54 protein-coding genes, 1 pseudogene and 1 riboswitch (2 of these 56 running past the window's edge) are annotated in these 56,415 nt (G+C 71.1%); of the genes and pseudogenes, 27 read left to right on the top strand and 28 right to left on the bottom strand.

Annotation, left to right across the window (positions count from 1 at the left end):
* The 5 genes from AC068D_RS31795 to AC068D_RS31815 form a co-directional block, all read right to left on the bottom strand.
* On the bottom strand, window positions 1-165 hold the 5' portion of the coding sequence (locus AC068D_RS31795; protein WP_478826586.1) for an HdeD family acid-resistance protein. It extends 465 nt beyond the left edge of the window; only the first 165 of its 630 coding nucleotides appear in the window; its start codon is at window positions 163-165; the stop codon falls past the left edge of the window.
* A 409-nt stretch (window positions 166-574) separates the two neighbouring features.
* Window positions 575-1,039 carry a universal stress protein gene (locus tag AC068D_RS31800; RefSeq protein WP_478826587.1) on the bottom strand — a complete coding sequence of 155 codons (465 nt, stop codon included), beginning with the start codon at window positions 1,037-1,039 and terminating at the stop codon, window positions 575-577.
* 141 nt (window positions 1,040-1,180) lie between these two features.
* The gene (locus tag AC068D_RS31805; protein WP_478826588.1) at window positions 1,181-3,016 is read right to left on the bottom strand and encodes a GMC family oxidoreductase; all 1,836 of its coding nucleotides are present in this window, start codon (window positions 3,014-3,016) and stop codon (window positions 1,181-1,183) included.
* Window positions 3,013-4,437 (bottom strand): hypothetical protein, encoded by a 1,425-nt coding sequence (locus AC068D_RS31810; RefSeq protein ID WP_478826589.1) that lies wholly within the window; start codon window positions 4,435-4,437, stop codon window positions 3,013-3,015. Before AC068D_RS31810 ends, AC068D_RS31805 begins: the two co-directional genes overlap by 4 nt.
* 32 nt (window positions 4,438-4,469) lie before the next feature.
* Window positions 4,470-5,156, bottom strand: coding sequence for a FadR/GntR family transcriptional regulator (locus AC068D_RS31815; RefSeq protein WP_478826590.1), 687 nt, complete (start codon window positions 5,154-5,156; stop codon window positions 4,470-4,472).
* Window positions 5,157-5,457: 301 nt separating this feature from the next.
* Between AC068D_RS31815 and AC068D_RS31820 the strand changes: the two genes are divergently transcribed.
* The 14 genes from AC068D_RS31820 (at window position 5,458) to AC068D_RS31885 (ending at window position 18,082) form a co-directional block, all read left to right on the top strand.
* Entirely contained in the window at window positions 5,458-5,949 is a 492-nt protein-coding gene (locus AC068D_RS31820; protein WP_478826591.1) for a DUF1269 domain-containing protein, read from the top strand.
* Window positions 5,950-6,033: 84 nt separating this feature from the next.
* Window positions 6,034-7,131: a baeRF3 domain-containing protein gene (locus tag AC068D_RS31825; protein WP_478826592.1), complete on the top strand. Its 1,098-nt coding sequence runs from the start codon at window positions 6,034-6,036 to the stop codon at window positions 7,129-7,131.
* Window positions 7,132-7,187: 56 nt separating this feature from the next.
* Window positions 7,188-7,823 carry a hypothetical protein gene (locus AC068D_RS31830; protein WP_478826593.1) on the top strand — a complete coding sequence of 212 codons (636 nt, stop codon included), beginning with the start codon at window positions 7,188-7,190 and terminating at the stop codon, window positions 7,821-7,823.
* 329 nt (window positions 7,824-8,152) lie between these two features.
* Complete coding sequence (locus AC068D_RS31835; protein ID WP_478826594.1) at window positions 8,153-8,602, top strand: lamin tail domain-containing protein; 450 nt, start codon at window positions 8,153-8,155, stop codon at window positions 8,600-8,602.
* 312 nt (window positions 8,603-8,914) lie between these two features.
* A complete protein-coding gene (dhaK, locus tag AC068D_RS31840) occupies window positions 8,915-9,907 on the top strand; it encodes a dihydroxyacetone kinase subunit DhaK (RefSeq protein ID WP_478826595.1) in 993 nt (330 codons plus the stop codon).
* A gap of 27 nt (window positions 9,908-9,934) precedes the next feature.
* Window positions 9,935-10,555, top strand: coding sequence for a dihydroxyacetone kinase subunit DhaL (dhaL, locus tag AC068D_RS31845; protein ID WP_478826596.1), 621 nt, complete (start codon window positions 9,935-9,937; stop codon window positions 10,553-10,555).
* Complete coding sequence (gene dhaM / locus AC068D_RS31850) at window positions 10,552-10,953, top strand: dihydroxyacetone kinase phosphoryl donor subunit DhaM (RefSeq protein ID WP_478826597.1); 402 nt, start codon at window positions 10,552-10,554, stop codon at window positions 10,951-10,953. Before dhaL ends, dhaM begins: the two co-directional genes overlap by 4 nt.
* A 17-nt stretch (window positions 10,954-10,970) precedes the next feature.
* Window positions 10,971-11,190: riboswitch (cobalamin riboswitch) on the top strand.
* Between the two features lie 30 nt (window positions 11,191-11,220).
* On the top strand, window positions 11,221-11,922 hold the full coding sequence (locus AC068D_RS31855; protein ID WP_478826598.1) for an energy-coupling factor ABC transporter permease: 702 nt from the start codon (window positions 11,221-11,223) through the stop codon (window positions 11,920-11,922).
* Window positions 11,919-12,290, top strand: coding sequence for an energy-coupling factor ABC transporter substrate-binding protein (locus tag AC068D_RS31860; RefSeq protein WP_478826599.1), 372 nt, complete (start codon window positions 11,919-11,921; stop codon window positions 12,288-12,290). Before AC068D_RS31855 ends, AC068D_RS31860 begins: the two co-directional genes overlap by 4 nt.
* 6 nt (window positions 12,291-12,296) lie before the next feature.
* Entirely contained in the window at window positions 12,297-13,046 is a 750-nt protein-coding gene (gene cbiQ, locus AC068D_RS31865) for a cobalt ECF transporter T component CbiQ (RefSeq protein WP_478826600.1), read from the top strand.
* Window positions 13,043-13,909, top strand: coding sequence for an energy-coupling factor ABC transporter ATP-binding protein (locus AC068D_RS31870; protein ID WP_478826601.1), 867 nt, complete (start codon window positions 13,043-13,045; stop codon window positions 13,907-13,909). Before cbiQ ends, AC068D_RS31870 begins: the two co-directional genes overlap by 4 nt.
* Window positions 13,910-14,268: 359 nt before the next feature.
* Window positions 14,269-16,284 (top strand): oxidoreductase, encoded by a 2,016-nt coding sequence (locus AC068D_RS31875; RefSeq protein ID WP_478826602.1) that lies wholly within the window; start codon window positions 14,269-14,271, stop codon window positions 16,282-16,284.
* A gap of 95 nt (window positions 16,285-16,379) precedes the next feature.
* Window positions 16,380-16,925, top strand: a complete 546-nt coding sequence (locus AC068D_RS31880; RefSeq protein ID WP_478826603.1) for a PadR family transcriptional regulator — start codon at window positions 16,380-16,382, stop codon at window positions 16,923-16,925.
* A 326-nt stretch (window positions 16,926-17,251) separates the two neighbouring features.
* Window positions 17,252-18,082, top strand: coding sequence for a DUF427 domain-containing protein (locus tag AC068D_RS31885; RefSeq protein WP_478826604.1), 831 nt, complete (start codon window positions 17,252-17,254; stop codon window positions 18,080-18,082).
* Between the two features lie 45 nt (window positions 18,083-18,127).
* On the opposite strand, the gene AC068D_RS31890 is transcribed toward AC068D_RS31885, so the two are convergent.
* On the bottom strand, window positions 18,128-19,666 hold the full coding sequence (locus AC068D_RS31890) for a glutamate synthase subunit beta (RefSeq protein WP_478826605.1): 1,539 nt from the start codon (window positions 19,664-19,666) through the stop codon (window positions 18,128-18,130).
* A 700-nt stretch (window positions 19,667-20,366) separates the two neighbouring features.
* On the opposite strand from AC068D_RS31890, the gene AC068D_RS31895 reads away from it, so the two are divergent.
* Window positions 20,367-21,800, top strand: coding sequence for an FAD-dependent oxidoreductase (locus tag AC068D_RS31895; RefSeq protein ID WP_478826606.1), 1,434 nt, complete (start codon window positions 20,367-20,369; stop codon window positions 21,798-21,800).
* 330 nt (window positions 21,801-22,130) lie between these two features.
* Here the strand turns inward: AC068D_RS31895 and AC068D_RS31900 are convergent, their stop codons facing one another.
* A complete protein-coding gene (locus AC068D_RS31900; protein ID WP_478826607.1) occupies window positions 22,131-23,348 on the bottom strand; it encodes a threonine synthase in 1,218 nt (405 codons plus the stop codon).
* Between the two features lie 246 nt (window positions 23,349-23,594).
* The gene (locus tag AC068D_RS31905) at window positions 23,595-25,010 is read right to left on the bottom strand and encodes an NADP-dependent succinic semialdehyde dehydrogenase (protein ID WP_478826608.1); all 1,416 of its coding nucleotides are present in this window, start codon (window positions 25,008-25,010) and stop codon (window positions 23,595-23,597) included.
* Window positions 25,011-25,247: 237 nt separating this feature from the next.
* Here AC068D_RS31905 and AC068D_RS31910 point away from each other — a divergent pair, with 237 nt between their 5' ends.
* From AC068D_RS31910 to AC068D_RS31945, 8 genes are all read left to right on the top strand, one after another.
* Window positions 25,248-26,009, top strand: coding sequence for a LolA-like protein (locus AC068D_RS31910; RefSeq protein ID WP_478826609.1), 762 nt, complete (start codon window positions 25,248-25,250; stop codon window positions 26,007-26,009).
* A gap of 69 nt (window positions 26,010-26,078) precedes the next feature.
* A complete protein-coding gene (locus AC068D_RS31915; protein ID WP_478826610.1) occupies window positions 26,079-26,552 on the top strand; it encodes an NUDIX hydrolase in 474 nt (157 codons plus the stop codon).
* A 33-nt stretch (window positions 26,553-26,585) separates the two neighbouring features.
* Window positions 26,586-27,266: a glycoside hydrolase family 75 protein gene (locus tag AC068D_RS31920; protein ID WP_478826611.1), complete on the top strand. Its 681-nt coding sequence runs from the start codon at window positions 26,586-26,588 to the stop codon at window positions 27,264-27,266.
* A gap of 52 nt (window positions 27,267-27,318) precedes the next feature.
* A complete protein-coding gene (locus AC068D_RS31925; protein ID WP_478826612.1) occupies window positions 27,319-27,687 on the top strand; it encodes a VOC family protein in 369 nt (122 codons plus the stop codon).
* Window positions 27,688-27,701: 14 nt separating this feature from the next.
* Entirely contained in the window at window positions 27,702-28,745 is a 1,044-nt protein-coding gene (locus AC068D_RS31930) for a PHP domain-containing protein (protein WP_478826613.1), read from the top strand.
* Between the two features lie 256 nt (window positions 28,746-29,001).
* Window positions 29,002-29,388 carry a hypothetical protein gene (locus tag AC068D_RS31935; protein ID WP_478826614.1) on the top strand — a complete coding sequence of 129 codons (387 nt, stop codon included), beginning with the start codon at window positions 29,002-29,004 and terminating at the stop codon, window positions 29,386-29,388.
* Window positions 29,389-29,536: 148 nt separating this feature from the next.
* Window positions 29,537-29,878 (top strand): ArsR/SmtB family transcription factor, encoded by a 342-nt coding sequence (locus AC068D_RS31940; protein ID WP_478826615.1) that lies wholly within the window; start codon window positions 29,537-29,539, stop codon window positions 29,876-29,878.
* A complete protein-coding gene (locus AC068D_RS31945; RefSeq protein WP_478826616.1) occupies window positions 29,875-30,399 on the top strand; it encodes an SRPBCC family protein in 525 nt (174 codons plus the stop codon). The genes AC068D_RS31940 and AC068D_RS31945 overlap by 4 nt, the downstream gene beginning before the upstream one ends.
* Window positions 30,400-30,582: 183 nt before the next feature.
* On the opposite strand, the gene AC068D_RS31950 is transcribed toward AC068D_RS31945, so the two are convergent.
* The 4 genes from AC068D_RS31950 to AC068D_RS31965 all read right to left on the bottom strand — a co-directional run bounded on the left by AC068D_RS31950 (window position 30,583) and on the right by AC068D_RS31965 (window position 34,845).
* Window positions 30,583-31,029 carry an SRPBCC family protein gene (locus tag AC068D_RS31950; RefSeq protein WP_478826651.1) on the bottom strand — a complete coding sequence of 149 codons (447 nt, stop codon included), beginning with the start codon at window positions 31,027-31,029 and terminating at the stop codon, window positions 30,583-30,585.
* Between the two features lie 389 nt (window positions 31,030-31,418).
* Window positions 31,419-32,624 carry a cytochrome P450 family protein gene (locus AC068D_RS31955; protein ID WP_478826652.1) on the bottom strand — a complete coding sequence of 402 codons (1,206 nt, stop codon included), beginning with the start codon at window positions 32,622-32,624 and terminating at the stop codon, window positions 31,419-31,421.
* A gap of 457 nt (window positions 32,625-33,081) precedes the next feature.
* The gene (locus AC068D_RS31960; protein ID WP_478826617.1) at window positions 33,082-33,957 is read right to left on the bottom strand and encodes a class II fructose-bisphosphate aldolase; all 876 of its coding nucleotides are present in this window, start codon (window positions 33,955-33,957) and stop codon (window positions 33,082-33,084) included.
* A gap of 3 nt (window positions 33,958-33,960) precedes the next feature.
* Complete coding sequence (locus AC068D_RS31965; RefSeq protein ID WP_478826618.1) at window positions 33,961-34,845, bottom strand: SIS domain-containing protein; 885 nt, start codon at window positions 34,843-34,845, stop codon at window positions 33,961-33,963.
* A 142-nt stretch (window positions 34,846-34,987) separates the two neighbouring features.
* Here AC068D_RS31965 and AC068D_RS31970 point away from each other — a divergent pair, with 142 nt between their 5' ends.
* Both AC068D_RS31970 and AC068D_RS31975 read left to right on the top strand, forming a co-directional pair.
* Window positions 34,988-35,767, top strand: coding sequence for a DeoR/GlpR family DNA-binding transcription regulator (locus AC068D_RS31970; RefSeq protein WP_478826619.1), 780 nt, complete (start codon window positions 34,988-34,990; stop codon window positions 35,765-35,767).
* Window positions 35,768-35,795: 28 nt separating this feature from the next.
* The gene (locus AC068D_RS31975; protein WP_478826620.1) at window positions 35,796-36,158 is read left to right on the top strand and encodes a DUF952 domain-containing protein; all 363 of its coding nucleotides are present in this window, start codon (window positions 35,796-35,798) and stop codon (window positions 36,156-36,158) included.
* A gap of 17 nt (window positions 36,159-36,175) precedes the next feature.
* Here the strand turns inward: AC068D_RS31975 and AC068D_RS31980 are convergent, their stop codons facing one another.
* Both AC068D_RS31980 and AC068D_RS31985 read right to left on the bottom strand, forming a co-directional pair.
* Window positions 36,176-37,165, bottom strand: coding sequence for an MASE1 domain-containing protein (locus AC068D_RS31980; RefSeq protein WP_478826621.1), 990 nt, complete (start codon window positions 37,163-37,165; stop codon window positions 36,176-36,178).
* A gap of 120 nt (window positions 37,166-37,285) precedes the next feature.
* Complete coding sequence (locus AC068D_RS31985; protein ID WP_478826622.1) at window positions 37,286-38,128, bottom strand: PP2C family protein-serine/threonine phosphatase; 843 nt, start codon at window positions 38,126-38,128, stop codon at window positions 37,286-37,288.
* A gap of 232 nt (window positions 38,129-38,360) precedes the next feature.
* Here AC068D_RS31985 and AC068D_RS31990 point away from each other — a divergent pair.
* Window positions 38,361-39,216, top strand: a pseudogene (locus AC068D_RS31990) (NAD(P)-dependent oxidoreductase).
* 44 nt (window positions 39,217-39,260) lie between these two features.
* Here AC068D_RS31990 and AC068D_RS31995 read toward each other — a convergent pair.
* Window positions 39,261-40,142 carry a YhjD/YihY/BrkB family envelope integrity protein gene (locus tag AC068D_RS31995; RefSeq protein ID WP_478826623.1) on the bottom strand — a complete coding sequence of 294 codons (882 nt, stop codon included), beginning with the start codon at window positions 40,140-40,142 and terminating at the stop codon, window positions 39,261-39,263.
* Window positions 40,143-40,314: 172 nt separating this feature from the next.
* Here AC068D_RS31995 and AC068D_RS32000 point away from each other — a divergent pair, with 172 nt between their 5' ends.
* Window positions 40,315-43,098, top strand: coding sequence for a SpoIIE family protein phosphatase (locus AC068D_RS32000; RefSeq protein WP_478826624.1), 2,784 nt, complete (start codon window positions 40,315-40,317; stop codon window positions 43,096-43,098).
* Window positions 43,099-43,110: 12 nt separating this feature from the next.
* Here the strand turns inward: AC068D_RS32000 and AC068D_RS32005 are convergent, their stop codons facing one another.
* The 13 genes from AC068D_RS32005 to AC068D_RS32065 all read right to left on the bottom strand — a co-directional run.
* Window positions 43,111-43,380 carry a DUF6296 family protein gene (locus AC068D_RS32005; protein ID WP_478826625.1) on the bottom strand — a complete coding sequence of 90 codons (270 nt, stop codon included), beginning with the start codon at window positions 43,378-43,380 and terminating at the stop codon, window positions 43,111-43,113.
* Between the two features lie 127 nt (window positions 43,381-43,507).
* Complete coding sequence (locus AC068D_RS32010; RefSeq protein WP_478826626.1) at window positions 43,508-44,818, bottom strand: ATP-binding protein; 1,311 nt, start codon at window positions 44,816-44,818, stop codon at window positions 43,508-43,510.
* Window positions 44,819-45,240: 422 nt separating this feature from the next.
* Window positions 45,241-47,625 carry an ATP-binding cassette domain-containing protein gene (locus tag AC068D_RS32015; RefSeq protein WP_478826627.1) on the bottom strand — a complete coding sequence of 795 codons (2,385 nt, stop codon included), beginning with the start codon at window positions 47,623-47,625 and terminating at the stop codon, window positions 45,241-45,243.
* 875 nt (window positions 47,626-48,500) lie between these two features.
* Window positions 48,501-48,911 (bottom strand): VOC family protein, encoded by a 411-nt coding sequence (locus AC068D_RS32020; protein WP_478826628.1) that lies wholly within the window; start codon window positions 48,909-48,911, stop codon window positions 48,501-48,503.
* Window positions 48,912-48,921: 10 nt separating this feature from the next.
* Window positions 48,922-49,365 carry a helix-turn-helix transcriptional regulator gene (locus tag AC068D_RS32025; protein ID WP_478826629.1) on the bottom strand — a complete coding sequence of 148 codons (444 nt, stop codon included), beginning with the start codon at window positions 49,363-49,365 and terminating at the stop codon, window positions 48,922-48,924.
* Window positions 49,366-49,635: 270 nt separating this feature from the next.
* Window positions 49,636-50,634 (bottom strand): hydrogenase expression/formation protein HypE, encoded by a 999-nt coding sequence (gene hypE / locus AC068D_RS32030; RefSeq protein WP_478826653.1) that lies wholly within the window; start codon window positions 50,632-50,634, stop codon window positions 49,636-49,638.
* A 130-nt stretch (window positions 50,635-50,764) separates the two neighbouring features.
* Window positions 50,765-51,889, bottom strand: coding sequence for a hydrogenase formation protein HypD (gene hypD, locus AC068D_RS32035; RefSeq protein ID WP_478826630.1), 1,125 nt, complete (start codon window positions 51,887-51,889; stop codon window positions 50,765-50,767).
* Window positions 51,886-52,212, bottom strand: coding sequence for a HypC/HybG/HupF family hydrogenase formation chaperone (locus AC068D_RS32040; RefSeq protein WP_478826631.1), 327 nt, complete (start codon window positions 52,210-52,212; stop codon window positions 51,886-51,888). Before AC068D_RS32040 ends, hypD begins: the two co-directional genes overlap by 4 nt.
* 36 nt (window positions 52,213-52,248) lie before the next feature.
* A complete protein-coding gene (hypF, locus tag AC068D_RS32045; protein ID WP_478826654.1) occupies window positions 52,249-54,687 on the bottom strand; it encodes a carbamoyltransferase HypF in 2,439 nt (812 codons plus the stop codon).
* A gap of 5 nt (window positions 54,688-54,692) precedes the next feature.
* Entirely contained in the window at window positions 54,693-55,388 is a 696-nt protein-coding gene (hypB, locus tag AC068D_RS32050) for a hydrogenase nickel incorporation protein HypB (RefSeq protein ID WP_478826632.1), read from the bottom strand.
* A gap of 1 nt (window position 55,389) precedes the next feature.
* The gene (locus tag AC068D_RS32055; protein WP_478826633.1) at window positions 55,390-55,782 is read right to left on the bottom strand and encodes a hydrogenase maturation nickel metallochaperone HypA/HybF; all 393 of its coding nucleotides are present in this window, start codon (window positions 55,780-55,782) and stop codon (window positions 55,390-55,392) included.
* Between the two features lie 144 nt (window positions 55,783-55,926).
* The gene (locus AC068D_RS32060; protein WP_478826634.1) at window positions 55,927-56,034 is read right to left on the bottom strand and encodes a DUF6893 family small protein; all 108 of its coding nucleotides are present in this window, start codon (window positions 56,032-56,034) and stop codon (window positions 55,927-55,929) included.
* Window positions 56,035-56,044: 10 nt separating this feature from the next.
* A protein-coding gene (locus AC068D_RS32065) for a hydrogenase maturation protease (RefSeq protein WP_478826635.1) crosses the window boundary here: on the bottom strand, window positions 56,045-56,415 show its 3' portion. The gene runs 139 nt beyond the window's last position; 371 of the gene's 510 nt are visible here — the last part of the coding sequence; the start codon falls outside the window, past its right edge; the stop codon is at window positions 56,045-56,047.

Here is a 56,415-nt window from a genome sequence, read left to right on the forward strand (position 1 = left end):
CAGGATGTGAAGCGTCTCGTCCGGCCAGACCAGCACGATGATGCCCGGAATCAGTGTCGCCAGAGCCAGGCCCAGCGCCCAGCCCCATGAACCTCCCACGACACCGAGGACATCGAGCGGGTCCTTCGGGCCGCGCCCGGACCGGTATTCGGAGGATGTGGTCATGATGCCTCCCTCCTCCCTCCACCAGTATCCGGCGGGGGTACGGCCGGAGGGTCACCCGGCCGGAGTGATTCTCGGTCGCCGGTCGGGCTCGGCGGGGGCGGGGAATCCGACCGGGAGCCGCAACGGTGGTGCCGCAGCTGCGGCACTCGGCGCACGCTCGCACCGGGACGGACCAGGACCGGCTGCGCACCCGGACCCCGTGGCACGGCAGGGCTCGCACCGGGACGGACCGGGACCGGCTGCGCGCCGGAACGCCGTGGCACGGCAGGGCTCGCACCGGGACGGACCGGGACCGGCTGCGCGCCGGAACGCCGTGGCACGGCAGATTTCGCCACGGCATCATCGGCGGGTGGTGTACGGCGGGGACGCCGAGCGGCGGTGCGGCCACCGGCGGCCGCTTTCCGTCACCTCAGGTCGCCGCGGCGCCCTTCACTTCGACCTGGGGACGGACGATGACCACCGGGCAGTCGGCGTGCAGGGCCACCTGCTGGCTCACCGAGCCGAGCAGCATACGGGCGAACCCGCCGCGGCCCCGGCTGCCCACCACCAGTACCTCCGCACCCTCCGACGCCTTCAGGAGCACCTCGACCGGATTGCCACGCATCAGATGCGCGTGGACCTGGGTCTCACCGCATTCGCCCAGCACCGTGCGGATCTCTTCGGCGAGGGCGCTCCGGGCGTTCTCCACGTCGAGCTCGGCATCCACCGCAGGGGCGGACCACCCGTGCGCACCGGGCAACTCGTACCCACTCACCGCGTCCACACTGGCTCCGATCAGACCGGCATGCCGGACCGCCCAGCGCAGCGCCGCATGTGACGAAGGTGAGCCGTCGACGCCCACCACGACGCGCGGGGCCGGATCGCTCGTGCTCATGCCGTTCCACCTTTCTCACGGATCCCGTGATCCACGCTGCGCCACTCCGGGGTGGTCCGCCACGCGGGGGCCGCCACGAGGAGCACAACGGGCGTCGGCACGGCCGCCCGGGGGCGGCCGTGCCGACGACGGATGCGGCACTCAACGCTCCAGATGGGCCTCGCTGACGGCGAGCGCAGCCGCCATGATGCTCAGCTGCGGATTCACCTCGGGGCAGCCCGGCAGCACCGAGGCGTCCGCGATCAGGAGCCCGTGGACACCCCGGAGCCTGCCCGTCGCGTCGGCCGGGGAACGCAGGGGGTCGGCGCCCGCAGCCACCGTGCCGGTGGGGTGATAGGCGGAGAGGTGGAGCCGACGGGAGCCCACACGGGCGAGGATGTCGTCCAATTCCGCGAGTGTGCGGGCGCGCGGGTCGGTGGGAATGCCGGTGAGGACCTCCTCGGCACCAGCGGCGAACAGCAGCCGGCCCATGGCGTGCACGGCCTTCATCAGGCGTCCCGCATCACGACGGTCGAGGTCGTAGCGGAGCAGGGTACGGTCGCGGCCGAGCACACGGCCGGACGGACGGTCGGCGATCATGGCGCCGAGAGTGGCAAGCCGGTCGGCCCCCTCGAGTTCGCGCCGCAGCTCGCTGCCGAGGCCGGGCAGCACGAAGGAGCCCATGCCGGGCGGAGTCGCGGTGGCTTCGATGAGCACCCCGTCGTCGTGGAGCTCCTCCACACCCACGCTCTGCAGCACCCCCTCCCAGGCGGTGACCGGTTCGGCGAAGCGCCCGGCGACGCTCGTCGCCGGGTGCACGCTGAGATTGCGGCCGAGCCGGGGGTGTCCGCCGAGCCCCGAGCGGCGCAGCAGAGGTGGCGACTGCAGGGCGCCGGCCGCGACGACGACGAGGGGGGCGAGGATCTCGAACCCGCCGCCACCCTCGCGGCGCACCTGTACCCCTGCCGCCCGCGGCCCGCCGGGACGGTCCCCGTCCACGAGGATCCGCCGCACTTCCGCGCCGGTGACGATCCGGGCACCCGCGGCGCAGGCATCGGGCAGAACGGAGAGCTGGACACTCTGTTTGGCGCCGGTCGGGCAGCCCACCACGCACTGGCACGAGCCTTTGCAGCCGGGCGCGTTGCGCCGCAGGGGTGCGGCCTGCCAGCCCAGACGCCGGGCTCCGTCGAGGGCGATGCGGCCGTTGTTGCCGAGGACGTCGAGGGGCTGGGTGGCCACGCGCAGGGTGCGTTCGGCCTCGTCGAGGTACGGGGCGAAGTCCTCGGCCAGGGCGAATCCGAAGTCCTTCGTCCAGCGCGCCAGCACATGGTCCGGGGTGCGGTAGCAGGTGCCGGAGTTGACGACGGTGGTACCGCCCACCGCCCTGCCCACGGGCAGCAGCAGGGGCGGGCTGCCGACGGCGACGGTGGCTCCCCCGTCCCGGTACAGCTCCGCGAACCGGTCGAGCGGGGTCCGCCGCCCGAACGACTCGGTGGAGTGATGGTGGCCTTCCTCCAGTACGACGACATCGAGCCCGGCCCGTGCCAGGGTCCGCGCGGCCATGGCACCGCCCGCGCCGGAGCCGATCACGACGGCGTCCGCGGTCGAGCGGGCGGGCCATGCGTCGGCGGGTGTGCAGTCCAGGGGAGGGTCGGTCCGGGTCAACAGCGGCTTCCGTACGCCCTGTTCGAGGAGCCTCTCGGTTCCGGCGGCGAGCAGGACGGGCACCTTGACCACGTCGAGCAGCGGGAGGAGCTGCTGCCGGGCGCCGAGACCGCCGAGCACGGCCTCCCGCTCGGGGACGGTGAGGGCGGCGAGCCGCCGGCCGGCCCGGGCCAGGGCGTACACGTCGACGGTGTGCGCGGCGGCCCGCACTCCGGCCCGGGCGGGCAGGGGCATAGACGCGAGGACGGCGTCCAGTCTGTCGGGCACTCGTGCGGGCCACTGCCCCGTGCCGTCGTCGGCGATCAGGGCGGCCACGAATCCGCCGAGGCTCATCGGGTACCCACCTCCGCGTGTGCGGTGCCTGCCAGGCTCCACTGGGCCTCGGTGCGCCAGCCGCCCCACCACCAGCGCTCCAGCAGCACATGCGCGTCGGCGCTCTCGCTGTTGCGGCAGACCGCCTGCGCGCCGTCCGGATCGGTGTAGTCGAGCGCGACCGTGCGGTCCTCGGGCTGGGTGACCTCGACGCGGATGCGGCGCAGACCGGCGCGCCCGGTCACCGTCCAGGTGGGCAGACCGATGGCCGCGCGGAAACGCCCGAACCCGGCCCATCCGACGGCTGTCCGCTCCGCCCGCCTCGGCCAGGTGCGGGCACCCCGGCGCAGTCGCAGGAACACCAGGGGAGGAAGTCGGCGGAGACCGGGACGCATGGAGACGGCCGCGACGACCTCGAGTACGTCCCCTCCGCCCAGGTCCGCGTGCAGCCAGGCCCAGCGGCGGGCGTTGCCGTGTCCGTAGATCCGGGCGGAGGCACCGGGCGCGGCGTCGAGGGGCAGGGTGGTGTTCCCGTACGAGAAGGTCCCGTTGTACGAGGCCCGCGCGGCCGGGAGCATCTGGGCCGCCGGGAGCAGCGGGTGGCGCCAGGACCAGCGCGGAAAGGTGAACAGCGGTGTGTCCGCAGCCCGTTCCGTGAGGTCCCAGCTCAGGGTGTCGGCAGATCCGGTGAGCCGGCCGGGTGCGGCTGACACCCCGTCCGCGGCGAAGCCCGCCTTTCCTCCGGTCCACTCGGCAGGGCCGAAGCGGGCGTGCCGCACGGGCTCGCCCTTGGGGAAGACGGCGGCCCAGCCGTGCGCGTACGGCTCGGATCCGTCGGCCGGCGCGATGAGTTCGTGGTGGAGCCACACTCCGGTGCCGGTCGCCGGGTCGGTCAGGGTGGTGTACCAGACCTCGGTACGGCCGGGCTCGCCGTTCCAACGGGGCGCCATGAGCGCGTCCGGGTTCTCCCGCACGGGGAACCGGAAGCTCGTGAGGAACGGCACGAGCTGCGTGGCCAAGGGGAAGCGAAGGGTGCCGGTGCCGACCCTGGTGCCGTTCTCGTACAGCGTGTACGGCAGCACGGTCATCGACGCGACCGGCCTGCGCGGGGTGATGGACTTCCATCCGTCGAGCGTGAGCCTGCGGCCTTCGACGGTGAACGAAAGGCGGTAGCGGATTCGGCGCCTGGCCAGCGGCGAGATTTCCAACTCGCCCTCGGCACGGGGGTCGTCCGTCCAGCCGGCGATGCGGATGCGGCCCGTGGCCCGCGCCTCGGTCGTGCCGAGGGGCCGCATGACCCGGTCCGCCGACACCCGCAGGTCGAGGCGCACACGGCGGGTGCGGTCCTCACCGTCGAGCCGGACCGTCCCGAGCATCGTCTCGCTGAAGGACGTGCCACGTACGCCCGCGCCGTCCGCACCGGTGTCCGCAGCCGCACTCATGCCCCTACCTGTGCCTGTGCCTGTGCCTGTGCTCACGCGAGACCCTCCAGCATGATCCGTTCGGTCGCCGTCAGATATGCCTCGGCCGCTCGCCGCGCCGCGCCCTCGTCACCGGCTCCCACCGCCTCGACCACCGGCTCCAGCCGCCCGAAAGCCACCTCGGCATCCATGAAGGGACCCACGAGCGCGGACCGCACCGGCAGATAGGCGTTGAAGAGGGTGTTGGTGAGCAGGACGTAGACGCGGTTGCCGGTGGCGCGGGCGAGGGCGCGGTGCACCTCGATGTCGGCGAGCTGCACGGCGTCCGCGCTCTCGGCCGTCCGTACCGCGTGGAGCAGGCTGCGCAGTTCGGCCCGGCGCTCCGCAGTGCCGCGGGCCGCGGCACGCTCGGCGATCAACGCGCCGACGCTGCGCCGGACTTCGAAGATCTCACCGATCCAGTCGGGACTGTGCCGTACGAGCATGGGGAGCAGGTCCGCCCCGCCGAGCCGTGCGTAGTCACGGACCCGTGTGCCCACTCCGTGCCTGGTCTCGAGCAGTCCGGCCTGGGCAAGACGGCCGAAGGCGTGTTTCAGAGTGGTGCGCGTGACGCCGTAACCGTCGGCAAGCTGACGCTCCGGTGGCAGGTAACTGCCGGCGGGGTGACGCCCGGCGAGGATGTCCTCGCGCAGCCGGCTCTCCAGAACGTCGACGATGGTTTCGCGGGGCAATGCCTCCACGCCAATCCTCCCCAGTGGCTCAGTGGATGAGCCACTCAACCAAGAGGAGTTGGCGAAGTCAATGACTTGTTACCGCCAAGTCATATGTCTTCCGGGAACGCGAGCCACCCGCACATCCACCACCCGGCGGACCGCGGTGGACTCACCCGGATCGGCCGGACCGTACGCGGCGGACAAGGAAACCGAGGCTCCGGAGCGCCTCGGTCACCCCTTCAATAGGTGCCCCATACATCCGGGCGCGCCGACAATGAAACGGACATATGGTTCAAAGGTGCCGGTCCGGTTGTCCAAGGAGGCACTGATGTCCGAGCTCATTGTCATCGGCTATGACAGTCCCTCGGCCGCGGACGGTGCCTTCAAGGCAGTCCAGCAGCTGGCGAAGGACAAGGTGGTCGACCTTGCCGGTGTTGCCGTGGTCACGGTGGACGAAGCCGGCGAGACCCATGTGGATACGCCCCGCAGGGACGAGAAAGTGGCCCTGTCGGCTACCTCAGGCGCACTGTGGGCCATGGTCATCGGCCTCATCGTCGCCACCCCCGGCCTCGGTGTGGTGGGCGCCGCACTCGGGGGGCTCTTCGGAAAACTGCGCAAGATGGGGATCGACGACGCATTCCGCGAGAAGGTCCACTCCTTGCTGGAACCCGGCTCCACGGCTGTCGTGATCATGGCCTCGGAGATCACCGAGGACAGGTTCACCGCGGAAATGCAGCGCCACGGCGGCACCCTCCTGAAGACCTCGCTCGACGAGGAGCAGGAGAAGGCGCTCGCTGAGCAGCTCACCGGCTCGCAGTAGGAGGCCAGGGGCCGGGCTCCGGTCCGGACCCGGCCGCGCCACGCGCGTCCGCCCCATCCCCCCGCATGCTCAGAAAGGGTTCCGATGCACCCCTCTCTCAGCTCCGCCACCCTCGCCCGACTTCGCCGGCAACGCCCCTATCCGGCGGTTTCGGTTCTGATGCCCACGCATCGACGCGAGCCGGACAAGGCGCAGGATCACGTTCGTCTCCGCAATCTGGTGGCGGAGGCCAAGGAGCAGCTGGAGGCGGATCCCTCCGTCACCCGGGCGACCCGGATCGAGGTCGTCGAGCAGCTGGACAAGGCCCTGTCGGAGATCGATCCGGTGCACGCGGAGGACGGCCTCGCCGTCTTCGCCGCACCGGGGGAGCACGAGGTGTGGACGCTCGGGCGGACCGTGCCCGAGCGCGTCGTGCTCTCGGACACCTTCCTGACCCGCAATCTCGTGTCGGCGCAGGCCTCGGAGCGGCCCTTCTGGGTGCTGGCCGTATCCGCGGACCGGGTCACCCTGTGGAGCGGCACGGCCGATCGCGTCACGCAGGCCGACGACGGGGGCTTCCCTCTCATCCGCACCACCGAGAACTTCGATGCCGAACGCCGCGAACGCATCGGTGACGTCCCCAGCACCTTCACCGACGAGGCGACCCGGCAGTTCCTGAAGGGGGCGGACGCCGCCCTCGGAGCCGTGCTCAGGTCCGACCCCCGACCGCTGTACGTGGCCGGTGAGGCCGCCGCTCTCGCCCTCATCGACGATGCCGGCACGGTGGCCGAGGGGGTGGCCGTCCATGTCCGGCAGGGAGGACTGGCCAACGGCCCTGCCGAAGCCGTGTGGAACGCAGTGCGGCCGTTCATCGAGGCCCAGGCGGAGAGGGAGGTCGTGGGCGTACTCGAGGAGCTGGACAAGGCGCGCGGCAGGCGTGCCTTCGCCGCCGGAGTGGACGAGATCCACCAGAACGTGGAAACCGGACGGGTCGCCCTGCTGGCCGTGGAGGAGAACTACCGGGAGACCGTGCGCAACTCGGGCGGCCATCTGGTCCCGGCCGAACCCGGTGCCCTGGATGCCGTCGACGACATCGTCGACGACATCGTCGAACGCTCGCTGGACACAGGAGCGGAGGTCCGCTTCGTACCCGATGGCACGCTCGCCGGCATGGGCGGCATCGCGAGCGCGCTTCGCTACTGAACCGGGCGGTCCGGGGGGACTGACACTCCGCCGCACGCAGCGAAAGGACAGCCTTCGTGACCACCTGCGGAAAGCGTCACTCCCGTAAGCGGCGTCTGGCGACTGCCGTACTGGCAGTGGTCGCCGCCACGTCCGGCACGGCCGCCCTCGTCTCGTGCGGCACCGAGAGCGGCGACTCGAGCAGCAGCACGCCCCTCAGTCCGCGCCCGACACCACCCGACACGGCGTCGTTCACGGGCACTCCGCCGTCGGCACTGGCCTCCGCCGCCTCCTCGGCCGCCGCGGCCGCCGCGGCCGCCAGCGCCGCGGCATCCTCCGCGTCCGCTGCCGCATCCGCATTCGAGGCCTCCGTGTCGGCCGAGGCGGCGAGGGCGAACGCCGCTGCCGCCGCCGAGCTGAAGAAGGTGCAGGACGGTGGCAACGCACGGTCCGATGTCTCTCTCACGGGAAAACCCCGCTCCGAGACCGGCGGGCTCCAAGTCGTCGTCGTCACCATCACCAACCGCACCGACCAGCAGGCCTCGTACGCCGTGCAGGTCGACTTCACCGACTCCTCGGGCAAGGTGGTGGAGTCCCGCATCGTGGGAGCGGAGGATCTCGACCCCGGTGAGCAGGCCCAGCCCCTCGCCATCAGCCGGAAGCCCGCTGAGCTGAATCTGACACCCACGGTCGCGAAGGCACAGCGGTACTGAGCGCAAAGGCACGAGCGGTACCGAGGCGGCCTGCGCGCCATCCGCCGGCATGTCCGCGAGCCGTCTCCCCCGGGCATGCGGGGCGGCACACGCTCGTTCAGAGCCTCTCCCAGAACCCTCCCCCGGCTCCCTCGAAGCCTTCCTCGGACACTTCCGACCCCCTCATCACTCTTTCCCCACCATTCCCTCACGTTTTCTTCGGAGCGGATGGCTTGACATCAACGGCACCCGAGTTCGCAACTCCGGGCCCGCGGCGGGCGAGGAGCACCTAGGCTGGGCGCCTCGCCGGGCCCGTATTGGGGGGTGCCCGGCCGAACTGAGGGACATCCATGCTCCGTACCCGCACCATCGCCGCTGCCGTCATGTCGGCGGCGGCGGGCCTGCTCCTGCTGCCGTCACCCGCTCAGGCAGCCGGTTCGGTCCACCTGTACAAGATCTACTACGACAGCCCCGGCTCGGACCGTGGCGCCAACTCCAGCCTGAACGCCGAGTACGTGCAGATCCGCAACACCACGTCGGCTGCCGTCAGCCTGAAGGGCTGGACCCTGACGGACGCGTCGAACCACAAGTACACCTTCGGGACCTTCACCCTCGGCAAGGGCAAGACGGTCACGGTACGCACCGGCAAGGGGACCAACAGCAGCTCGAACCTCTACCAGCAGCGCGGCTGGTACGTGTGGAACAACGACAAGGACACCGCGACCCTGAAGAAGCCGTCGGGCACGAGGGTCGACACCTGCTCGTACAACTCGACCCGCGTCGACTACAAGATGTGCTGAGGGGAGTCGACCTCCTCTGGGGGCCTGCCGGTCTGACCGGCAGGCCCCCTGCTGTTCACGGGGGCCGACGCGCCAAGGGTGGACCGTTCGCCACCGGACGGGGCCCGGACCCGAAGGGCACCGGGAGGGAAGAAGCCGCACGGATGCGGGCGCCCGACGGGCCGGTTGCCTCGATACTGGAAGGAGCACCAACCTGTCCGGCCCCCGGCGGGGAACCTCCGGGACGACCAAGATCAAAAACTTGCGACACGCATCCTGACCTGCGAAGAACCCATCCAGATCGAGTGCTGCCGGTCTCATCAGGAGGTACCCATGAGGATGCTCATCAATGTCCCCGAGACGGTCGTCGCGGATGCCCTGCGCGGTATGGCCGCCGCACATCCCGAACTCACGGTCGACGTCGAGAACCGGATCGTGGTGCGCGGGGACGCGCCCGTGGCCGGGACGGTGGCACTGATCTCCGGGGGCGGATCCGGGCATGAGCCGCTTCACGGCGGCTTCGTCGGGCCGGGAATGCTGTCCGCGGCCTGTCCCGGAGAGGTGTTCACCTCACCGGTGCCCGATCAGATGGCGCGCGCCGCGGCCGCCGTCGACAGCGGGGCCGGTGTGCTGTTCGTCGTCAAGAACTACACGGGTGACGTCCTGAACTTCGACATGGCCGCCGAGTTGGCCGAGGACGAAGGAGTCCAGGTGGCCAAGGTCCTGGTGAACGATGACGTGGCGGTGACGGACAGCCTGTACACGGCAGGCAGGCGCGGAACGGGCGCGACCCTGTTCGTCGAGAAGATGGCGGGTGCCGCGGCCGAGGAGGGCGCCCCGCTCGAGCGTGTCGCGTCGATCGCCCGCGAGGTGAACACGCGTTCGCGGAGCTTCGGAGTGGCGCTGAGCGCGGTGACCACGCCGGCCAAGGGGACTCCGACGTTCGACCTCCCGCCCGGCGAGCTGGAACTGGGCATCGGCATCCATGGCGAGCCGGGGCGCGAGCGCCGGGCCATGATGACGTCGCGGGAGATCGCCGACTTCGCGGTCGACGCGGTGCTGGAGGACCTCAAGCCGTCCAGCCCGGTCCTGGTGCTCGTCAACGGCATGGGCGCGACCCCCCTGCTGGAGCTGTACGGGTTCAACGCGGAGGTGCACCGTTTGCTCGGCGAGCGGGGTGTGCCGGTGGCCCGTACGCTCGTCGGAAACTATGTGACCTCGCTCGACATGGCCGGCTGCTCGGTGACGATCTGCGCGATGGACGAGGAGCTGCTGCGGCTGTGGGATGCGCCGGTACAGACCCCGGCGCTGCGGTGGGGACGCTGATCCATGGGGCAGAACGAAGGAGGCCGTGTGCTGGACACCGGGTTCTTCCGCAGGTGGATGGACCTAGGAGCCGCCGCCGTGGACCGTGAGGCGGCACACCTCACCGAGCTCGACTCACCCATCGGCGACGCGGACCACGGCGCCAATCTGCAGCGTGGCTTCACCGCGGTCAAGGCCGCTCTGGAGAAGGAGTCGCCGGACACCCCCGGAGCCGTACTGGTCCTGTCCGGACGGCAGTTGATCTCGACGGTCGGCGGGGCGTCGGGGCCGCTGTACGGAACGCTGCTGCGGCGTACGGGCAAGGCGCTCGGCGACGCCGCCGAGGTGTCGCCCCAGCAGCTCACCGATGCGCTGCGCGCCGGCGTCGCCGCCGTGGCACAGCTCGGTGGGGCGAAGGCCGGCGACAAGACGATGCTGGACGCGCTGGAGCCGGCCGTGGAGGCGATGGACGAGTCCTTCGCCGCCGCCCGGGAGGCCGCCGAGCGGGGCGCACTCGCCACCGTGCCCATGCTGGCGCGCAAGGGCAGGGCGAGCTACCTCGGCGAGCGCAGCATCGGGCACCAGGATCCGGGAGCGACGTCCTCCGCGCTGCTGATCGCCGCCCTGGCCGATGCGGAGGCCGGGCCCGCTGCCGAGGAGTCCTCGTGAGTCCCGTCGGGATAGTCCTCGTCTCGCACAGCGCGGAGGTCGCGGCATCGGTCGCCGATCTCGCCAGGGGGCTCGCGGGCGGCGGCGAAACCGCCCCGGTCGCGGCTGCCGGCGGTACACCGGACGGCGGGCTCGGCACCAGCTCGGAGCTGATCACCAGGGCCGCGGAGGAGGTGGACCGGGGCGCCGGCGTCGCGGTGCTGACGGACCTCGGCAGTGCCGTACTCACGGTGAAGACCCTGCTCGCCCTGGGGGACGAACTGCCCCGGGACACCAGGTTGGTGGACGCGCCCTTCGTCGAAGGGGCGGTCGCGGCGCTCGTCACCGCCTCGGCGGGCGGCGACCTGGATGCGGTGGAAGCGGCGGCCACGGAGGCGTACGCATACCGAAAGGTGTGACGTTGCGCATCCGTGCGCGGCTTGTGATGTACCTGGTCAAAGCACTAATGTCGCACCGCCTTGGTGAACGGGAAACCGGTGGAGTACCGGTGCGGCCCTCGCCACTGTGATCGGGAAGTCCGGCTCCATCCGCAAGGAAGCCACTGGATCGCCGAGGGAGACCTCGACGTCCGGGAAGGCGGAGCCCGGGCGGCAGGACCCGTCAGCCAGGAGACCGGCCAGGGCGCGTTGTCCATCCACGAGGTGCTGGAGAGGGTCTCCCCAACCATGCATATAGCCGAGGGGTATCTGCCCCCGTTGCACGCGGCCGCCTGGGGCGCCGCGTCCGCCCCGTTCGTGATCCACGGAGTGAGGGCACTCACCCGGGAGGTAAAAGCCAACCCCGAGTCGACTCTGCTGCTCGGCGCATCCGGTGCCTTCACCTTCGTACTGTCGGCGCTCAAGATTCCCTCGGTGACGGGCAGTTGCTCCCATCCCACGGGCACCGGTCTCGGCGCGATCCTGTTCAGACCACCGATCATGGCGGTGCTCGGCACCATCACGCTGCTGTTCCAGGCGCTGTTGCTGGCGCACGGGGGCCTCACCACTCTCGGCGCCAACGTCTTCTCCATGGCGATCGTCGGCCCATGGGCCGGATATGCGGTGTACCGGATGCTGCGGCGGTTCGAACTGCCGGTGATGGTGAGCGTGTTCTGCGGCGCGTTCGTGGCCGACCTCTCCACGTACTGCGTCACCAGCGTGCAGCTGGCGCTGGCGTTCCCCGACCCGAGCAGTGGCGTCCCCGGCGCGCTCGCCAAGTTCGGCGGCATCTTCGCCGTCACCCAGATCCCGCTCGCGGTCAGCGAGGGCCTGCTCACCGTGCTGGTGATGCGCCTTCTGGTGCAGTCCAGCCGAGGTGAGCTGACCCGCCTCGGTGTGCTGCTCCAGGGCGGCGAGCAGGGCAAGACGAAGGAGACCGCTGCCCGATGAACCGCAACACGAAGATCAACGCACTGCTTCTGGCGCTCGTGGCCGCGCTGGCGGTACTTCCGCTCGTGCTGGGGCTGGGTGACCACAAGGAGGAGCCGTTCACCGGCGCCGATGCCGAGGCGGAGACGGCGATCACCGAGCTGCAGCCGGACTACGAGCCCTGGTTCGCCCCGCTGTACGAGCCCCCCTCGGGGGAGATCGAATCGGCGCTGTTCGCCCTGCAGGCGGCGCTCGGCGCGGGGGTACTGGCGTACTACTTCGGACTGCGCAAGGGGCGCCGCCAGGGCGAGGCCCGTGCGGAGGCACACGGCGCATCGACCACGGCCACCGAGGAAGCGGACTCCCCCGCCGGCCGGACCACGGCGTAACCGCCGATGCTGCCGATCGACGCGGCGGCGCACAGCAGTCGCTGGCGCCGCCGTCATCCATGCGAGAAGGCGGTGCTCGGGCTGGGACTGACCGTCTGTGCCGTCTCACTGCCGCCCTGGCCCGGCGCCGTGCTGGTCGCGGCCGTCACCGTGGTGGTGCTGCTCGGGCCCGCCGGGGTGACGCTGCATCAGTTGTGGCGGGCTTGGCGCATTCCGCTCGGCTTCTGTGTCACCGGAGCGGTGCCGCTGCTGTTCGCGGTGGGCGGGCCCGACGGTGTGGTGGCTCTTGCTCCCGACGGGCCGCTGCACGCGGGGCGGCTGCTGCTGCGCACATCGGCGGCGTCCCTCGGGGTGTTGCTGTTCGCGTTCACCACGCCGGTGTCCGACGTACTGCCCCGGCTGGTGCGTGCGGGCGTGCCGGCGCCTGTGGTCGATGTCGCCCTCGTCATGTACCGGATCAGCTTTCTGCTCCTCGACTCGGTGAGCCGGATCCGCCAGGCGCAGGCCGCCAGGCTCGGCCACACCACCCGCGCAGCGACCTGGCGTTCCCTCGCGGGCCTCGGGGCGACCGCGTTCGTCCGCGCCTTCGACCGCGCGCACCGGCTGCAGACGGGACTCGCCGGGCGCGGTTACGACGGGAACCTGCGGGTCCTGGTGCCGCAGGCATCGGTTTCCGTGCGCTTCCTGACGGCCACGGGCGTGCTTCTCGCGGGAATCGTGGCTCTCACCCTCGTACTGGAAAGGTCCCTGTCATGACTGCGTCCACGAGGATCCGGTCCGCATCGGCCGTGGTGGAGCTGGACGGCGTGGGATACGCGTACGCCGACGGCCCCCAGGTGCTCGGCGACGTGGACTTCGCGGTCCCTGCCGGGCGCTCGCTGGCACTGCTGGGCCGCAACGGCAGCGGAAAGACGACGCTGCTGCGGCTGCTGAGCGGCGGGCTTCGGTGCGGCCGGGGCCGGCTGCTGCTGGACGGCGCGCCGGTGTCCTACGACCGTGGCGGGCTGACCCGGCTCCGGACGACCGTGCAGCTGGTCGTGCAGGACCCCGACGACCAGCTGTTCGCCGCGTCCGTGGGCCAGGACGTGTCGTTCGGACCCATGAATCTCGGGCTTCCCCAGGACGAGGTCCGGGCCCGGGTCGCCGAGTCGCTGGAGGCGCTGGACATCACCGCGCTCGAGGACCGGCCGACGCATCTGCTCTCGTACGGCCAGCGCAAACGCGCGGCGATCGCGGGGGCCCTGGCGATGCGGCCGCGCGTACTGATCCTGGACGAACCGACCGCCGGTCTCGATCCGCACGGCCAGGAACGGTTGCTCGAGGTGCTGGACCGACTGCGCAGGAGCGGGACCACCGTGGTGATGGCCACGCACGACGTGGATCTCGCCCTCCGCTGGGCCGACGACGCCGCAGTGCTGTCCCCGTCCGGTCTGCGGACCGGGCCGATCGCGGAGCTGCTCGCCGACCAGGAGCTGCTGGACGCGGCGCGGCTGCGGCGCCCATGGGCGATGGCGGTGGCGGAAGTACTGCGCACCCATGGCCTGCTCGGCCCGGCCGCGCCCGGGCCACGGACCCCTGAGGAGCTGGACCGCTGGGCGGTGGCACGGCCGGGTTCGTAGGCGAGCCGCACTCCCCTGCCGGACGCCCGACGTCCGGTACCGGGGAGTCCGCCGGGCGGCGACGCCAGGCCGGTCCCGGGTCTGGGGCCGGGACGCGTCGTGCGTCCCGGCCCCGGCGGGTTTCGTCCCCGCCTACGTCCTGCGGCGGGCCCTCCCCGCCTCCGCCCTGCACCTTTCCGGGCCAGTTTTTCGGCCTTCGCACCCCTCTGCACGCTTTTGCCGTGCCTCTGTCCGCTTCGGAGGCGTCCTCAGCCCGGTCGCGTAGCGCAGCTCACTCCCCCAGCCTTATGCAACTTGTTGCACAACCCTCCTCCGACGGTCTACAACTGGGACGACGACACTGCGCGAGGAGGCGCCGGATGACCCCGTACCCGCATCTGCTGAGCCCGCTCGACCTCGGGTTCACCACGCTCCCGAACCGGGTGCTGATGGGCTCCATGCACATCGGTCTGGAGGAGGCGGAGAACGGTTTCGAGCGGATGGCCGCCTTCTACGCCGCCCGTGCACGTGGCGGTGTGGGACTGATCGTGACCGGTGGCATCGCCCCCAACGACCAGGGACGTCCCTATGAGGGCGGCGCCAAGCTCACCACCGAGGCGGAGGCGGCTCAGCACCGTACGGTGACCGACGCGGTGCATGCCGCAGGCGGCCGGATCGCGATGCAGATCCTGCATTTCGGCCGGTACGCGTACCACCCGCAGCTCGTTGCGCCCAGTGCGCTCCAGGCGCCGATCAGCCCGTTCGTCCCGCACGCCCTCAGCGAAGAAGAGGTCGAGCAGACGGTCGAGGACTACGTGCGGGCCGCGGAGCTGGCGAAGTCCGCCGGATACGACGGCGTCGAGATCATGGGCTCGGAGGGCTACCTCATCAACGAGTTCATCGCCGCGGCCACGAACCGGCGCGAGGACCGCTGGGGCGGCTCGTACGCCAACCGGACCCGCTTCCCGCGCGAGATCGTCCGCCGCACGCGCGAGCGGGTGGGCGACGACTTCATCATCATCTACCGGCTCTCGATGCTGGACCTGGTGCCCGGCGGTTCCTCGCTGGACGAGGTCGTGGCGCTGGCGAAGGAGATCGAGGCAGCCGGTGCGACGATCATCAACACCGGCATCGGGTGGCACGAGGCCCGCATTCCGACCATCGCGACCTCCGTGCCGCGCGGCGCATACACCTGGGTGACGCAGAGGCTGATGGGCTCGGTCTCGGTGCCCCTAGTCACCAGCAACCGGATCAACACGCCCGAGGTGGCCGAGCGGATGCTCGCCGAGGGGCGCGCGGACATGGTCTCGATGGCGCGGCCCTTCCTGGCCGACCCGGAGTTCGTGGTGAAGGCGCAGGAGGACCGCGCCGAGACGATCAACACCTGCATCGGCTGCAACCAGGCCTGTCTGGACCACACCTTCAGCGGCAAGATCACATCGTGTCTCGTCAACCCGCGCGCCTGTCACGAGACCGAGCTGGTCCTCGCCCCCACCCGGCTGCGCAAGCGTCTCGCCGTCGTCGGCGCCGGACCCGCCGGCCTCGCGTTCGCGGTGTCGGCGGCCGAGCGCGGACACGAGGTCACCCTCTTCGACGCCGCCGAGGAGATCGGCGGACAGCTCAACATCGCCAAGCGGGTGCCGGGCAAGGAGGAGTTCGAGGAGACGCTGCGCTACTTCCGTACACAGCTGGAACTGCGCGGAGTCGGGATCCGGCTGGGGACGTACGTCACGCCGGAGCTGCTCAGCGGGTACGACGAGATCGTGGTCGCCACCGGAGTCAGTCCCCGCACCCCCGAGATCGAGGGAATCGGTCACCCGAGCGTGGTCAGCTACCTCGATGTGCTGCGTGACGGGGCCGAGGTCGGCGAGAGGGTGGCCATCGTCGGTGCGGGCGGAATCGGTTTCGATGTCGCGGAGTTCCTCACCGACGGCGGCGAAGGTGCGAGCCTCGACCCGGAGACGTACTTCCGGCAGTGGGGCGTCGACACCTCGTACGGGGAGCCGGGAGGTCTGCGGGCCCCCGAGCGGCCTGCGCCGCCGCGCACCGTGCACCTCCTGCAGCGCAAGTCGTCCAAGGTCGGCGCGGGGCTCGGCAAGACGACCGGCTGGATCCACCGCACCGAGCTGAAGCACCGCGGCGTCACCATGGTCGCCGGGGCGACGTACGACCGGATCGACGACGACGGTCTGCACATCACCGTCGACGGTACGTCCATGACTCTCGCCGTGGACACGGTCGTGCTGTGCGCCGGTCAGGAGCCGAGGCGTGACCTCTACGAGGAGCTGAGCGCTGCGGGGCGCACCGTCCATCTCATCGGTGGCGCCGACGTCGCCGCCGAGCTCGACGCCAAGCGCGCCATCGACCAGGGCACACGTCTGGCGGCGGCGATCTGAGCCTGGGACCGGGAAGGTCCTGCCTGGAGACCTTCCCGGTCACGGCTCCGGGTCCACCCCGCCCGACCGGGTGGACCGGAACCTAGGATGCGCTCATGTCCCTCCCGCACGCGATCCTGACCGCCCTGCTCGAGAAACCGTCGTCGGGGCTGGAACTGACGCGCCGCTTCGACCGGTCGATCGGCTATTTCTGGCAGGCCACGCATCAGCAGATCTACCGGGAGCTGGGAAAGCTGGAGGAGGCGGGGCACATCCGTGCCCTGCCGTCCGCCGTGCCGTCACGCGGGCAGAAGAAGGAGTACGAAGTGCTGCCGGCGGGCCGCGCGGAGCTGACCGCGTGGGTGGGCAGGACCGAGGACCCGAAGCCGATCCGGGATGCCCTGCTGCTGCGGATGCGGGCAGCGGCCGTGGTCGGTACGGAGGGGCTGGAAGCCGAGCTGCGTCGCCACCTCGCGCTGCACCGAAGCCAGTTGGCGGAGTACATGGACATCGAGGAGCGGCACTTCCCGCCGGGGCGTGACTCCACCGAGGACCGTTTGCGGCATGTGGTGCTGCGGGGCGGCATCGATCTGGAGCGGTTCTGGATCGAGTGGCTGACACATGCCCTGACGGAGCTGGGCCGGCCGCCGGCCGACGTGTGACGCACACCAGGCCCGGCTGCTGACATGAGTCGGGTCCGGCTGCTTGACGTGAGTCGGGTCCGGCTGCTGACGGGGCTGTCGAGGGGCATCGCCCCATGACCCGGTGCCGCCCGCCATCGAGGAGCGCCCCCCTCCCACGGCCGCCCTTGTTCCGCCCTTGGGCCGCCGGCGGCCGGACCGGCGACGCACGGCAGCGGATCCGCCGACCTGCCGTACCTCTCTGCAAGGGCCCCTCCCGGCCATGTGCGGTGCCGCCGAATGCGGTCTTCCCCCGGACCCGTGATGCTGGCTGGGGAGAGGACGCCGCGCCCGAGGAGGCGATACCTGTGACCACATCGAGTGGGAATCCGGAAGCGGTGCCGGTCGTCCGCCGACGGCCCGATCCGGCCGACAGCGTGACCTGGGAACCCAGTGAGCGCTGGGTACGCGGGACCAAGGGCGATGTCACGGTGGTCGACAGCCGTCGGCCCCTCCTGGTGTGGGAGCCCGGGCGCCCCGTACCGCTGTACGCCTTCCCTGCCGAGGACGTGCGGACGGACCTGCTGCGAACGACGGCGCGCAACGCCACCACCCGGCGTCACGCCGGAGCGTCGCTCTTCTACGACCTCGTTCTCGGTGACCAGGTCGTCCGGGCCGCAGCCTGGACCTATCCCGGCGAGGAGCTTGCAGACCACATCTGCTTCGAGTGGTTCGGACGTGAGGTGCTCGACCACTGGTACGAAGAGGAGGAGGAGATCTTCGTGCATCCGCGTGACCCTCACCGCCGGGTGGACGCGCTGCCCAGCACCCGGCACGTCCAGGTGGAGATCGAGGGCACGGTCGTCGCGGACTCGTATGCCCCGGTGCTCCTGTTCGAGACCCATCTGCCGGTCCGGTACTACTTCCCGCGAGAGGACGTACGGCTCGACCTGTTCGTACGGACCGACGGACGGACCCGATGCCCGTACAAGGGTGTGGCGAGCGAGTACTGGTCGTGGGCGGGCGGCGGCGATGTGCGGCCCGATGTCGCCTGGAGCTACCCCGATCCGCTGCCGGCCGTGGACATCATCAAGGACCGGGTGGCCTTCTACAACGAGTCCGTCGACATCGTCGTCGACGGACAACGGCAGCAGCGGCCTGTCAGCTTCTTCAGCAAGCCCGCGCGACAGGGCACATGACAGGGCAGCCGTGGGCCGCACCGGGTGCCGGTCCGGCCCACGGCTTCACACGACCAGCGGACGGTCCGTCGCAGCGACAGGGGCGGGAAGCACGGTGGAGCCCGTCAGATAGCGGTCCGCGGCCGCGGCGGCGGACCGGCCCTCGGCGATGGCCCACACCACCAGGGACTGGCCTCGTCCCGCGTCCCCCGCAACGAAGACCCCGTCCGGACCGGCGCGGCCCGACGGTTCGGGCCGTTCAGGCCGTTCAGACCTTTCAGGCCCTTCGGGCACCACTGCGGCAAAGGCGGCGTCCCGGGCGAAGTTCCCCCGCTCGTCCCGAGCGAGCCCGAGCTGCTCCATCAGACCGCCGGCGCGCTCCGGACCTGAGAAACCGAGGGCGATCAGCACCAGCTCCGCCGGGATCATCCGCTCGGTGCCCGCGAGCGGCGCTCGGGCGCTGGGCTCCACTTCCGTGAGGTGCAGAGCGCACACATCGCCGGAGGAGTCCGCCTCGAAGCAGAGAGTGGCGGAGGAGAACACCCGAGGATCCGTGCCTTCCCGCCCCCGGGCCTCTTCATGGGCGTGGGAGATCCGGTAGACCTTGGGGTGGGTGACGGGCCAGGGCTCGGTGTCCCTGCGGGTGTCGCCCGGCTCCGGGTTGATGTCCAGCTGCAGCACACGGGCCGCGCCCTGGCGCAGGGCGGTGCCCAGACAGTCCGAGCCGGTGTCCCCACCGCCGATGATCACCACATGCTTGTCCTCGGCGGTGACGGGAGGCTCGGGGTAGTCGCCTTCCCTGACCCGGTTGGCCATGGTCAGGTAGTCCATGGCCTGATGGACGCCCTGGAGGTCGCGGCCGGGTACGGGGAGTTCCCGCCGCTCCATGGCTCCGACGGCGACGACCACCGCGTCGTGCCGCCTTCTGAGCTCGGTGGCGTCGAGATCTCCGCCGACGTCGACACCCGTGCGGAACTTGGTGCCCTCCGCGCGCATCTGCTCGATACGCCGCTCGAGGTGCTGCTTCTCCATCTTGAACTCGGGGATGCCGTAGCGCAGGAGTCCGCCGATCCGGTCCGCCCGCTCGTAGACGACGACCGTGTGCCCGATGCGGGTGAGCTGCTGTGCCGCCGCCAGTCCGGCCGGTCCCGAGCCTATGACGGCGACCGTCTTGCCGCTGAGCCGCTGTGGCGGCTGCGGGGGCGTGAACCCGCGCTCCCAGGCCTCGTCGGCGATGGTCTGCTCGACGTTCTTGATCGTCACCGGGTCGGTGTTGATCGTCAGCACACAGGCGTCCTCGCACGGCGCGGGGCACAGCCTCCCGGTGAACTCGGGGAAGTTGTTGGTCGCATGCAGCCGCTCGGACGCGGCCCGCCAGTCACCGTGCGACGCATACACATTCCACTCGGGGATCAGATTCCCCAGCGGGCATCCGCTGTGGCAGAACGGGATGCCGCAGTCCATGCAACGCCCCGCCTGCTGGGACACAAGCGGCAGCAGGGCCTGCCCGGCGTAGACCTCGTCCCAGTCGCGCAGCCGTTCCTCGACGGGGCGGGCCGGGATGGGCCGACGGGGGGTGCGGAGGAAGCCCCAGGGGTCGGTCATACGCCGCCTCCGTTGCTCACTTGCGGTACATTACGGCGTTCTGACCAGCGTACGCCTGCTTTGTTCCCCTCTCATCGGGCGAGGCAGACGAAGCGGGACAAGCAGTGGTGCGGGGCCGTCGGGCGCCGCGGACGGGAGAATTTCACCCGACCGCGGGTCGCGCACGGGTTCCGCGAGCGCGTCCGAGCGGTCACGACGGAGCGGTCCGGGGTCCACCGCTTGCCGGGGCGGACGGTGGTCGCCGCGTCCGCGACCGCCTCACCGGTGGCATCGCCGTCGCCGCGGCAGGGACGGGTCCCCGCGGTCGGCCTCCCGTTCCCGACGGTGCCCTGGCCGTACGCCGCTCGTCGGCAGCAGGCTCTCCACGGCGCCGCCGCGGGCCGTCGGGCAGCGCCGCCGCGGGCCGTCGGGCAGCGCCGCCGCGGGCCGTCGGGCCGCGCCGACTGCCTCGGCTCCGCGCTGCTGCCCGCTCTGGTCCGCGTCGCCTGACGCCCCAGGTCCCCGCGGAGCGGGGTGCCGGGTCGCCGGGGTCGGCCGCCCCGGTCGGGCGCCGCCTCGGCAGGAACGGTGTCCGCCCTGCCGAGCGGCGCCCGTACGGGACCGTCGACCGGGCCGGACATCCGCGGCGCGCGTGAACTCCCGGCCCCCGCCGGGGATACTGATCACTCCCAGATCGACTCGGTGACCACGAGGTGCAGACATGCTGAACCAGGGGCAGGCGACGGGGAGTTGGAAGCGGGACGGAGCGGACGGACGCCATGCGGTCGTCGTCGGCGGCAGCCTCGCGGGGCTTCTCGCGGCACACGTGCTCGCGGAGCACGCAGGCAGGGTGACCATCGTGGAGCGGGATCGCTTCCCCGAAGGGCCGGAGCCCCGTCCCGGTGTACCGCACGGCCGGCACGTCCATGTACTGCTGGAGGGCGGCCAGCTCGCCCTGGACTCCCTGTTGCCCGGCTTCATGGCCGAGTTGAGGGCTGCGGGCGCACCCCGGGTGGGAATGCCGTCGGACATGGTGCAGTGGCAGCGCGGGCGTTGGTTTTCCCGTACGGCACCGACCACGCACATCTACACGGGCTCCCGTGCACAGCTCGAACACCTGGTACGCGAGCGGGTTCTGGCCAACCCGGCCATCACGAGCGTCACTTCGACGGAAGTCGTCGGACTGGCCGGTGACGCCGCACGCGTTCGGGGCGTACGGCTGCGCGAGCGCACCGAGGGGAGGACGGCCGGCCACGGGGAACCGCGCGTCCTCGAGGCCGATGTGGTCCTGGACGCGTCGGGCCGCAGCTCTCGGGCCTCGCAGTGGCTGAGCGCGATCGGCGCCGAAGCCCCGGAGGAAGAGATCATCGACACCGGCCTGGCGTACACCTCGCGCATCTACCGCAACAGGAGTGACAGCCTCGGCACCCACTCACTCGGCTACTACGTCATCCCGAACCCCGCACAGGTGTACGGCGGAGTGGTGCTGCCCCTGGAGGACGGGAGGCATCTGGCACTCCTGTCCGGCCCGCGGGGCCAGGAACCGCCGACGGACGAGGAGGGGTTCACCGCCTTCGCCGCACGGTTGCCGCACCCCTTCATCCACCAGTGGCTGCTCGAGGCGGAGCCGCAGTCCCCGCCCTACGGTTTCCGGGCGACGGCGAACATCCGCCGCCGGTACGACCGTCCGGGCCGCCGCCCCGCGGGCTTCCTCGCCACGGGCGACGCCCTGTGCACGTTCAACCCGATCTACGGCCAGGGCATGTCCGTCGCCGCGATGAGCGCCGTGGCACTGCGCGACGCGCTGGCAGAGCCACGCCGCACGCCCACGACACGCCGGATCCAGCAGGCACTCCTCCAGGCGTCGCGTCAGGCGTGGGACATCTCGGCGGGCTCGGACAAGAGCATGCCGGGGGCCACCGGGAACGCGCTCGCCCCGCGTACCTTGGACCGGCCCGTCGGCTGGTACCTGAGCCGTGTCCAGGACCGCTATCCCGGTGATCCCGTCGTGGGCGCCGCCTTCCGGTCCGTACTGACGCTGTCCTCCCCGCTCACCTCGCTGTTCGCGCCGAGAATCGCGCGGGCCGTGCTCTTCGGCGAGGTGGCCGAAACCCCCGCCGAGCCGCCGGCGACACGGGAACCGGCGGAGGTGTGAGGGGGCCGGGGCCGCTCGGACATACCTGTCCCCTCAGGGTCCCCTGACCCCTGACGGGTGGGCTCGCCCGAGCGGCGGACCGGAGCGACGGGGGGGGACGGGGGCCGTCGTCGTCGAGTCGATGACGATCCTGTTGCACCGCAAAGGCTTCTCGGCCGGCAGCCCGTGAGAGGTACCCGGCACCATCACGAGCTCCACGTCCATGAGTCCGCGGCAGAGAACCGCGTGCCCCGACCCGACCTGGTCGTCTCCGGCCATGACCGGGGTTCCCGGCGGCCACCTGGGCGATTCCGGCGGCGGCCGGGAGTGCGGCCGGGCAGCGTCGCGAGGTCAGGCGGCCGTGCGCAGCATGCTCGCGATCGCCTTCCAGTCGGGGGCCATCGGCGCATGACTGCCCGTGCCGGTCGCGACGTCCTTGAAGCCGGTGGAGGTGGTGATGCACACGACGGGACCCTCGCCGTGCTCCGGCAGGGCGCGGAACCCGGCGAGTCCTGCTGCGGCCGAGAGCTCCACCCACATTCCCTGGGCGGCGAGTTCGGCCCGGGCGGCCGCCATGTCGGCATCGGAGACGGTCAGGGCGGAGCCGCCGCTCTCCCGGACGGCGACAACTCCGCGGTAGCTGCCGATCCCGCAGTCGATGGCGTACGCGTCCGTCGGGCCGACCGGGACACGGGCGGCCGGGCGCCCGGTACGGAGCGCCGCCGCGAGCGCGCCTGCGGCCGCGGGTTCGCAGCTGTGGAGGCGCGGGGTGCGCTTCGCAAGGCCCAGGAGGGTCAGCTCGTGGAAGCCCTTCCAGACGCCGAAGAGCAGTTCTCCGTAGCCGGTGGGCACGAACACCGAGCCGGGGACCTCACCCAGTTCGAGGAAGATCTCGTATGCGATCGTCTTGTAGCCCTCGGGCCCGAACGGATGGCCGGTGTGGGCGGAATCGGTGAGACTGCTGACGGGCTGATAGCCGAACTCGTCGACGATGCGACGCATCAGCGGCCGCACGTCCTCGACCGGCACCGTGAGCACGACGGCGCCGTACGACCGAATGAACGAGGCGACTGCCGGCGGCGCGTACGGGGAGGTGAAGACGGCGCACGGCAGCCCGGCGCGCGCCGCATAGGCGGCTGCCGCGGCGCCGTGGTTGCCGGACGAGGAGACGACGATGCCCCGGGCGCCGGAGTGCACCGCGGCGCTGACCGCAACACGGTTGAGACGGTCCTTGTGACTCCACGTCGGATTGCGCGACTCGTCCTTGACGAGGACGCCGCCGGGCAGCGTCACGAGTGGGGTGTTGCCTTCGCCCAGGCCGGGAGCCTCGAGCGGCGGAAGCAGTGGGGCCCAGCGTTCGAGCCCGTGCCGGGCCGGGTGGCGGAAGAGATCGGCCGGAGTTCTGTCGTAGGAGTAGTCGATGTCGAGCGGGTAGGCCATGTCGTCGGTGGACGTGAGCGGACATCCGCCGGTGAGTGGTGGCCACAGTGGGTGGCGTACTCGTGGGTCGAACAACGATCGCTGCGTCGTGGCGAGCGAGGGTCCGGTCTGCTGTGCCGTCTGCTCCATGGATCACGATCTTGTCAGGCCCGTCGCCCGAGCACATCGGTGCGTCCTCGACCCAGTACCGCGGCCGGGCGGGTCTGCCGCATACGGCAGGGATCCAGCAGGCTTCTTCCCCCGCTGCTTCCGGGAGTGCTCGAGGAACGGGGCGTGCCCCAACGGCGGGAGCACACCGGCGGCGCGGACGCACCGGCGGCGAGCGGTGAAGGCGCCGCGTACGGCAGCGCTCCTGAACGCCGGGCGTGTGTGCCGCTACGCGTCCCGTGCCGGCTCGGGCTCCGTGCCGCGCCAGACGGTCGTGGTGTTGCAGAACTCCTTGATGCCGTGTCCGGACAGTTCCCGCCCGTAGCCGGAGCGCTTCACACCGCCGAACGGCATCGCGGGGTGCGAGGCCGTCATCCCGTTGACGAACACCCCGCCCGCCTCCAGATCCCTCACGAAGCGGGCCACTTCGCTCTCGTCACGGGTCCAGACGTTCGAACTGAGCCCGAACGGGGTGTCGTTGGCGACGCGCACCGCCTCGTCCAGGTCCGCCACCCGGTACACGGTGGCCACCGGCCCGAAGGTCTCCTCCAGATGGATCCGCATGTCGGGTGTGATGCCGGTGAGGACGGTCGGGAGGTAGAACCAGCCGCGCGGCCGGTCCCCGGGCCGCGCTGCGCCGCACAGTGCATGAGCTCCGCGACGCAGGGCGTCGTCGACGAGTTCCTCCAGGTCGGTCCGGCCCTGCTCGCTGGCCAGCGGGCCGACCTCGGTGGATTCCTCCAGCGGGTCCCCCACCTTCAGCCCCTCCATCCGGGCGGCGAACCGTTCGACGAAGGTGTCGTACACGTCCTCGTGGACGATGAAGCGCTTGGCCGCGATGCAGGACTGGCCGTTGTTCTGGACGCGCGCGGTGACCGCCGTCCGCGCGGCCTTGTCGACGTCCGCGGACGGCATCACCACATAGGGATCGCTTCCGCCGAGCTCCAGGACGGTCTTCTTCACCTCGTCGCCCGCGACGGACGCGACCGACCGGCCGGCGGGTTCGCTGCCGGTGAGGGTCGCGGCGGCGACGCGCGGGTCGCGCAGGACTCCCTCGACCGCGCCCGAGCCGATCAGCAGGGTCTGGAAGCAGCCCTCGGGAAAGCCGGCGCGGTGAAAGAGGTAGCCCAGGTACAGGGCGGTCTGCGGGACATTCGACGCGTGCTTGAGCAGCCCGGCGTTGCCCGCCATGAGCGCCGGCGCGGCGAATCGTACGACCTGCCAGAGGGGGAAGTTCCACGGCATCACCGCCAGGACGACACCCAGCGGCCGGTAGTGGACGAAGGCCTGCACGGCCCCCGAGTCCTTCGCCTCGGCATCCCCGACCGGTTCGTCGGCGAGGAGCCGCTCGGCATGCTCGGCGTACCAGCGCATCGCCTTCACGCACTTGGCCGCCTCGGCCCTGGCCGCCGTGATCGGCTTTCCCATCTCGGTCGTCATGGTCCGCGCGATGTCCTCCTGGTCCTCCTCCAGGAGTCCGGCGGCCTTCTTGAGCAGCCGCGAGCGCTCGCCGAATCCGGTTGTGCGGTACTCCTGGAACGCCTCATGGGCGGCGGCCAACCGGCTCTCGATCGCCTCGGGCCCGAGTGCTTCGAAGGTCTTGAGCGTCTCGCCGGTCGCAGGGTTCACCGTGGCGATGGGCATGGCTGTGTCCTCCTTGGCCTCGCACCTACGACCCTGCCGCGCCCCGGGCACCGGCGCAACGCGGCGGGCACCGCGGCGTCCGCACCCGGGCTGCACGCCGCGGGGGGACGGCATTCGCGGGTCCGGCCGCCCGCCAGGTTCCGCCTGTCGGTTCACCCGGAAAGGCGCACAGTAGCCCCCAGACGTAGGCTCGCAGGGTACGGACCGCACGCCAGAGGAGTCAGGGAGGCGAGCGGCGTGACCGGACATCGTTCCCCCGCCGGAGCCCGCGCGGTGGCGGCCCGGGCGGTGGCAGTCGCGGCAGCGGCGGCCCTCGTGGCAGGCGGCGCGGCGTACGCGGGGGACGACATCGAGTCGCTCACCGCCCAGCAGATCGCCGACCGGGCCAAGGAGGCCGTGCAGGGCGCCGAGTCGGTACACATCGAGGCCGAGGGCGATCTGGACAGCCCGAGCTCGACGAACGAGCTCGACCTCACGCTGGACCGGCAGGGGAACTGCGCCGGCTCGGTGCACATGGGTTCCCTGGGGTCCGTCGAGATCATCAAGCGCGGCGACACGGTGTGGCTGAAGCCGGACGAGGCCTTCTGGAAGAACCAGGTGCCGGGGACCGGGGAGGCGGCGGCGGAGTTGTTCAAGGACCGCTACCTGCGCGGAACCACGAACGACACGATGCTCCGGAGCATGACCGAAGTGTGCGATCTCGACGGGTTGCTGGACTCGGTCACCGCCCGGAGCACACCGGTCCCGCTCACCAAGGGGCCGAAGACGAAGGTCGACGGCGTCGACGTCATCCCCGTGACGGGGAAGCGTGCCGGGCGCACCACGACCATGTACGTCGCCACCGAGGGCAAGCCCTATCCGGTGCGGCTGACCGCCACGGGCCCGGGTGCGAAGAAGGCGACGGTCACCCTCTCCGACTACGACAAGCCGGTGCCGTCGGCCACTCCCCCGGCGGAGCGGACCGTCGACATTTCCACGCTGATGGAACGGCACGGCTGAGCCGGAGACCGGGCGTCACGGCGTGCCGCACCGATGGCGGTGGGGTGCCGTGGGCGACAGACTCGGCGCATGCCGGACAAGCGAAGCGCCGGACTGCTTCTCTTCCGGCCCGCGGGCCGGAGCATCGAGGTGCTCATCGGGCACATGGGAGGCCCTTTCTGGGCGGCGCGGGACGCGGGCGCATGGTCGATCCCCAAGGGGGAGCACGGCCCTGAGGAGGAACCGGAGGCCGCCGCATGCAGGGAGTTCGAGGAGGAACTCGGGCTGCCCGTCCCCGCCGGAGACCGCGTAGCGCTGGGCGAGAGCCGTCAACCGGGCGGCAAGATCGTCACGATCTGGGCGGTCGAGGGCGACCTCGATCCGGACCGGGTGCAGCCCGGCACTTTCACCATGGAGTGGCCGCCGCGGTCCGGCGTACTGGGCGAGTTCCCGGAGATCGACCGGGTCGGCTGGTTCTCCCTGGAGCGGGCTGCGGAGCTGCTCGTCCCGGGACAGCGGATCTTCCTGGACCGGCTCGGCCACCACGTGCGCGACGACCGCTGACCGCGGCCGTTCCCCCAACGGAGGGATCTCCCCGTGTCCCCTTGTCTCAAGGCCACCGCCGCCACCGGCGTGGCGCTGCTCACCGCCACCGTGCTCCCCAGCGACGCGACCGCCCGTACGGCCGCCGAGGGATCGGTGACGGCGGAGGAGCTGCTGACCAAGGTCAAGAACTGTGCGCGGATCTCGAACGGCTTCTACCGGGCCGATGCGGACCAGGCCGCGAACATACCGGTGTGCGGCACGAAGGATGCCGTGTTCTGGAAGGCGGACATGGACATCGACTGCGACGGGCAGCGCACGACCCGCTGCAACAGGCGCACGGACCCGAACTTCCAGGCCCAGACCGCCTTCCAGCAGTCCGACGGAAAGCACCTCAACTCCGAGAAGCTCCCCTTCGTGGTCGTCCCCAGCCCGAGTTCCCTGTGGAAGTTCACCTCGTACGGGCTGCGCGGCGGCAGCGTCGTGGCCGTCGTCCACGGCAACAAGGTGCAGTACGCGGTCGTCGGCGACACCGGTCCCGCCGGCCTGATCGGTGAGGCCTCCTACGCCACGGCCAAGGCCCTCGGCATCAACCCCGACCCGCACAACGGCGGTGCCGGATCGGGTGTCACGTACATATTGTTCCGTGCTTCGAAGGTCTCCCCCATCGAGTCCCACCAGGCGGCGGTCACACTGGGTGACACGCTGGCGCGGAAGTTCGTCGGTCGCCCGTGACAGCACCGAGGAGGAGGATGAGGGGGCAGGCATCGAGGAGAGGGGAAGCGTCATGCTGGGAGAGAGCAGGGCATTCAGCGGCTTCTCGGCCGACGACATCGCGAAGGCGAAGCAGTTCTACGGCGGGACGCTCGGACTGCGGGTCTCCGAGGAGCACGGGCTGCTCGTCCTGCACCTCGCCGGGGACACGAGAGTGCTCGTGTACCCGAAGGACGATCACACCCCCGCGGCCTTCACCGTGCTCAACTTCCCGGTGGACGACATCGACAGGACGGTCGACGAACTGGTCGCAAGGGGTGTGACCTTCGAGCGCTACGAGGGCTTCGGACAGGACGAGAAGGGGATCGCCCGCGGCGAGGGCCCGGACATCGCCTGGTTCACCGATCCGGCGGGCAACATCCTGTCCGTGCTCAAGGAGTAGTCCTCCGATCAGCCATGGAACCGGTGGAGGCACTGGAGCGGATCGCGTTCCTTCTGGAGCGCTCCGGAGCTCCGACGTACCGGGTGCGGGCCTTCCGTACGGCGGCAGCGGCCGTCGCCGCACTCGGCGAACGCGACGTGCACGAGCGGGCCGCTGCCGGGTCGCTCGAGGAGGTGCGGGGACTCGGGCCCAAGACCGCACAGGTGGTGCGGGAGGCCCTCACCGGGAAGGTGCCCGCCTATCTGCAACGGCTGGAACAGGATTCGGCCGCACCGCTTGCCGAGGACGCGCCCGGTGGGCGCCTGCGTGCGCTGCTGCGCGGCGACTGCCATCTGCATTCGGACTGGTCCGACGGCGGCAGTCCGATCGGGACGATGGCGAGAACCGCGGCGCAGCTGGGGCACGAATGGGCAGTGCTCACCGATCACTCCCCGCGGCTGACGGTCGCACGCGGGCTGTCGGCGGAGCGGTTGCGCGAGCAGTTGGACGTGGTGGCGGAACTCAACCGCAGCTGGGCGCCGTTCCGGCTGCTCACCGGGATCGAGTGCGACATCCTTCCGGACGGTTCGCTCGATCAGGAAACGGAGCTCCTCGACCGCCTGGATCTGGTGGTGGCGTCCGCGCACTCCCAACTACGGATGGATGCGCGGCCGATGACCCGCCGTCTGATCACCGCTGTTGCGAATCCGCTGGTGGATGTGCTGGGTCACTGCACGGGAAGGCTGCTGACGGGGCGTGATGGTGGGCGGGGACGGCCGGAGTCGGAGTTCGACGCCGAGAAGGTGTTCGCAGCGTGTGTCGAGCACGGAACGGCGGTGGAGATCAACTGCCGTCCGGAGCGCCTCGACCCGCCACGGCGGCTGCTCCGGACGGCCGTCGAGGCCGGGGCACTGTTCGCCATCGACACGGATGCGCATGCCCCGGGTCAGCTGGACTGGCAGTGGTACGGCTGCGCGCGGGCCGAGGAGTGCGGGGTGCCGGAGTCCCGGGTCGTCAACACATGGGGCGTGGAGGACCTGCTGCACTGGGCGAGGACGCGCACGACCCCGGACGGGTGACCATCAGCCCTGCCGCCGCGACCGGCGGCGACGGCCCGCTCGTCGGCCGGACACGCCCCAGGGAACAGGGTGAGCGGCCCGGCGGCCGGCTTCCATGCTGTTGCGCAACTCGACGGATCCGGACGCGCCGCCCGATCCGCCGCTCGACCCGCGGACCGGTGTTCCCCGACGTCGCCCGGGCCCTTCCCGTGCTGTGCGCGGCCTGAGGTGGGACCTTGGAGGGGTAGGCCGCAGTGCAGAGAGGACGGGGATCACGGTGACCGAGACGGACAAGCACGGCGAGGAAGTATCGGTGCAGCTCAGCGGCGCACCTGAGGACGCGGACGCCGTCTTCGGCGCCCTGCTCGCGGCGTACCCCTGCGACCGTGGGGCCGAGGAGCACCCGCATGCGATCGGCAAGGGCGGCCACCCGACGATCTGGATGGCCACCTACGACGTGTCACCCGCGGACAGTGCCGCGCCTGTCGCCACAACGGCGCTCGGCGCGCCCGTGGCAGCGGAACTCTCCGGCTCGTACCCGGCGGTGGACCGGCTGGCCAAGGCGCTCACCTCTGGCTTCGCCGTCGAGGTCGAGCACGCCGTGTCGGGCGACGGTGAGAAGCAGCTGCGGTTGCGACTGGGTTCAGCGGCGAAGGCCGCCTGACCTGGACGGCCAGCGGCCGCTCGGGGCGGAGCCGGCCGGATCCCCGGCACCGCCCGGCTCCCCGGAGTTCCGTGGCCGGGCCTGAGGGCAGGTTGTCGCGGCATGTATGCCTTGACAGGCATATAACTGCTGGAGCATATTCATTGCCATGACAGACGCGATCTGGTCTGCCCTGGTGGACCCCCACCGGCGGGCGGTGCTCGATCTGCTGCGCGACCGCCATCGCTCGGTCGGCGAGCTGGTCGAGGTGCTCGGCCAGTCGCAGCCGAATGTGTCGAAGCATCTGAGGGTGCTGCGGGACGCCGGGCTCGTCAGGGTGACAAAGCAGGCCCAGCAGCGCATCTACGCGATCGAGCCCGGCCCGATCGCGGAGCTGGACGCCTGGCTGGAGCCTTACCGACGCCTGTGGACCGACCGTCTCGATGCACTCGGCCGCCATCTCGACGCAGACGTCGCCGATCGCGCCGACCGCACAGAGGAGCCATCATGAACCACGGAACCTTCACCGCCTTCGAGGGCCGTCCGGCCGTCCGGTTCGAGCGCTCGTACCCTCATCCCGTCGAACGGGTCTGGGCCGCCGTGTCGGAGCCGGAGGGACTCGCCCACTGGTTCCCCTCGAAGGTCCGGCTGGAGCCGGAGGCCGGAGGAAAGATCGAGTTCTTCGACGACCCCAACCTGCCGTTCTCGACCGGCACGGTCCTGGCCTTCGACCCGCCGCACCGACTCGCCTTCACCTGGGAGGACGACGAGATCCATCTGGAGCTCGTGCCCGAGGGTGACGGCTGCCGGCTGACACTGACCAATGTGCTCGCGGAACGGAACACCGCTGCACGCAATGCCGCGGGCTGGAGTGTCTGCATCGGCGAACTGGACAAGCATCTCGCCGGTGCCCGCGCGGACGGACCGCACAGTGCCTCGGCCTCGGCCTGGCAGCCGTACTACGACACCTATCTTGCCGAGGGCATGCCTTCGGGAGCCAGGATCCCGGGCACGCCGCAGCAGGACGTCTGACGGGAGACGCGGGTGTGCCGCCGGCAACGGGGCACGGTCCCCGGTACCCAGGCCGGCCGACCCTGGAACCGCCTCCTGCGGAACGGGTCGTCTGCGCCACACAGGGCGCGATGACCGGGGCGGGGCTGCCCGCGGCACTGCTGTGCCCACCCTGCCCGGGCCGCTCGCTCCGGCAGGTGCGGCTCAGGACGCCTCGACGGCCGCCTTGATGCGGTGGGCGAAGGCATCCGCGTCCTTGCGTGCGGCGCTCAGTGCGAACCCCACGATCAGCTTGCCCAGGCCATGGCCCTCGAGTGTGTTGAAGACCCTCAACCGGGTCCTGCCTGTGTCGACGGCCTCGAGGTCGTACCCGCCCTCGGGTGCGGTCACCACATTCTTCGAGATCTCGGTCCAGCGAATTCTGCGGGGAGGCTCGAATTCAGCGATACGGAACTCGCGGCCCGTCGTCATCCCGGCGTCCTTGACCCTGCTCCGGTAGACGGTCCCGACGGCCGTCGGCCCTTCGGTCGCCTTCGTGATCTGCTGCACCCTCGGACTGAACTTCGGATCGTTCTCACCGTCGGCGAGGAACGCGAAGACCTCCTCGACAGGACGGTCGATCACGACCGTCGCCTCGAACCGTCCGGCCATGGTCTCTCCTTGCTCGCTCATGCCCGCAGGACCGCCACACCCCAGCCTCGCAGACCCGCGGACGGCCCACCCACCGGATCCGTGCACCCAGGGAGCCGGTGCACCTGGTGTGCACACCGGAGCGGAGGACGGCTCCTGGCGACAGGCCTGCACGGCAACGCGTGTGACGGTCGCCGTCCTCACGACCCGGCCCGCACCGCCGTTTCCTCACCGTCCGCTGTCCGGGTGACGGCAGCGACGGCCCGAGGCAGCCGCCGGTGGCACGGTGCCCGGGCGGGCGCCTCGGGCCGTCGGAGGCCCGGTGCCCGGCGACATGGGGCCGGATCCCGCCGGCCGGGTCGCCGGGTAGCCGCGCAACCGGGCGCCACCGGTTGGCACGGCGTTGAGGCCTACGGACGCAGCCGCACCGGCAGCTCCCGCACACTGTTGCCGACGAAACTGGCGTGGCGCGGCAGTTCGGCCTCGGGGAGGGCCAGGTCCAGCGACGGGAATCGGGCGAACAGCCGCTCGAGGGCGAGGGTCGCCTCCATCCGGGCCAGTGGGGCGCCCAGACAGTAGTGGGGACCGTGGCCCAGAGAGAGATGGCGCGACGCGGAGCTGCGGGTGATGTCGAAGCGGTCTGCGTCCTGGCCGTGTGCGGCCGTGTCCCGTCCTGCCGCCGAGTAGCCGGCGAGGACCGGAGTGCCCCTGGGGATGACGGCGCCGTCCAGAGTGAGGTCCTTCGTCGGATAGCGGAAGGGGAAGTAGCTGACCGGGCTGTCCCAGCGCAGGGTTTCCTCGACCACGTCCGACCAGCTCGCCGCACCGTCCTGGACCAGGGCGAGCTGGTCGCGGTGCGCGCACAGCGCCCGGACCGCATTGGTGATCAGATTCAGGGTGGTCTCGTGACCCGCGATGATCATCAGCAGCAGGGTGCCGATGAGCTCGTGCCGGCCGAGCCGGTCGCCGTCCTCCTCGCGTGCGGCGATCAGCGCGCTCGTGAGGTCGTCGCCGGGATCGGCCGTGCGCGCCGCAGCGACGTCGGTGAGCACCGCGACCAGCTCCTTGTTGGCGGCCATGGCCTCTTCGGGACCGATGTCGGTGGCGACGACCTGGTTGGACAGATGGTGCAGCCGGTCCTGGTGTCCGGACTCCACGCCGAGCAGTTCGCAGATGACGCCCATGGGCAGCGGCAGGGCGAAGTGCCGGCGCAGATCGGCGGTGCCGCCACCGTCCGCGGCGGCGACCTCGAGGCCGTCGAGCAGTTCGGCGGTCACCGTCTCGATGCGCGGGCGCAGTTCCTCGACGCGGCGCGCGGTGAACGCCTTGCTCACCAGCGCCCTCAGCCGCCGGTGATCGGTCCCGTCGGCGGTCGTCATTCCCTGCACGGTCGCGAAGGTCTTCAGCGGCCAGCCGTCGGCGATCCTCCCCTCCCGCAGGGCGGTGAAGTGCGCGGCGCCCTTGGCCACGTCCGGGTGGGCGAGGAATTCCCTGAGCGCGTCGTGCCCGAGAACGGCCATTCCCTCGACCTCACCGGGAAGCACGACCGGGGTCACGGCGCCCCGGGCGAGGAGCCGGGCGTTGTCCGCATGGGGGCAGCCGCCTGCCGGGTCCATACGATGCGGGACGGTGGGCGAGGTGCTCAACGGAGTCTCCTGTCTGTCGTGCCGCCGCGAGCCCCTTCCGGCCCTGTCCCAGGACACGCCGGGGCGATCGGAAGCAACCAGATCCTACGAGCAACCGAGCCTGCCCGAACACCAGTTGGACAACTCAGACCTGCGTGCGGCGGCGGGAACTCGCGTCCGCACCCGACGCATGACAGACAGCGGACACTCCTTGCGGTCGAGCGGATTGCGGTCGGTGCCCGGCCGGCTGGGGACGGTGCCGCCGACCGGTGCGTACCGCTCGAACTCGCTCTCGAGGACACCCTCGCCGCGGGTCAGTCCCGGCAGCTGCTGCTCCGGCCCGTGGACCCGGTCGGCAACCGGATTCCGGGAGTCGAGCGGGCCACGCTTCGCACAGGAACGGGGCGGTCGCACCCACGCCGGTCGCGGGGCAGCCCGCTCGCTGTCGTCATCCGGCCGGGGCCGCCTGCTCCCCCGCCCGGAGCACACCGATCAGCTTGGTGACCGTTGCTGCCATCGCCCTTCTGCCGACGGACAGATACGTGCGGGAGTCGACCGCATCGGCGTGGGCGGCCAGATGGTCACGGATCGCACCGGTCATCGCCAGGTTCAGCGCCGTCCCGATGTTGACCTTCACAATCCCGCCGGACACCGCCGCCGTCAGCTCCGGGTGCGGGACGCCCGACGAGCCGTGCAGCACCAGCGGAACCTCGAGCGCCAGGGCCAGCCGGGCCAGCAGCCCGTGGTCGAGCGAGGCCGTACGGGCCGTCATCGCATGCGCGCTGCCGATCGCGACGGCGAGTGCATCCACCCCGGCCTCCTCCACGAATCCTCGTGCCTCGTCCGGATCGGTACGCGCCCCCGGCGCATGGGCGTCCAGCGGCGCTTCCCCGCCCTTGCCACCGATCTCGCCCAGCTCTGCCTCGAACCAGAGCCCGTTGGCATGTGCCCAGTGGGATGCGGCGCGCGTCGCAGCGAGGTTCTCCAGGTAGGGCAGATGCGAGGCGTCGTACATCACGGAGCTGAACCCGGCGTCGGCCGCCTGCCGGAGCAGAGCCGCGCTCTTGACGTGGTCCAGATGGAGAGCGACGGGTACGGAGGCGGCCCGGGCCGCCTCGACGGCGGCGCGGGCGAGCGGACGGACCCGGCCGTAGCGGTACTTCACCGCGTTCTCGCTGATCTGCAGGATGACCGGCGAGCACGCGGACTCCGCACCGGCGACGACGGCTTCGGCGTGCTCCAGCGTGATGATGTTGAACGCGGCCACGGCCCGGCGTTCCTCGGCGGCCTCGGCGACGAGTGTCCCGGTCTCGGCGAGCGGCATCGGTCAGGCTCCGGCGAGGATGACGGAACGGGTGAGGTGGCGGGGGTGATCCGGGTCCAGACCGCGGGCGTTCGCAACGGCGACCGCCAGTCGCTGGGCCCGTACCAGCTCGGCCAGGGGGTCGAGCCCCCCGGCCACCCACATCCCGCCGGTGGCGTGCACTTCGTCGGCCAGTCCTGACGGTGCGTCACCGATCATCCAGGTGGCCGTACCTCGCGTACTGACGCTGATCGGGCCGTGCCGGTACTCCATCGCCGGATAGGCCTCGGCCCACGACGCCGACGCCTCCCGCATCTTCAGCGCCGCCTCACTGGCGAGGCCGACGGTCCAGCCGCGACCCAGGAAGGTGAACTGTGAACAACCGGCCAGCCACAGGGGCAGTGGCTCGGCCAGCGCGTCGCGGGCATCGTCGACGACGGCGTCGGTGTGCAGCCCGGTGTGGGTACGCAGAAGAGTGAGGGCCGAGGTGGCGAACCGTGTCTGAACCACGGACCGCTCGTCGGCGAAGTCCAGGACGACGACCTCGTCCGCGGCCGTCGTCACCGGTGTGGCGGGGTCGGCGGTGATCGCGGTCGTACGGGCCCTTCCGCGCAGCCGGCCGAGAAGTTCGAGCACTTCGGTCGTGGTGCCTGAGCGGGTGAGCGCGACGACCCGGTCGTAGTGGCGCCCGCAGGGGAACTCGGATGCCGCGAATGCGTCCGACTCGCCCTGCCCCGCGCCCTCACGCAGCGCGGCCGCGGCCTGGCCCATGAACAGAGAGGTCCCGCAGCCCACGAACGCCACCCGCTCACCTTCGGCCGGGAGCGCCCCGGCCCGGCTCGCAGCCAGCTCCGCGGCCCGGGCCCAGCACTCGGGCTGGCTCGCCAGCTCGTTCGCCACATGACTCATAAGTGTGCTCCGTCCTTCGGGTGGGACACTCCAGCTGTGCTCATTCATGCAAAGTAGCGCGATGTTTCAAACACTTTCAAGCAATGCAGGAAGGAGAGCGTGCGCTAAGGTCACGTTGGACGTTCGAGGAAGGGAGCTGTGGATGTCCCGCGACGCCCGTTGGAAGACACTGCTGGAACTGCTGGTCGAGCAGGGCCGGCTGGACGTCGAGGAGGCCGCGGCCGCACTGGATGTCTCGGCAGCGACGATCCGGCGCGATTTCGACCAGCTCGCCGAGCAGCAGATGCTCGTCCGCACGCGTGGCGGCGCCGTTGTGCACGGGGTGTCGTACGAACTCCCTTTGCGCTACAAGACATCCCGGCGCGCGGCGGAGAAGCAACGCATCAGTGCGGCCGTCGCCGGGCTGATCCAGCCGGGTGAGGCGGTGGGGTTCACCGGCGGCACCACGACCACGGAGGTCGCCCGGGCCCTGGCAGGGCGCCCCGACCTGGCTTCCGGCTCCCCGGCGCTCACGATCGTCACCAATGCCCTCAACATCGCCAACGAGCTGGCGATCCGGCCCCAGTTCAAGATCGTCGTGACCGGCGGGGTGGCCCGTCCGCAGTCGTACGAGCTCATCGGTCCGCTCGCCGACGGTGTGCTCGGCCAGATCACCATGGATGTCGCGGTCCTGGGCGTGGACGCCTTCGACGTGGACCACGGAGCAGCGGCACACGACGAGGACGAGGCCGCGATCAACCGACTGCTGTGCGAGCGCGCACAAAGGGTGGTGGTCGCCGCCGACTCGACCAAACTGGCGGCCCGCGCCTTCGCACGCATCTGCGGCGCCGACCAGGTGGACACGCTGGTGACGGACACCGCCGTGCCCGACGGGACCGCGGCCCGGTTCGAAGAAGCGGGCGTGACCGTCATCCGGGCCTGACGGGCGCCGGCCGGGCTATAACTGAACGATGATCATCCATGTGGTCCCGCTCGACGACTGGCTCACCATCCCCGAACGGCCGTACGCTCCCAGGTCCTTCGCCGCGGAGGGCTTCATCCACTGCTCTCCCGACGAACCGACGACGCTCGCGGTCGTCAACGCCTACTACCGTGAGACTCCAGGCCCGTTGATGGCCCTGCTCATCGACGAGGGCAGGCTGCGGTCCCCGGTCCGATTCGAGCCGGCCGGGTCCTCCCCGCCGCCCGGCGTCGACCCCGGCACGCTGTTCCCGCACGTCTACGGACCGATCGACCGGGAGGCCGTTGAAGGGCTGCTGGAGATCCAGCGGGACGAGGAGGGCCACGCCGTCGGGTTCGCACCCTGGGCATGACGGCCGGGCGAGGGTGGTCAGCCTCCGGCATCCTCCGGCGGCGGCCACCTCCGGACCGCGTTGCCGGGAGACAGCCTCTCGACGACTTCCGCCAGATCGGCGCAAGCCTGTTCGATCTTCTGCCGGACGCCCTTCGCCTCGGTCACGATCGCCGACAGCAGCAGGCCGGTGAGCGCCGCGGAGGCGTTGAGCGCCTGGAGAGTGCCCATGACCGCGAAGAGACCGTGCTCGCCGAACGGCCCTGCCCGGTCGGTCGCGGCCGTGATCGCCAGGACGGACACGATCAGTACGCAGGGGGCGGCGCCGGGCAGCTGGAAGCGCAGCGCCCCCCAGATCAGCAGGGGGAAGACGAGGAACAGGAGCGAGAGGTCGCTCCGTGTGGTGACGACCGTGACGGCGGCGACGCCGAGGGCCAGCAGCGCGGCCTCGAGCACGCGGGCCGGCCGGGCGTCGGCCGGCCACCGGTAGTTCCGGGCCACCAGCATCAGCGGAGTGATCACCAGGACGCCCATGGCGTCGCCCGCCCACCACGCGGACCAGACCGGCCAGAAACTGCCACTGGCGAGCTGGCCGCCCAGCACCAGCATGCCCGTCCCGACCGTCGCGCTGATCAGCATCCCGGCGAAGGCCCCGAGGAACACCAGCGCCACCCCGTCCCTCAGCCGGTCGAGCTCGGACCGGAAGCCCACCCGGCGGAGCATCGCATAGGCGCATACCGGGGCGAGGCTGTTCCCCGCGAGGATACCGAGGGCGAAGGGCCGGAAGGGGCTGATGGCCAGGATGACGAGGAGGGTTCCGAGGGCCACTCCGGGCCAGATCCGCAGCCCGAACCAGATCAGAGAGGCCAGGGCAATGCCCGTGGGCGGCCAGAGCGGAGTGACCACGGCGCCCTCGACGACCACTTGCAGGGTCAGTCCGACGCGCGCGGCCGCATAGTAGGCGAGCGCGACGGCGAGCATGAGGACGATCACCGCGCTGTGACGCCGGATTTCCCTGGTGCGGACCACGCCTTCATCACACAACGTCCCCCGGCCGGAGCGCCGCCGTGACACGCGCCGCAGCGACTTCGGCGCGCCCGGCGCCGCGAAGTCACCCGGGCGGCTCCGCTCCCGAGAACGTGGCCGTCGTCAGTCGGCCGTCCCCCGCGGGGGCATGTCATGGCGCAGCACGAGCACGGCGGCGTCGTCCGTGTGGTCGGTGAACTCGCCCGCCGTCATCACCTCGGCGGCGATCTCCTCGGCGCCGAGCCCGGCACTGGTGGCGGCGCCGACCAGCCGCGTCACGCGGTCCAGGCCAGCGTCCACGGACACGTCCGGCCCCTCTATCAGCCCGTCCGTGAGCACGACGAATGCCCCGCCCCGGGTCAGCTGACGCCTGGTCACCGGATATCCCTCGCCGGCCTGGATTCCCAGCGGCAGTCCTCCGTCGTCCTGGGCCACACCGCAGCGGCCGTCGTCCGTGGCCCAGATCGCGGGCACATGGCCGGCCCGGGCACTCTCGACGACCCAGGCCGCCGGGTCGAAGCGCACGAAGGTGCAGGTCGCGAAGAGATCGCGGCCCACGGACACCAGAAGGTCATTGGCCCGGCTCAGTACCTCTCCGGGGTCGGTGGCCGCCGTGGCGACCGCACGCAGCCCGATACGGATCTGCCCCATGAAGGCGGCCGCCTCCACATCGTGGCCCTGCACGTCCCCGATGGAGAAGGCGAGCGAGCCGTCGGGCATCACAAACCCGTCGTACCAGTCTCCGCCGATCTCGAGGCCGTCGCGGGCTGGTGCGTAGCGTGCGGCGGTTCGCAGACCGGGCACGGACGGCAGCATCGAAGGGAGCATGTCCCGCTGCAGGGCCACGGCCAGGTCCACCCGTGCCCTGTGGTGCTCTGCGCCTTCCCGGGCCTGTGCGGTGAGACGCCCGAGCGTGGTCAGGAGGTCGTCAGCGCTCGCCGACCTCGGGGGACGACGCCGCGTCATTGACCGCTCCGATGTACCGCGCCGATGGTGAGCGTCCCGCACCTGACGGAACGTCGTTCATCATACTTCCGGGTCCTGGGGGCCGCTTGACGAAGCGACCGCCCTCCCCCTCGTCCATGATCGCCGCCGTCCCGGCACAGCACACCAGGAGGCACCCCAGGTGACCAGGCCCGGTGCGGCGTCCACGCCCGCATCGGATTCAGCCGCCGGAGGCGCTGCGCGCACGGCGGCCGTGCTCGGCACCCGGAATCATGGGCGCGGGCATGGCCCGCAGCGTGCTCCGTTCCGGTCTGGCGGTCCGGGCCGGGAACCGTACGCGTGCGAAGGCAGAGGCCCTGGTGGCGGACGGGGCCCACGGCGCGGACACCCCCGCGGACGCGGTCACCGGCGCCGATGTGGTGGTGACCGACCTCAACGAAGGACCGCGGGTGCTGGCCGCCATGCGGGACGGCGCCGACGGGCTCGCCCCGGGAACGGTGTGGGCCCGGGCCACCACGGTCGGCGACCCTGCCACGGCCGAGCCGGCCGGATTCGCCCGCGAGCACGCACTCGTCTTCTTCGACACACCCGTGCTCGGCTCCCAGGGGGCCGCCGAAGCCGGCGAACTCCTCGTCCTGGCCGCCGGCCCGGCCGGCGGCAGGGACGTCCTGGCGCCCGTCCTCGATGCCATCGGCCGCCGCACCACCTGGTCGGCGACGAGGGAGCGACGGCCGCGGCCAGTCGGCTGAAGCCGGTGCTCAACAGCTGGCTCACCGCTGTCACCCTTGCGACCGCCGAGGTCCTCGCCCTGGCCCGGCACTCGACGTCAATCCCCAGGCGTTCCTGGACTCCGTGGCGGGGGGGTCCTGGACAACGGCTGTATGCGCGCCGAGTCCGCGATGATCCTCAGCGGCGACTGCACCCCCACGTTCACCGTCAGCAACGCCCTCAAGGACGCACGGCTCATCACCGAAGCCGCCGACCGCGCCGGTGTCCGCCTGGATCTCGCCCGTGCCGGCCTCGCCCGCTTCGAACGCGCGGAGCGCGCCGGACACGGCGACGACGACATGGCTGCCACGTATCCGGCCTCCTTCGGCGACGACGACTGATCCGGCAGGCGCCGGACCGCGACGGCCACAGCGGGCAGTCGGTGTCATGAATCCGGTCGCCCGGGGCCTGCGTCCTGCGCGGCCAGCCTGCGCTGCACACGCTCCTCGTGGAACAGCCGTCCGACCAGCGCTCCGCCGTAGACGACGAATCCCACGCCCACCAGCCACGACTGGAGTACCAGCACCGTCCCGAACGGCCCGTACGTCACGGCGTTCGATGCGATCAGCGGTGAGAAGACGAACTGGGAGAAGACCCGCAGCCCGAGCAGCCCGAACGCGGTCGCCAGGGCCCCGGGCGCCAGGGCCCGCCAGCGGATGCGGCCGCACAGCAGCAGCCACTGCGACCACCAGAAGAAGAGAAAAGTGCCGATCAGATCCCCGACCGCGACAAGCACCGTCTCCAGGGCGGAGGCGCGCGCGGGACTGGGCATCGTGACGAAAGCCAGCAGTGCGAACACCAGCACCGCCAGCCAGACGACATGCCGCCACATCGTGTGCCAGCGCGCCGTCGGCAGATCCCAGGCCCGCTCGTACCCGGTCTGTACGGCGGAACCGAACGTCACCCCGAACGCAGTGAGCGCGGCGAGGCCGAGCGCGGTGGTCCGCTGGAGGGCCTGCCCCGGACGGCCGAACAGCTCCTCGACCTCTTCCTGGGACACCTCCGACACGCCGAGACCCTGCACCAGCCACTTGGCGAAGCCCTGGCCGCTCGCGAGGTCGGCCGCGGCGACGACGACGAGCAGCGGAACCAGGGTGAGAAAGCCCAGCGCCGCGAAGCCCATGGCGCGGTGCAGCAGCTCCATCTCGCGGCCCCGATTCCAGGCGAGCCCGACCGCGGACGTCAGCACACGCCGGTGCAGCCGGGCGAACCAGTGGCCGTGGCGTGCCGGGCCGGCCTCGTGCGGCACGCCGAATCTGAAGGGCATGTGCCGTTGGCTACCCGCCAGCACGACATGACCAGTCGCGCGTGCCGCCGAACGGGTGGAGGCGGGCGCAGGACGGCCCGATCGGCGGTGGCGCAGCGCTGCCGGTGATGCCCGCGTCCGTCAGTGCGTGCGCGGTCGCACCGGAGGGCGGCGCAGTGTTAGAACTGGGAACATGATCGGACGTACCCGCCGGTCCCGGCTGACGGCGGTCGAACCGCCCAGCCGCCCGCGGTCTCACGATCGACACGAGCACCCGGCCGGCCGACGGCAGCAGCCACGATCCCTCTTCGGCGTACAGACCCTCTCCGCCCAGGTGTTTCTTCTCCAGGCGATCGTGGTGATCCTTCTCGTGGTCGCCGGGGCGACGGCCCTCGTTCTGCAAGCACGTCACGACAGCGTGCAGGACGCCGAGAACCGCTCGCTCGCCACAGCCCAGACATTCGCGAACGCGCCCGGCACGGCACCCGCGCTCAAGACACCCGATCCGTCCAGGATCCTCCAGCCCGCTGCCGAGGAGGCCCGGCGTGGAGCGGGGGTCGACTTCATCTCCGTACTGGGCCTCGACGGGGTCCGCTACACGGATTCCCAGCCCGAACTCATCGGCACGCCTGTCGAGGGCGACGTTTCGCGAGCGGCCAGGGGCGCCTCGTTCACCGAGACGTTCGAGGGCAGCCCCCATGACGCGGTACGGGCGGTCGTACCCGTCACCGACGCCGACGGGAAGGTCGTCGGCATGGTCAGCGCCGGCATCCAGGTGGCGAACGTGGTCGACCTCCTGGACCAGCAGCTGCCGGTGGTGCTTTCGTCGGCGGCCGGAGCGCTGGCACTCGCCACCGGGTGCGCTGCGCTCGTCAGCAGGCGGCTGCGGCGGCAGACCCACGGTCTCGGCCCGTCCGAGATGACGAGGATGTACGAACACCATGACGCGGTGCTCCATGCGGTACGCGAGGGAGTGCTGATCGTCGGCGGGGACGGGCGGCTCGTGCTCGCCAACGACGAGGCGCGCCGACTGCTCGATCTGCCCCCGGACGCGGACCGCCGTCCGGTGTCCGAGCTGGACCTGGGCCCGGGTCTGACCCAGCTGCTCGTCTCGGGCCAGGAGGTGTCCGACCAGGTGTTCCTGTCCGGGGACCGGCTCCTGGCCGTCAATACGCGACCCACGGCCCCGTACGGAGGCGTCCCGGGCGTGGTCGCGAGCCTCCGCGACACCACGGAACTGCGGGCCCTGTCCGGACGGGCGGAGGTCGCGCGGGAGCGCCTCACGCTGCTCTACGAGGCGGGTGTGCGGATCGGCACCACGCTCGATGTACGGCGCACGGCGGAGGAGCTCGTGGAGGTGGCCGTGCCCCGGTTCTCCGAGTTCGCCACCGTCGAACTGCTCGATCACGTGCTGCGCGGCGAGGAGCCGACCAGCGCGGCCACCGAGATGCGGCGTACGGCTCTGCACGGCATCCGTGCCGATCCGCCGCTCCAGCCCGTCGGGGACATGGTCAGATTCGTCATCCCGGCCACTCCGATGGCCACGGCACTGGACAGCGGCCAGGCCGTGCTGTCGCGCGATCTGACCACCTTGCACAACTGGCGGGCCCAGGACCCGGACGGTGCACGGCTGGCGCTGGAATACGGGATCCGCTCGCTGATCACGGTGCCGCTCCGGGCCCGGGGCATCGTCCTGGGGATGGCGAATTTCTGGCGTACCGGGGACCAGCCGCACTTCGACGAGGACGACGCGTCCTTCGCCGAGGAGCTGGCCGCGCGGGCGGCCGTGTCGATCGACAACGCCCGCCGGTTCACCCGGGAGCATGCGATGGCCGTGACGCTGCAGCGCAGTCTGCTCCCTCGCGACCTGCCGAAGCAGGAGGCGCTGGATGTGTCCTGGCGCTATCTGCCGGCACAGGCAGGAGTGGGCGGCGACTGGTTCGATGTCATTCCGCTGCCCGGGTTCCGGGTCGCGCTGGTCGTCGGCGATGTCGTGGGGCACGGGATGTATGCCGCCGCCACGATGGGCCGGCTGCGTACCGCGGTGCTCAACTTCTCTTCCCTCGATCTGCCTCCGGCCGACCTCCTGGCGCGCCTCGACGACCTGGTGATCCGTATCGACGCGGACCAGAGGACCGAGGATCACGACCACGCGCCGGTGACCGGTGCCACCTGCCTGTACGCCGTCTACGACCCGGTCGGCGGACGCTGCACGCTCGCGCGCGCGGGACATCTCCCGCCCGCCCTGGTCGATCCGGTGCTCGGGGTGACCTTTCCCGAACTGCCCGTGTCGCCTCCGCTCGGTATCGGCGGGCATCCCTTCGAGGAGGCGGAACTGGAACTGGTGGAGGGCAGTCGGCTGGTTCTGTTCACGGACGGACTCGTCGAGGACCGCCGCCGGGACGTCGACGACGGACTGGACCTCCTGCGCAACGCGATCGCCCCACCCGGACTGACGCCGGAGGAGACCTGCAGGGCCGTGACGGACGCCATGCCACCCGACCAGTCGAGCGACGACATCGCACTCCTGGTCGCCAGGACACGACTGCTGCCGCCGGAAAAGGTCGCGGTCTGGGACACTTCGCTCGACGTCTCCGAGGTCTCCCGGATGCGCGCCGAAGCCGCACGCAAACTGGCCGAGTGGGATCTCGACCAGTGCTCCTTCGTCACCGAACTCGTGCTCAGCGAACTGCTCACCAACGCCATCCGCTACGGCAACGAGCCCGTGCGGGTACGCCTGCTGTGCGGACAGTCACTCGTGTGCGAGGTGTCCGACGGCAGCAACACCTCCCCCCATCTGCGCCGGGCCGCCACCACCGACGAGGGCGGACGCGGTCTCTTCCTGGTCGCCCAGTTCTCTCAGCGCTGGGGAACCCGCTATACGACCGACGGAAAGATCATCTGGGCGGAACTGCCGGTGAGCGGCGTGCTTCCGGACGAGCCGCTGATGATGTTCGACGAAGAACTGGCGTGGTGAGCCGGGACCCCCTCACGCCACGAGCCGGGCCTCGACCCCGGACGCGGGCTGCTGGTGCCCTCCGCTGGCGATCATCCGCACCTCTCCTCGGTCGCTGATCTCCGCCTGCACGATGCCGGTGTCGTCGGCGTAGACCGGATGGCCTCCCGGGCCCTTCCGGTCGGTGCGACGTACGACGACGGCATCCTCGGCGGCCGCGGCGCCAGGCTCCACCGGGCCGGGCCCGGCGTCGGCGTGTCCGAACACCAGCTCGTACGTCGCGCCCGTGTCGTTCCGGTTCATCACGCCCTCCTTGCCATGGACGGCACCTCAGTGGCCGTATATGCCCCGAATGACCATTATCGGGCAGTTCAAGCGAGACGCGAGCGCCGTACGGACGAGGCGGACCGGGAGCGGGACGTCCGCAGGCTCAGAACCGGGCGTGCGCGGTGATGTCCTCCTCGAAGCGGTCGACCATCGCCGGTGTCACGGTCGGCCGGCACTGGGCGATCGCGGCCAGATAGTCGTCGGTGCCGGCTCCTGGCACGGGCGGCCCGTCCACGTCGTGCCCGTCCACGTCGTGCCCGTCCCCGTCCCCGCGCAGATCCCGTTCGAACGCGCACTGCGCGGCGATCCGGGCCGCATGCTCGATGTCGGCAGGGGTGAACAGCTCACTCGCCCCCACCAGGGCCGTGATGTCCACATCGGGCCTGCCATTCGTGAACCGGGACCAGATCGCCGAACGGGCGGCCCTGTCCGGCGTACCGATGGGGATCAGACAGTCGAAACGTCCGGGCCGCAGAAACGCCGGATCGAGCGAGCGGACCGAATTCGTCGCGCACACCAGCAGCCGCTCGTCGCCCTCCCGGAATCCGGGTATGAGCTTGAGGAGCTCATTGGTGACCCCGTGCAGTCCGCCCGGCCCGGCGTGCTCGGTGCGTACGGGGGCGATCTCCTCGACCTCGTCGATGAAGACGAGCACCCGCTCCAGCTCGGCGATCCGCGCGAACGCGGTGCGCAGCGCGGCCGCCAGATTGCCCTCGCCGGCCAGCCGCGAGGGAAGCAGCTCGACGAACGGCCAGCCGAGCCTGGACGCCACGGCGCGGGCGAACGTGGTCTTGCCGGTGCCCGGCGGACCGAAGAGCGCGATGGCTCGCGGCGGCCTCACGCCATGCCGGGCCGCGCGCTCCGGCTGCGCCAGGGGCAGGACGACGCGCCGCTCGATCAGGTCCTTCTCGGCTTCCATCCCGGCCACCCGGCCCCACAGGTCGCCGGTCAGGAACCGGCCGCCGAGGTTTTCCAGCAGACCGGCCGCAGGGCCGTGACCCGGCTCGGACTTCTCGAAGTACGCGACCGCCGGCCTACGGGAGTATCCGGCATTGAGCAGCCCCTCTCCGAGCAGCTCCTCCTCGGGCAGGACATACGCGATACGGCTCACCCCTGCGGCGACGAGCCGCCGTTCGAGCTCCACCAACAGGGCACTGGCGAGTCCTCGCCCGCGCCACGCGGAGGAGAGCGCTATGCGCATCACCCAGGCGCGCTCCCCGGCGACGGTCGCGAGCGCAGCGCCGATCGGGACGCCCTGGTGGACGGCGACGACGGCGGGCTGCCGCGAAGTGAGCGCGGTGATGCACTCGGCGAGTGAGAAGACGGACTCCTGGCCGAGCGCGGCCGTGGTGTCGATCAGGTGGACCACCGCCGCGAGATCGTTTTCTCGGTAGTCGTGGATGAGCCAGTTCACCGGTACCACCCCTCGTCGTGCGCGTCCGTGCGCATCGTTGCGGTGAGGCTAGGGGCGGTGGCGTCCCGGGTTCCCGCGCCGTCGTGGACAACGCCGGGCCGCGAGTAGGACGTTGCGTCGGTAGCCAGGCACCGGCTTCACGGTCGCGCGCGCCGGACGGCGCGAGGTCTCCCCCTGCGAAGGGTTCTTCCCGGGAGAAGGGGGAATCCGCTCCGTCTGCGGAGTGGGTGGTGACCGGGAGCAGCCCTGCCCAGGCGCCGCTCAGCCGCGAAACGGGCCGTTCCCGTCGGTCGCTGCGCCGCGTCGACCCCGTCCCTGCCGGTCGGTGGGGACGGAGTCGAAACGGAGGAGGGAACTCGTCTCGGGGAGTCCTTCCACGCAGTGGCCCAGGTCCTCTCCTGGGTCGCGTGCCGAGGCAGGCCTCAGCTGCCGACGTAGGCCCCGAGATGCTCGCCGGTGAGGGTGGAGCGGGCGGCGACGAGGTCGGCGGGGGTGCCCTCGAAGACGATCCTGCCGCCGTCGTGGCCGGCGCCGGGGCCGAGGTCGATGATCCAGTCGGCATGCGCCATGACCGCCTGGTGGTGCTCGACGACGATGACCGACTTGCCGGAGTCGACGAGCCGGTCGAGCAGGCCGAGCAGGTGCTCGACGTCGGCGAGATGCAGGCCCGCGGTCGGTTCGTCGAGGACGTAGACGCCGCCCTTCTCGGCCATGTGGGTGGCCAGCTTGAGCCGCTGCCGCTCGCCGCCGGACAGCGTGGTGAGCGGCTGGCCGAGGCTGAGGTAGCCGAGCCCGACGTCGGCGAGCCGGACGAGGATGCGATGCGCGGCAGGCGTGTGCGCCTCGCCGGCGCCGAAGAACTCCTCGGCCTCGGTCACCGACATGGCGAGCACCTCGCTGATGTCACGGCCGCCGAGGTGGTACTCCAGCACCGATGCCTGGTACCGCTTCCCCTCGCATTCCTCGCAGGGGGTGGCAACGCCGGCCATCATCGCCAGGTCGGTGTAGACGACGCCGGCGCCGTTGCAGTTGGGGCAGGCGCCCTCGGAATTGGCGCTGAACAGCGCCGGCTTCACGCCGTTGGCCTTCGCGAACGCCTTGCGGATCGGGTCGAGCAGTCCGGTGTATGTCGCCGGGTTGCTCCGCCGCGAGCCGCGGATCGCACCCTGGTCGACCGACACCACGTTCTCGCCGGCGGGGATCGAACCGTGCACGAGCGAGCTCTTGCCGGAGCCGGCTACGCCGGTGACGACGGCGAGCACCCCGAGAGGGATGTCGACGTCGACGTCGCTCAGGTTGTTCGCTGTCGCGCCGCGGATCTCCAACGTGCCGGTGGGCTTCCGTACCGTCTTCTTGAGGGCGGCCCGGTCGTCGAGATGGCGGCCGGTGATGGTGCCGGCGGCCCGCAGCCCCTCGACGGTGCCCTCGAAGCAGACGCTGCCACCCGCCGTACCGGCACCGGGGCCGAGGTCGACGACATGGTCGGCGATCGCGATCACCTCCGGCTTGTGCTCCACGACGAGCACCGTGTTGCCCTTGTCCCGCAGCCGCAGCAGCAGGTCGTTCATCCGCTGGATGTCGTGAGGGTGCAGGCCCGTGGTGGGCTCGTCGAAGACGTAGGTGACGTCGGTGAGCGAGGAGCCGAGATGGCGGATCATCTTGACGCGCTGCGCCTCGCCCCCCGACAGCGTGCCCGACGGCCGGTCGAGCGCGAGGTAGCCGAGGCCGATCTCCACGAACGAGTCGAGGGTCTGCTGCAGCGCGGTGAGCAGCGGCGCCACCGACGGTTCGTCGAGGCCGCGGACCCATTCGGCCAGGTCGCTGATCTGCATCGCGCAGGCGTCGGCGATACTGATCCGCTTGATCTTCGACGACCGGGCCCCCTCGCTGAGCCGGGTGCCGTCGCACTCGGGGCAGGTGGTGAACGTGACCGCCCGCTCCACGAACGCCCGGATGTGCGGCTGCATCGCCTCCTTGTCCTTGGACAGGAACGACTTCTGGATCTTGGGGATCAGCCCCTCGTAGGTGAGGTTGACGCCCTCGACCTTCACCTTGGTGGGCTCCCGGTAGAGGAAGTCCTGCATTTCCTGCTTGGTGAACCTGCGGATCGGCTTGTTCGGGTCGAGCAGGCCCGACTCGGCATAGACCCGCACGGTCCAGAAACTGTCCGACTTCCAGCCGGGGATGGTGAACGCGCCCTCGGCGAGCGACTTGGAGTCGTCGTAGAGCTGGGTGAGGTCGATGTCGGAGACCGTGCCCCGGCCTTCGCAGCGCGAGCACATGCCGCCGGTGCGGCTGAAGGTCGCTTTCACGGTCTTCTTGGCACCGCGCTCGACGGTGATCGCACCGCTCGCCCGGACCGAGGGGACGTTGAAGGCGTACGCGCTGGGCGGGCCGATGTGCGGCTTGCCGAGCCGGCTGAAGAGGATGCGCAGCATCGCATTGGCGTCGGTGGCGGTGCCGACCGTGGAGCGGGGGTCGGCACCCATCCGCTGCTGGTCGACGGTGATCGCGGTTGTCAGCCCGTCGAGTACGTCGACCTCGGGACGCGCCAGTGTCGGCATGAAACCCTGCACGAACGCGCTGTAGGTCTCGTTGATCAGCCGCTGCGACTCCGCGGCGATCGTGTCGAACACCAGCGAGCTCTTGCCCGAGCCGGAGACGCCCGTGAATACCGTCAGCCGGCGCTTCGGGATCTCTACGCTGATGTCCTTGAGGTTGTTCTCGCGCGCGCCGTGCACACGGATCATGTCGTGGCTGTCGGCAGAGTGCGGCGCAGGCGACTGCGTGCCCGTCCTCGTGGCCATGCTCATCATGTCTCCATCTGTTGGACGGGCCGCCTTCGCGGTCTCCGTCGGTGTCGCCTGCTCGATCCGGCCGGCCTCGAGCGTACGTCTCCGGTTCTCCTTCGCCGGCGCGGTCGCGGTCGACGGGTCGCTGTCCCCGGCAACCCCTGTCCACGTGGTCGGCGGTGTCGGCCGGGGTGGTGCGATGCCCACGGCCGACGTCGCCGGGCTCGCGCTCGGCTCGGGAACCAAGGCACACACCGCATCGACTCGTGGGGTCTCCGGCGACCTCGGCCGCGCGGCACACCCGGCCGAAGGACCAACGGGCGGCCGTCGCGCATCAGCTCGCGGTGGGCAGCCCTCTCACCTCGCGCCTGCCCGGACGCGGCGCGGGGAGGTACGGAACGGCGGTGTGGCGTGGCCGGCGCACACGGGCCGGAGTCGGCGCGCGCGACGAACCGGCCGCCCCGCCCCCCGCAGCGGCGCGGCGGGTTCGAGGACCTCGACCGGCCCTCGGTCCTGGACACATCGTGGATGCGGCGCAGCCCCGGCCGACCGGCCCGGGCGGCGGCCGGGCTGCTCCGCCGGTCGGCCCGGGCCGGCTGCCGGCACGGGCCGTCAGCAGTGCCTCGCCGTCCCGGTCGCAGCACAGCGCCACCTGGTGCTGCTCGCCGTCGCCGAGGCACTGACCACTCGGACGGCTGTGTCGTGGGGGTGCCGGTGCTCGGTGTCGCAACGAGGCCGAGCGCGCGAGCGGGGATCGGCTCTCATCGGTCCTGAAGCAGGTCGGGGACGTTGCCCTCGGCATCGGAGGCGGAGGCTGCTGCCACCGACGTCGTGCGCCGGCTCCTCCACGGTTCCGTCCGTGCAGGTCATGGCTGCCATTGCCGCACGGCTCAGCGCAGCTCCTGGATGCGGACCATGTTGCCGGCGGGATCACGGAAGGCGCAGTCGCGAACCCCGTACGGCTGTTCGGTCGGCTCCTGGACGACGTCGGCATCACCGGCCTGCAGCCGCTCGAAGGTGCCGTCGAGATCGGCGGTGGCCAGGAGGATGCTGGCGTAGGTGCCCTTCGCCATCATCTCGGTGATGGTGCGGCGCTCTTCGTCGGTGACACCGGGGTCGGCAGCCGGGGGGTGCAGGACGATGGACGTGCCGGGCTGGTCGGCGGGGCCGACGGTGATCCAGCGCATCCCGCCGTATCCGACGTCGTTGCGGACCTCGAAGCCGAGCGTGTCGCGGTAGAAGGCCAGCGCGGCGTCGGGGTCGTCGTGCGGGAGGAAGCTCGCGTGAATGGTGATGTCCATGGCGATCAGGCTAGGTGCCGCTCGGGGCCGGCGCTTCTCGATTCCTGATCGGTCTGGTCACCTGTTTCGCCACGCAGGACGGCATCCCAGCGGTGGCGGCCGCCGCCCGGCGCCGATAGACGCTGGGCGGCACGCCGACCAGTTCGGTGAAGCGACTGCTGAAGGTGCCCAGTGACGAGCAGCCGACCTCGAAGCAGACCTCGGTGACGCTGAGGTCGCCGCGACGCAGCAGCGCCATCGCGCGCTCGATGCGCCGCGTCATCAGATAGGCGTACGGCGACTCGCCGTAGGCGCGCCGGAACTGGCGGCTGAGGTGTCCGGCCGACATGTTCACGCCGCGGGCGAGTGCCTCGACGTCCAGCGGCTGTGCGTACTCCCGGTCGATCCGGTCGCGAACGCGGCGCAGCCGCGCGAGGTCGCGCAGGTGCTGGGACTCGGCGGGTCTGCTGGTCACCTGCGAAATGGTGCCATAACGCAAGGACCGGCGGTCGGGCGCCGACGCATTACGCCGGCGCCCGAACCACGCAAGCGCACCGCACGCAGCGGAGCCACTCGCCCCGGTGGAACACGCCCCACCGCCGTGTCGTCCCCCGGGACCCGGGGGAGGCACTCCCTGCGGGTCCTCGCACAGCCCCCGTACGAGCAGACCGCGTCCGCGGCGACCCGATGCGTCCGTCTCCGCACACCCCGGCGGCTCGATGGAACGGCGGCAGGAGGACCGGCCTCAGCAGATACGAGGCAGCTGCTCGCCCAGCGGCATGTCCATCACACGCGTCCCACCGAGCCCGGTGCGGGCCACGACCATTCCGGGGTGTGCATCGACCACCTCGCCGATCACCGCCGCCTGGCTGCCCAACGGGTGCGCCCGCATGGCGGCCAGGACGGCGTCGGCGTGCTCGCGCGGGACGAAGGCGACCAGCTTGCCCTCGTTCGCCACGTACATCGGGTCCAGTCCCAGCACGGCACAGGCGTTGCCGACGGCCTCCGGGACCGGCACGGCCCGCTCGTTGACGACCACTCCCGTGCGGGAGGCCGCCGCGATCTCGTTCAGTGCCGCGGCCAGGCCGCCGCGCGTGGGGTCACGGAGGACATGGAGGGCGCCGCGGTCGTCGGTAGCCGCGAGCATCGCCTCGACCAGGCCGCCGAGTGCGGCGCAGTCGCTCTCGACCTCCACGCCGAACTCCAGGCCCTCCCGCACGCTCATGATCGCCACACCATGGACTCCGATCGCCCCGCTGACGAGAACGACATCGCCGGGAACGACACGTTGCGGGCGGAGGTCGACGCCCTGTGGGATGAGGCCGATTCCCGAGGTGTTGATGAAGATGCCGTCGCCGTGGCCCGCCTCCACGACCTTGGTGTCGCCCGTGGCCACCTCCACTCCGGCGGCCCGGGCCGCAGCGCCGAGGGCCTCGGCCACTCGGCCGACGACGGCGATCTCGACGCCCTCTTCGAGAATGAACCCACAGGACAGATACGCGGCCCGGGCGCCGCTCATGGCGAGGTCGTTGACCGTGCCGTTGACGGCGAGGTCGCCGATGCTGCCACCGGGGAAGAAGAGCGGTCGCACCACGAACGAGTCGGTGGAGAAGGCCAGTCGGGCACCGCCGAGTTCCAGGGCTGCGGAGTCGCCGAGGCCGGCCAGCGCGGGGCCGCCGAAGGCGGGGGCGAAGATCTGCTCGACCAGTTCGGCGGACATGGCTCCGCCGCCGCCGTGGCCCATCACCACACGCGGCTGGTCACGCAGCGGGAGCGGGCACGTCCACGCCAGGACGTCCGGTGCGACGGGCACTCCGCACTCCCCCGCCGCGGGCGCGGGTGAGGTGTCGGTACGGTGCGGGGCCCGGGTGGTTTCAGACAACGGGACTGCCTTCCAGGGTCGCGGTCGTCAGATCGAGCCGCCGGTAGAGGTAGTAGGCGGCGCACGCGCCCTCGCTGGAGACCATGGTGGCGCCGAGCGGGGTGCGCGGGGTGCACACGGTGCCGAACGCCTCGCACTGATGGGGCTTCAGCAGTCCCTGCAGCACTTCGCCGCTCCGGCAGGCGGCCGGTTCACGGGTGTCGATGCCCGTCACCGAGAAGCGGTGCTCGGCGTCGTACTCCCGGTAGCGCGAGGACAGTCGCCAGCCGCTCTCCGGGATGACGCCGATGCCCCGCCAGGCGCGGTCGGTGACCTCGAAGACATCGTCGAGCATGGCCCGGGCTGCGACGTTCCCCTCGGGCCGCACCGCACGTGGGTAGGCGTTGTCAACGGTGTGTTCGCCCCGCTCCAGTTGCAGGACCGTGCGGCGTACGCCTTCCAGGATGTCCAGCGGCTCGAAGCCGGTCACCACGATGGGCACCCTGAACCGGTCGGCGAGCTCCGGGTACTCGCCGATGCCCATCACACTGCAGACGTGTCCGGCGGCGAGGAAGGCCTGTACCCGGCAGTTCGGCGATCGCATGATCGCCTCGATCGCCGGGGGCACCCTCACATGGGACACGAGCAGACTGAAGTTGGGGATGCCGAGCCGGCGGGCCTGGTACACCGTCATGGCGTTGGGCGGTGCGGTGGTCTCGAAACCGATGCCGAAGAAGACGACTTCGCGGTGCGGATTCTGCTGGGCGATCCGCAGGGCGTCCAGCGGCGAGTAGACGACCCGTACATCACCGCCCTCGCTACGGACCTGGAACAGGTCGCGGCCGGTCCCGGGGACGCGGAGCATGTCCCCGAATGAGCAGAAGATCACCTCGGGACGGGAGGCGATCTCCAGTGCCTTGTCGATGACCTCGAGGGGTGTCACGCACACGGGACAACCGGGGCCGTGAATCAACTCGACCTCGTCCGGAAGAAGTTGGTCGATGCCGTGTCGAATGATGGTGTGCGTCTGGCCTCCGCACACCTCCATCAGCGCCCATGGCCGGGTCACGACGGCCCGGATGTCGTCGAGGAGTCGCTCGGCGAGGTCCGGGTCCTGGAATTCGTCGATGTACTTCACTGCTGCGCCTCCCGTGCTGCGCTGTCGCCGGCCCCGGGCCGTTCCGCTCCGCTCGCCTCGGCGGATGCCAGCTCCCAGGGATCGCCGAACTCCTCCTGGAGCATGCCGAGGTTCTCGAACAGTTCCAGCGTCTGCCGGGCGGACTCCTCGTCCAGCCGCTGCAGGGCGAATCCGACGTGGACGATGGCGTATTCACCGACCTGGAGGTCCGGCAGATACTCAAGGCACACTTCCTTGACCACTCCGCCGAAATCGACGGTGGCCATACGGGTGCCGTCCCGGTCCTCGACGGCCAGCACTTTGCCGGGTACCGCCAAACACATGCGTTTCTCCTCGCTGTTGCGCCGCTGCGCGCCCGGTCAGCCGACGGCCTCGGCCGTCGTCGTGGTGCGGGCGGCCACGACGAGCTGGCCGAGCGCCAGCCCTCCGTCGTTCGGGGGGATCCGGTGGTGGCGCAGCACGGTGAAGCCGTCCTCACGGAGTCCTCGGGCGCAGGCCGAGGACAGCAGCGCATTGGCGAACACTCCCCCGGTCAGGGCCACGGTCCCGGAGCCGTGCTGCTCGCGCACGGTGGCGCAGACCGTTCGGACGAGACGGGCGACCGCGAGGTGGAAGCGCACGGCGACGGTCGTGCTCGGGACGCCCGCGCGCAGGTCGTCGGCGATCGCGGCCAGAACGGGTGCGGGGTCGGCGGTCATCGGGCCCGGGGACTCCGGACCGGGCGGGCGCAGCGCGAAGGTGTAGCCGCCGCCGGGCTCGCACGATGCGCGCACGGCGGCTGCCTCCAGTTCGATGGCTGCCTGCGCCTCGTATCCGACCCGATGGCATACGCCCGCGAGGGACGAGACGGCGTCGAAGAGCCGGCCCATGCTCGACGTGGGCACACAGTTCAGGTTCCGCTCGAGCTGTCTTTCGAGCAGCGTGAGTTCACGGCTCGGGCAGGCTTCGACGCACGGCAGCCCGGCGGACCACTCGATGCCCGCAGCCCGCAGATGGGCGAGCGCCATGCGGTAGGGGCGCCTCACGGCTGCGTCACCGCCCGGCAGCGGTACGTACGCGAGATGGGCGTACCGGGTGAAGCCCGTGTAGTCGGCCAGCAGGAACTCGCCGCCCCACACCGCCCCGTCGTCTCCGTAGCCGGTGCCGTCGAAGGCGATGCCGATCACGCGCTCGCCGCCGTCCAGACCGTGCTCGGCCATGGCGGCCGCGACATGCGCGTGGTGGTGCTGGACGCGTACGAGCGGACGGCCGTCGGCCCGGCGCTGTGCCCATTGGGCTGACCGGTAGGCGGGGTGTCTGTCCGCCGCGAGCAGCCCGGGCCGTACTCCGGTGATGGCCTCCAGTTGCTCCTCGGCGCAGGCGAAGGCGTGCTGGGTGGCGAGGTCGTCCATGTCTCCGACGTGGGCGGACAGCCAGGCCTTTCGGCCGCTCCCCAGGCAGAAGGTGTTCTTGAGATCGCCACCGACGGCGAGCGCGGGCGCCACGGGAACCGGAAGGGTGACCGGGAGCGGGGCATAGCCGCGCGAGCGCCGCAGTGTCAGCGGTTCTCCGTCGCAGACGCGCACCACGGAGTCGTCGCACGGCACATGGATCGGTCTGTCGTGCATCAGCCAGGCGTCGGCCAGATGTGCGAGCCGGTCCAGGGCTTCCGTGTCGTCCGTGACGATCGGCTCCCCGGCGAAATTGCCGCTGGTCATCACGAGCAGACGTGGCCCGTCCGCGCCCTCGTCCCCCAGCCCGAGCAGGAGATGGTGCAACGGTGTGTACGGCAGCATGATGCCGAGATCGGGACTGCCGGGGGCGACCTCTTCCGCGAGCACGGGCACGCCGGCCCCAACGGGCACGTCGCTTCGCCGGCGCATCAGCACGATCGGCCGGACTCTGCCGGTGAGCAGCTCCCGTTCCTCGGGCCCCAGGTGCACCAGGTGTTCCACGGCGGCGACGTCCCTGGCCATCAGCGCGAACGGCTTGTCACCCCGTGCCTTGCGTCGGCGAAGCAGGGCCACCGCCGCGGAGTTCGCCGCGTCGCACGCGAGGTGGTAGCCGCCGAGGCCCTTCACGGCGACGATCCCTCCGCCCGCGAGGATGTCGCGCGCCCCCGCCACCGGATCGGCCGCCACCGGTCCGGTCAGACTCCGGTCGTTCGGGTCGGCAGCGATCATGAACTGGGGCCGCATTCCGGGAGCCGCCGGCGCCAGCACCAACTGCAGCCGGGGCCCGCAGGACGGGCAGGCGACCGGCTGCGCGTGGAAGCGCCGGTCGGCGGGGTCGGCGTATTCCCCGGCGCAGTCGGCGCACATCGGGAAGGAGGCCATCGTCGTGTGGTCACGGTCGTAGGGCAGACCGGTGACGATGGTGAAGCGCGGCCCGCAGTGCGTACAGGTGATGAAGGGATGCCGGTGCCGCCGATCGGCCGGATCGGCGAGTTCGGCGAGGCAGTCGGCGCATGTGGCCGTGTCCGGGGAGACCAGTGTCCGCACGGGCCCATTCCTCAGCGAGGCGACGATGGTGAATCCGCTGTCACCCGTCACGGGGACCTCTTCGTCGTGAACCGACTCCACCATCGCCATCGGAGGCGCGTCCGCGGCGATGCGCGTGCAGAAGTCGGCCACGGCGAGCGGGGGGCCTTCGACCTCGGCGACCACCCCGTCGCCGGTGTTGGTGACATGGCCGGCCAGCTCCAGTCCGGTGGCGAGCGTGTACACGTACGGCCGGAATCCGACTCCCTGCACCACGCCCCGGACGGTGACCCGGCGGCGCTGCACCGTCGGGGCCGTGACGTCCGGGCGTGGCTGCAGGGACGTCACGAGCGGGCCTGCGCCATGACCGGGGCATGCACCGGTGTGCCATCGGCCGCCGCGAGGGCCCGGTCGAGCAGGATGCCGGCGCCCTGGCCGGTGCGTACGGAGGTGAGGACCACGTCCACTCCCGGGTTGACCTGCTGCACATGGGCCCGGAAGGCCGCCTCGTCGAATCCGACCGCCTCCGCGATGTCGGTCTTGGTGACCACGACGAGATGCGCGAGGCCGAAGGCAGTGGGGTATTTCAGCGGCTTGTCCTCACCCTCGGTCACCGAGGCGAGCACGACCCTCAGCGACTCCCCGAGGTCGTAGGAGGCCGGGCAGACGAGGTTGCCCACGTTCTCCACGAAGAGCAGCCGGGTGTCCTCGGGCAGCCAGCCGTCGAGGTGCCCGGCGAGCATGCCGGCCTCCAGATGGCACAGGCCGTCGGTGAGCACCTGCTTGACGGGGACTCCGGAACGGGCCAGGCGCTCGGCATCGTTCTCCGTCGCCAGGTCGGCCGTCAGCGCCGCGACGCACAGCCCGCGCTCGCGTGCGGACAACAGCTCGGCCTCGAGGAGCGCGGTCTTGCCACTGCCCGGGCTGGACAGAAGATTGACCATCGTCGTTCCGCCGGCGGCGAGTCCGGTGCGCAGGGCGTGCGCTGTTGCGTCGTTCTTGGCGAGGACCGCCTGCTGCAGATCAACCACACGGCACATGTCAGCTCTCCTCGGAGATCGGTTCGCGGGTGCTCGCCCGCGCCGGGCCGTCGTCCCACTCCACGGCGGTGATCCGCAGTTCACGGCCCGAGACCAGTTCGGCGGTCGCCGCACCGCACACCGGGCAGCGCAGCCGCGGCGGCATGCCGACCGCCCAGTCGCCCGAGCAGGGTTCGCAACGGGCCCGGCCCGGGACGGACTCGGTGATCAGTTGCGCGCCTTCCAGCACGGTTCCGGCGCAGGCCAGTTCGAAGGAGAAGGCGAGGGCGTCGGGTACGACTCCGGCCAGCTCACCGATCTGCAGCCGGACGCTTCTTACGGCGGTGGCTCGGCCCGAGCCTGCGGCCTCCTCCACCTGGTCGACGACGGCCAGCGCGATGGACATCTCGTGCATCGGTCTCCGTCCTGCGGCGGTCGCCCCGTTCGGAGCCCATTACAGGGCGGGGCCGCCGGGCCCCGCCGACCGGCGCGCCGACGGCACGCGTTCGCGTACACCGTTCGGTGCAGCGGCTGCTGCCGCGGAGCGGGTGGCGTCAGGTCACATCCTGCGGATACGCAGATAGCGCTTGATGTCGGGCAGGAAACCGACCAGGGCGGCGAACGCGGATGCGGCGGCGGCGCCACCGATGATTCTCTTCTTGTTCATGGTCTTCTCCTCATGTCAGGGCCTTGTCCTGCACCAGTTCCGTGACCATCCGAACGGCCTGCGGCACTGCGGCGGCCACCCGGGGGCTGAGCCCGATGCCCTCGTCGACGCAGGCGGGTTCACAACCCACGACGAGGGTGCGCCGCGGCGGTGTGCTGTCCGTGCCCGCGCACAGGGTGTCGAGCAGGCCGAGAACGGCATCGGGTGACATCCCGTGACCGTCGAGCGCGGGCGCTCCGGTGCCGCCGGCACCGGGCGTTCCGGCCTCGATCAGATATAGCGTGCCGGGCTCTCCGCCCCGTGCGGTCGCGTCGACGAGGACGAGTGTGTCGTAGCCGTCGAGCAGCCGGTAGGCGAGATGGACGCCGCGGATTCCGATGT

It is taken from the genome of Streptomyces sp. NPDC043861 (assembly GCF_056435905.1).

Bases quoted from the DNA above. Each gene is read 5' to 3' on its own strand.
- AC068D_RS31800 (WP_478826587.1), bottom strand. From the start codon at position 1,039: ATGAGCACGAGCGATCCGGCCCCGCGCGTCGTGGTGGGCGTCGACGGC.
- AC068D_RS31805 (WP_478826588.1), bottom strand. From the start codon at position 3,016: ATGAGCCTCGGCGGATTCGTGGCCGCCCTGATCGCCGACGACGGCACG.
- AC068D_RS31810 (WP_478826589.1), bottom strand. From the start codon at position 4,437: ATGAGTGCGGCTGCGGACACCGGTGCGGACGGCGCGGGCGTACGTGGC.
- AC068D_RS31820 (WP_478826591.1), top strand. From the start codon at position 5,458: ATGTCCGAGCTCATTGTCATCGGCTATGACAGTCCCTCGGCCGCGGAC.
- AC068D_RS31825 (WP_478826592.1), top strand. From the start codon at position 6,034: ATGCACCCCTCTCTCAGCTCCGCCACCCTCGCCCGACTTCGCCGGCAA.
- AC068D_RS31835 (WP_478826594.1), top strand. From the start codon at position 8,153: ATGCTCCGTACCCGCACCATCGCCGCTGCCGTCATGTCGGCGGCGGCG.
- dhaK (WP_478826595.1), top strand. From the start codon at position 8,915: ATGAGGATGCTCATCAATGTCCCCGAGACGGTCGTCGCGGATGCCCTG.
- AC068D_RS31855 (WP_478826598.1), top strand. From the start codon at position 11,221: ATGCATATAGCCGAGGGGTATCTGCCCCCGTTGCACGCGGCCGCCTGG.
- AC068D_RS31860 (WP_478826599.1), top strand. From the start codon at position 11,919: ATGAACCGCAACACGAAGATCAACGCACTGCTTCTGGCGCTCGTGGCC.
- cbiQ (WP_478826600.1), top strand. From the start codon at position 12,297: ATGCTGCCGATCGACGCGGCGGCGCACAGCAGTCGCTGGCGCCGCCGT.
- AC068D_RS31870 (WP_478826601.1), top strand. From the start codon at position 13,043: ATGACTGCGTCCACGAGGATCCGGTCCGCATCGGCCGTGGTGGAGCTG.
- AC068D_RS31875 (WP_478826602.1), top strand. From the start codon at position 14,269: ATGACCCCGTACCCGCATCTGCTGAGCCCGCTCGACCTCGGGTTCACC.
- AC068D_RS31880 (WP_478826603.1), top strand. From the start codon at position 16,380: ATGTCCCTCCCGCACGCGATCCTGACCGCCCTGCTCGAGAAACCGTCG.
- AC068D_RS31890 (WP_478826605.1), bottom strand. From the start codon at position 19,666: ATGACCGACCCCTGGGGCTTCCTCCGCACCCCCCGTCGGCCCATCCCG.
- AC068D_RS31895 (WP_478826606.1), top strand. From the start codon at position 20,367: ATGCTGAACCAGGGGCAGGCGACGGGGAGTTGGAAGCGGGACGGAGCG.
- AC068D_RS31900 (WP_478826607.1), bottom strand. From the start codon at position 23,348: ATGGAGCAGACGGCACAGCAGACCGGACCCTCGCTCGCCACGACGCAG.
- AC068D_RS31905 (WP_478826608.1), bottom strand. From the start codon at position 25,010: ATGCCCATCGCCACGGTGAACCCTGCGACCGGCGAGACGCTCAAGACC.
- AC068D_RS31915 (WP_478826610.1), top strand. From the start codon at position 26,079: ATGCCGGACAAGCGAAGCGCCGGACTGCTTCTCTTCCGGCCCGCGGGC.
- AC068D_RS31925 (WP_478826612.1), top strand. From the start codon at position 27,319: ATGCTGGGAGAGAGCAGGGCATTCAGCGGCTTCTCGGCCGACGACATC.
- AC068D_RS31930 (WP_478826613.1), top strand. From the start codon at position 27,702: ATGGAACCGGTGGAGGCACTGGAGCGGATCGCGTTCCTTCTGGAGCGC.
- AC068D_RS31940 (WP_478826615.1), top strand. From the start codon at position 29,537: ATGACAGACGCGATCTGGTCTGCCCTGGTGGACCCCCACCGGCGGGCG.
- AC068D_RS31945 (WP_478826616.1), top strand. From the start codon at position 29,875: ATGAACCACGGAACCTTCACCGCCTTCGAGGGCCGTCCGGCCGTCCGG.
- AC068D_RS31950 (WP_478826651.1), bottom strand. From the start codon at position 31,029: ATGGCCGGACGGTTCGAGGCGACGGTCGTGATCGACCGTCCTGTCGAG.
- AC068D_RS31955 (WP_478826652.1), bottom strand. From the start codon at position 32,624: ATGGACCCGGCAGGCGGCTGCCCCCATGCGGACAACGCCCGGCTCCTC.
- AC068D_RS31960 (WP_478826617.1), bottom strand. From the start codon at position 33,957: ATGCCGCTCGCCGAGACCGGGACACTCGTCGCCGAGGCCGCCGAGGAA.
- AC068D_RS31965 (WP_478826618.1), bottom strand. From the start codon at position 34,845: ATGAGTCATGTGGCGAACGAGCTGGCGAGCCAGCCCGAGTGCTGGGCC.
- AC068D_RS31970 (WP_478826619.1), top strand. From the start codon at position 34,988: ATGTCCCGCGACGCCCGTTGGAAGACACTGCTGGAACTGCTGGTCGAG.
- AC068D_RS31975 (WP_478826620.1), top strand. From the start codon at position 35,796: ATGATCATCCATGTGGTCCCGCTCGACGACTGGCTCACCATCCCCGAA.
- AC068D_RS31985 (WP_478826622.1), bottom strand. From the start codon at position 38,128: ATGACGCGGCGTCGTCCCCCGAGGTCGGCGAGCGCTGACGACCTCCTG.
- AC068D_RS31995 (WP_478826623.1), bottom strand. From the start codon at position 40,142: ATGCCCTTCAGATTCGGCGTGCCGCACGAGGCCGGCCCGGCACGCCAC.
- AC068D_RS32000 (WP_478826624.1), top strand. From the start codon at position 40,315: ATGATCGGACGTACCCGCCGGTCCCGGCTGACGGCGGTCGAACCGCCC.
- AC068D_RS32005 (WP_478826625.1), bottom strand. From the start codon at position 43,380: ATGAACCGGAACGACACGGGCGCGACGTACGAGCTGGTGTTCGGACAC.
- AC068D_RS32015 (WP_478826627.1), bottom strand. From the start codon at position 47,625: ATGGCCACGAGGACGGGCACGCAGTCGCCTGCGCCGCACTCTGCCGAC.
- AC068D_RS32020 (WP_478826628.1), bottom strand. From the start codon at position 48,911: ATGGACATCACCATTCACGCGAGCTTCCTCCCGCACGACGACCCCGAC.
- hypE (WP_478826653.1), bottom strand. From the start codon at position 50,634: ATGGGCCACGGCGGCGGCGGAGCCATGTCCGCCGAACTGGTCGAGCAG.
- AC068D_RS32040 (WP_478826631.1), bottom strand. From the start codon at position 52,212: ATGTGTTTGGCGGTACCCGGCAAAGTGCTGGCCGTCGAGGACCGGGAC.
- hypB (WP_478826632.1), bottom strand. From the start codon at position 55,388: ATGTGCCGTGTGGTTGATCTGCAGCAGGCGGTCCTCGCCAAGAACGAC.
- AC068D_RS32055 (WP_478826633.1), bottom strand. From the start codon at position 55,782: ATGCACGAGATGTCCATCGCGCTGGCCGTCGTCGACCAGGTGGAGGAG.
- AC068D_RS32060 (WP_478826634.1), bottom strand. From the start codon at position 56,034: ATGAACAAGAAGAGAATCATCGGTGGCGCCGCCGCCGCATCCGCGTTC.